Origin of the sequence: Amycolatopsis sp. NPDC005232 (assembly GCF_040607795.1) — a bacterium.
GTDB lineage: Bacteria > Actinomycetota > Actinomycetes > Mycobacteriales > Pseudonocardiaceae > Amycolatopsis.
Window position 1 is genome coordinate 1 of sequence record NZ_JBEXHL010000043.1, and the last position, 57,002, is coordinate 57,002.

The 57,002-nt window shown below is 68.6% G+C and carries 50 protein-coding genes and 4 pseudogenes (1 of these 54 running past the window's edge); 19 read left to right on the top strand and 35 right to left on the bottom strand.

The genetic code is table 11. From position 1 onward, the window contains the following. Window positions 1-226: 226 nt before the first annotated feature. Complete coding sequence (locus ABZU76_RS44875; RefSeq protein WP_354882505.1) at window positions 227-517, top strand: hypothetical protein; 291 nt, start codon at window positions 227-229, stop codon at window positions 515-517. 735 nt (window positions 518-1,252) lie between these two features. Here the strand turns inward: ABZU76_RS44875 and ABZU76_RS44880 are convergent. The 6 genes from ABZU76_RS44880 to ABZU76_RS44905 form a co-directional block, all read right to left on the bottom strand. After that, window positions 1,253-1,750, bottom strand: coding sequence for a phosphopantetheine-binding protein (locus ABZU76_RS44880; RefSeq protein ID WP_354882508.1), 498 nt, complete (start codon window positions 1,748-1,750; stop codon window positions 1,253-1,255). A 223-nt stretch (window positions 1,751-1,973) separates the two neighbouring features. After that, a complete protein-coding gene (locus tag ABZU76_RS44885; protein WP_354882511.1) occupies window positions 1,974-3,566 on the bottom strand; it encodes an acyl-CoA ligase (AMP-forming), exosortase A system-associated in 1,593 nt (530 codons plus the stop codon). A 245-nt stretch (window positions 3,567-3,811) separates the two neighbouring features. Beyond that, window positions 3,812-4,816 carry a TauD/TfdA family dioxygenase gene (locus tag ABZU76_RS44890; RefSeq protein WP_354882514.1) on the bottom strand — a complete coding sequence of 335 codons (1,005 nt, stop codon included), beginning with the start codon at window positions 4,814-4,816 and terminating at the stop codon, window positions 3,812-3,814. Window positions 4,817-4,851: 35 nt separating this feature from the next. Continuing rightward, the gene (locus tag ABZU76_RS44895; protein WP_354882516.1) at window positions 4,852-5,064 is read right to left on the bottom strand and encodes a hypothetical protein; all 213 of its coding nucleotides are present in this window, start codon (window positions 5,062-5,064) and stop codon (window positions 4,852-4,854) included. Window positions 5,065-5,134: 70 nt separating this feature from the next. Then, on the bottom strand, window positions 5,135-7,960 hold the full coding sequence (locus tag ABZU76_RS44900; RefSeq protein WP_354882519.1) for a Pls/PosA family non-ribosomal peptide synthetase: 2,826 nt from the start codon (window positions 7,958-7,960) through the stop codon (window positions 5,135-5,137). A gap of 1,177 nt (window positions 7,961-9,137) precedes the next feature. Further along, window positions 9,138-9,314, bottom strand: coding sequence for a hypothetical protein (locus ABZU76_RS44905; protein ID WP_354882522.1), 177 nt, complete (start codon window positions 9,312-9,314; stop codon window positions 9,138-9,140). An 81-nt stretch (window positions 9,315-9,395) separates the two neighbouring features. Here ABZU76_RS44905 and ABZU76_RS44910 point away from each other — a divergent pair, with 81 nt between their 5' ends. Then, entirely contained in the window at window positions 9,396-10,427 is a 1,032-nt protein-coding gene (locus ABZU76_RS44910) for an ABC transporter ATP-binding protein (RefSeq protein WP_354882525.1), read from the top strand. A gap of 24 nt (window positions 10,428-10,451) precedes the next feature. Here the strand turns inward: ABZU76_RS44910 and ABZU76_RS44915 are convergent, their stop codons facing one another. After that, the gene (locus tag ABZU76_RS44915; RefSeq protein ID WP_354882528.1) at window positions 10,452-10,952 is read right to left on the bottom strand and encodes a hypothetical protein; all 501 of its coding nucleotides are present in this window, start codon (window positions 10,950-10,952) and stop codon (window positions 10,452-10,454) included. Between the two features lie 401 nt (window positions 10,953-11,353). Between ABZU76_RS44915 and ABZU76_RS44920 the strand changes: the two genes are divergently transcribed. From ABZU76_RS44920 to ABZU76_RS44930, 3 genes are all read left to right on the top strand, one after another. Next, window positions 11,354-11,578 carry a hypothetical protein gene (locus tag ABZU76_RS44920; protein ID WP_354882531.1) on the top strand — a complete coding sequence of 75 codons (225 nt, stop codon included), beginning with the start codon at window positions 11,354-11,356 and terminating at the stop codon, window positions 11,576-11,578. Window positions 11,579-11,594: 16 nt separating this feature from the next. Beyond that, window positions 11,595-11,777 carry a hypothetical protein gene (locus tag ABZU76_RS44925; protein WP_354882534.1) on the top strand — a complete coding sequence of 61 codons (183 nt, stop codon included), beginning with the start codon at window positions 11,595-11,597 and terminating at the stop codon, window positions 11,775-11,777. 219 nt (window positions 11,778-11,996) lie between these two features. Then, window positions 11,997-12,449 carry an archease gene (locus ABZU76_RS44930; protein WP_220241676.1) on the top strand — a complete coding sequence of 151 codons (453 nt, stop codon included), beginning with the start codon at window positions 11,997-11,999 and terminating at the stop codon, window positions 12,447-12,449. A 341-nt stretch (window positions 12,450-12,790) separates the two neighbouring features. Here the strand turns inward: ABZU76_RS44930 and ABZU76_RS44935 are convergent, their stop codons facing one another. From ABZU76_RS44935 to ABZU76_RS44985, 11 genes are all read right to left on the bottom strand, one after another. Then, window positions 12,791-13,009 (bottom strand): hypothetical protein, encoded by a 219-nt coding sequence (locus ABZU76_RS44935; RefSeq protein ID WP_354882537.1) that lies wholly within the window; start codon window positions 13,007-13,009, stop codon window positions 12,791-12,793. Continuing rightward, the gene (locus ABZU76_RS44940; protein ID WP_354882540.1) at window positions 13,006-14,853 is read right to left on the bottom strand and encodes a hypothetical protein; all 1,848 of its coding nucleotides are present in this window, start codon (window positions 14,851-14,853) and stop codon (window positions 13,006-13,008) included. Before ABZU76_RS44940 ends, ABZU76_RS44935 begins: the two co-directional genes overlap by 4 nt. After that, complete coding sequence (locus tag ABZU76_RS44945) at window positions 14,850-15,203, bottom strand: hypothetical protein (protein WP_354882543.1); 354 nt, start codon at window positions 15,201-15,203, stop codon at window positions 14,850-14,852. The genes ABZU76_RS44940 and ABZU76_RS44945 overlap by 4 nt, the downstream gene beginning before the upstream one ends. Continuing rightward, window positions 15,194-17,365: a glycosyltransferase gene (locus tag ABZU76_RS44950; protein ID WP_354882689.1), complete on the bottom strand. Its 2,172-nt coding sequence runs from the start codon at window positions 17,363-17,365 to the stop codon at window positions 15,194-15,196. The genes ABZU76_RS44945 and ABZU76_RS44950 overlap by 10 nt, the downstream gene beginning before the upstream one ends. Next, entirely contained in the window at window positions 17,365-18,147 is a 783-nt protein-coding gene (locus tag ABZU76_RS44955) for a glycosyltransferase family 2 protein (RefSeq protein WP_354882545.1), read from the bottom strand. Before ABZU76_RS44955 ends, ABZU76_RS44950 begins: the two co-directional genes overlap by 1 nt. 401 nt (window positions 18,148-18,548) lie before the next feature. After that, window positions 18,549-19,823 (bottom strand): hypothetical protein, encoded by a 1,275-nt coding sequence (locus tag ABZU76_RS44960; protein WP_354882548.1) that lies wholly within the window; start codon window positions 19,821-19,823, stop codon window positions 18,549-18,551. Continuing rightward, window positions 19,820-20,638: a polysaccharide deacetylase family protein gene (locus tag ABZU76_RS44965; protein WP_354882550.1), complete on the bottom strand. Its 819-nt coding sequence runs from the start codon at window positions 20,636-20,638 to the stop codon at window positions 19,820-19,822. The genes ABZU76_RS44960 and ABZU76_RS44965 overlap by 4 nt, the downstream gene beginning before the upstream one ends. Further along, window positions 20,622-21,428, bottom strand: a complete 807-nt coding sequence (locus tag ABZU76_RS44970) for an alkaline phosphatase family protein (protein ID WP_354882553.1) — start codon at window positions 21,426-21,428, stop codon at window positions 20,622-20,624. Before ABZU76_RS44970 ends, ABZU76_RS44965 begins: the two co-directional genes overlap by 17 nt. Before the next feature lie 92 nt (window positions 21,429-21,520). Further along, window positions 21,521-22,831: a hypothetical protein gene (locus tag ABZU76_RS44975; RefSeq protein ID WP_354882556.1), complete on the bottom strand. Its 1,311-nt coding sequence runs from the start codon at window positions 22,829-22,831 to the stop codon at window positions 21,521-21,523. After that, a complete protein-coding gene (locus tag ABZU76_RS44980) occupies window positions 22,828-25,104 on the bottom strand; it encodes an aminoglycoside phosphotransferase family protein (protein WP_354882559.1) in 2,277 nt (758 codons plus the stop codon). The genes ABZU76_RS44975 and ABZU76_RS44980 overlap by 4 nt, the downstream gene beginning before the upstream one ends. Further along, the gene (locus ABZU76_RS44985) at window positions 25,101-27,758 is read right to left on the bottom strand and encodes an HAD hydrolase family protein (RefSeq protein WP_354882562.1); all 2,658 of its coding nucleotides are present in this window, start codon (window positions 27,756-27,758) and stop codon (window positions 25,101-25,103) included. Before ABZU76_RS44985 ends, ABZU76_RS44980 begins: the two co-directional genes overlap by 4 nt. 581 nt (window positions 27,759-28,339) lie before the next feature. Between ABZU76_RS44985 and ABZU76_RS44990 the strand changes: the two genes are divergently transcribed. The 5 genes from ABZU76_RS44990 (at window position 28,340) to ABZU76_RS45010 (ending at window position 31,769) form a co-directional block, all read left to right on the top strand. Beyond that, window positions 28,340-29,077, top strand: coding sequence for a GNAT family N-acetyltransferase (locus ABZU76_RS44990; protein WP_354882565.1), 738 nt, complete (start codon window positions 28,340-28,342; stop codon window positions 29,075-29,077). Between the two features lie 128 nt (window positions 29,078-29,205). Continuing rightward, complete coding sequence (locus ABZU76_RS44995; RefSeq protein WP_354882567.1) at window positions 29,206-29,415, top strand: hypothetical protein; 210 nt, start codon at window positions 29,206-29,208, stop codon at window positions 29,413-29,415. 256 nt (window positions 29,416-29,671) lie between these two features. Further along, a complete protein-coding gene (locus ABZU76_RS45000) occupies window positions 29,672-30,169 on the top strand; it encodes a hypothetical protein (RefSeq protein ID WP_354882570.1) in 498 nt (165 codons plus the stop codon). A 106-nt stretch (window positions 30,170-30,275) separates the two neighbouring features. Further along, entirely contained in the window at window positions 30,276-30,902 is a 627-nt protein-coding gene (locus tag ABZU76_RS45005; protein ID WP_354882573.1) for a DedA family protein, read from the top strand. Window positions 30,903-30,932: 30 nt separating this feature from the next. Then, window positions 30,933-31,769, top strand: a complete 837-nt coding sequence (locus tag ABZU76_RS45010; protein WP_354882576.1) for an undecaprenyl-diphosphate phosphatase — start codon at window positions 30,933-30,935, stop codon at window positions 31,767-31,769. Window positions 31,770-32,164: 395 nt separating this feature from the next. Here ABZU76_RS45010 and ABZU76_RS45015 read toward each other — a convergent pair whose 3' ends face one another. After that, on the bottom strand, window positions 32,165-32,881 hold the full coding sequence (locus ABZU76_RS45015; RefSeq protein ID WP_354882579.1) for a glutamine amidotransferase: 717 nt from the start codon (window positions 32,879-32,881) through the stop codon (window positions 32,165-32,167). Further along, window positions 32,874-34,142, bottom strand: a complete 1,269-nt coding sequence (locus ABZU76_RS45020; RefSeq protein WP_354882582.1) for a MurT ligase domain-containing protein — start codon at window positions 34,140-34,142, stop codon at window positions 32,874-32,876. The genes ABZU76_RS45015 and ABZU76_RS45020 overlap by 8 nt, the downstream gene beginning before the upstream one ends. A 264-nt stretch (window positions 34,143-34,406) precedes the next feature. On the opposite strand from ABZU76_RS45020, the gene efeU reads away from it, so the two are divergent. Both efeU and efeB read left to right on the top strand, forming a co-directional pair. Then, window positions 34,407-36,425 carry an iron uptake transporter permease EfeU gene (efeU, locus tag ABZU76_RS45025; RefSeq protein WP_354882584.1) on the top strand — a complete coding sequence of 673 codons (2,019 nt, stop codon included), beginning with the start codon at window positions 34,407-34,409 and terminating at the stop codon, window positions 36,423-36,425. A 54-nt stretch (window positions 36,426-36,479) separates the two neighbouring features. After that, window positions 36,480-37,694 (top strand): iron uptake transporter deferrochelatase/peroxidase subunit, encoded by a 1,215-nt coding sequence (efeB, locus tag ABZU76_RS45030; protein WP_354882587.1) that lies wholly within the window; start codon window positions 36,480-36,482, stop codon window positions 37,692-37,694. A 138-nt stretch (window positions 37,695-37,832) separates the two neighbouring features. On the opposite strand, the pseudogene ABZU76_RS45035 reads toward efeB, so the two are convergent. The 4 genes and pseudogenes from ABZU76_RS45035 to ABZU76_RS45050 form a co-directional block, all read right to left on the bottom strand. Further along, window positions 37,833-38,057, bottom strand: a pseudogene (locus ABZU76_RS45035) (hypothetical protein); the annotation flags it as partial. After that, window positions 38,042-38,110, bottom strand: a pseudogene (locus tag ABZU76_RS45040) (hypothetical protein); the annotation flags it as partial. The pseudogenes ABZU76_RS45040 and ABZU76_RS45035, both read right to left, overlap by 16 nt. Further along, a complete protein-coding gene (locus ABZU76_RS45045) occupies window positions 38,098-38,274 on the bottom strand; it encodes a hypothetical protein (protein ID WP_354882590.1) in 177 nt (58 codons plus the stop codon). The pseudogene ABZU76_RS45040 and the gene ABZU76_RS45045, both read right to left, overlap by 13 nt. Then, complete coding sequence (locus tag ABZU76_RS45050; RefSeq protein WP_354882593.1) at window positions 38,226-38,573, bottom strand: hypothetical protein; 348 nt, start codon at window positions 38,571-38,573, stop codon at window positions 38,226-38,228. The genes ABZU76_RS45045 and ABZU76_RS45050 overlap by 49 nt, the downstream gene beginning before the upstream one ends. A 255-nt stretch (window positions 38,574-38,828) precedes the next feature. Here ABZU76_RS45050 and ABZU76_RS45055 point away from each other — a divergent pair, with 255 nt between their 5' ends. Together ABZU76_RS45055 and ABZU76_RS45060 are read left to right on the top strand one after the other, a co-directional pair. Beyond that, window positions 38,829-39,854 (top strand): hypothetical protein, encoded by a 1,026-nt coding sequence (locus ABZU76_RS45055; RefSeq protein WP_354882596.1) that lies wholly within the window; start codon window positions 38,829-38,831, stop codon window positions 39,852-39,854. A gap of 116 nt (window positions 39,855-39,970) precedes the next feature. Next, window positions 39,971-40,306, top strand: a pseudogene (locus tag ABZU76_RS45060) (polysaccharide deacetylase family protein); the annotation flags it as partial. A 156-nt stretch (window positions 40,307-40,462) separates the two neighbouring features. Here ABZU76_RS45060 and ABZU76_RS45065 read toward each other — a convergent pair. The 3 genes from ABZU76_RS45065 to ABZU76_RS45075 are packed head-to-tail and all read right to left on the bottom strand — an operon-like array spanning window position 40,463 to window position 43,050. After that, on the bottom strand, window positions 40,463-41,485 hold the full coding sequence (locus ABZU76_RS45065) for a M56 family metallopeptidase (RefSeq protein ID WP_354882599.1): 1,023 nt from the start codon (window positions 41,483-41,485) through the stop codon (window positions 40,463-40,465). Further along, window positions 41,482-41,841, bottom strand: a complete 360-nt coding sequence (locus ABZU76_RS45070) for a BlaI/MecI/CopY family transcriptional regulator (RefSeq protein WP_354882601.1) — start codon at window positions 41,839-41,841, stop codon at window positions 41,482-41,484. Before ABZU76_RS45070 ends, ABZU76_RS45065 begins: the two co-directional genes overlap by 4 nt. Before the next feature lie 27 nt (window positions 41,842-41,868). After that, the gene (locus ABZU76_RS45075) at window positions 41,869-43,050 is read right to left on the bottom strand and encodes a hypothetical protein (protein WP_354882604.1); all 1,182 of its coding nucleotides are present in this window, start codon (window positions 43,048-43,050) and stop codon (window positions 41,869-41,871) included. 191 nt (window positions 43,051-43,241) lie between these two features. Between ABZU76_RS45075 and ABZU76_RS45080 the strand changes: the two genes are divergently transcribed. From ABZU76_RS45080 to ABZU76_RS45090, 3 genes are all read left to right on the top strand, one after another. After that, window positions 43,242-43,934: a response regulator transcription factor gene (locus tag ABZU76_RS45080; protein ID WP_354882607.1), complete on the top strand. Its 693-nt coding sequence runs from the start codon at window positions 43,242-43,244 to the stop codon at window positions 43,932-43,934. Between the two features lie 4 nt (window positions 43,935-43,938). Then, window positions 43,939-45,219 (top strand): HAMP domain-containing sensor histidine kinase, encoded by a 1,281-nt coding sequence (locus tag ABZU76_RS45085; RefSeq protein WP_354882610.1) that lies wholly within the window; start codon window positions 43,939-43,941, stop codon window positions 45,217-45,219. Window positions 45,220-45,284: 65 nt separating this feature from the next. Further along, window positions 45,285-45,710, top strand: a complete 426-nt coding sequence (locus ABZU76_RS45090; RefSeq protein WP_354882613.1) for a DUF1707 domain-containing protein — start codon at window positions 45,285-45,287, stop codon at window positions 45,708-45,710. Between the two features lie 112 nt (window positions 45,711-45,822). On the opposite strand, the gene ABZU76_RS45095 is transcribed toward ABZU76_RS45090, so the two are convergent. The 6 genes from ABZU76_RS45095 to ABZU76_RS45120 form a co-directional block, all read right to left on the bottom strand. Further along, the gene (locus ABZU76_RS45095) at window positions 45,823-46,677 is read right to left on the bottom strand and encodes an isocitrate lyase/PEP mutase family protein (RefSeq protein WP_354882616.1); all 855 of its coding nucleotides are present in this window, start codon (window positions 46,675-46,677) and stop codon (window positions 45,823-45,825) included. 207 nt (window positions 46,678-46,884) lie between these two features. Further along, window positions 46,885-47,556 carry a response regulator transcription factor gene (locus tag ABZU76_RS45100; protein ID WP_354882619.1) on the bottom strand — a complete coding sequence of 224 codons (672 nt, stop codon included), beginning with the start codon at window positions 47,554-47,556 and terminating at the stop codon, window positions 46,885-46,887. Then, complete coding sequence (locus ABZU76_RS45105; protein ID WP_354882622.1) at window positions 47,553-48,803, bottom strand: sensor histidine kinase; 1,251 nt, start codon at window positions 48,801-48,803, stop codon at window positions 47,553-47,555. The genes ABZU76_RS45100 and ABZU76_RS45105 overlap by 4 nt, the downstream gene beginning before the upstream one ends. Window positions 48,804-48,824: 21 nt before the next feature. After that, entirely contained in the window at window positions 48,825-49,673 is an 849-nt protein-coding gene (locus tag ABZU76_RS45110) for an ABC transporter permease subunit (RefSeq protein ID WP_354882625.1), read from the bottom strand. Further along, window positions 49,670-50,599 carry an ABC transporter ATP-binding protein gene (locus ABZU76_RS45115; protein ID WP_354882628.1) on the bottom strand — a complete coding sequence of 310 codons (930 nt, stop codon included), beginning with the start codon at window positions 50,597-50,599 and terminating at the stop codon, window positions 49,670-49,672. Before ABZU76_RS45115 ends, ABZU76_RS45110 begins: the two co-directional genes overlap by 4 nt. 179 nt (window positions 50,600-50,778) lie before the next feature. Continuing rightward, window positions 50,779-51,993, bottom strand: a complete 1,215-nt coding sequence (locus ABZU76_RS45120; RefSeq protein ID WP_354882631.1) for a hypothetical protein — start codon at window positions 51,991-51,993, stop codon at window positions 50,779-50,781. Window positions 51,994-52,189: 196 nt separating this feature from the next. Between ABZU76_RS45120 and ABZU76_RS45125 the strand changes: the two are divergent. Then, a pseudogene (locus tag ABZU76_RS45125) lies at window positions 52,190-52,726 on the top strand (hypothetical protein); the annotation flags it as partial. A 240-nt stretch (window positions 52,727-52,966) separates the two neighbouring features. Here the strand turns inward: ABZU76_RS45125 and ABZU76_RS45130 are convergent. Next, complete coding sequence (locus tag ABZU76_RS45130) at window positions 52,967-54,286, bottom strand: metallopeptidase TldD-related protein (RefSeq protein ID WP_354882634.1); 1,320 nt, start codon at window positions 54,284-54,286, stop codon at window positions 52,967-52,969. Continuing rightward, a complete protein-coding gene (locus tag ABZU76_RS45135) occupies window positions 54,283-55,737 on the bottom strand; it encodes a TldD/PmbA family protein (protein WP_354882637.1) in 1,455 nt (484 codons plus the stop codon). Before ABZU76_RS45135 ends, ABZU76_RS45130 begins: the two co-directional genes overlap by 4 nt. A 573-nt stretch (window positions 55,738-56,310) precedes the next feature. Here ABZU76_RS45135 and ABZU76_RS45140 point away from each other — a divergent pair. After that, window positions 56,311-57,002 carry the 5' portion of a Fe(3+) dicitrate ABC transporter substrate-binding protein gene (locus tag ABZU76_RS45140; protein WP_354882640.1) on the top strand. 325 nt of this gene lie beyond the right edge of the window, so 692 of the gene's 1,017 nt are visible here — the first part of the coding sequence; it begins with the start codon at window positions 56,311-56,313; its stop codon lies beyond the right edge, outside the window.

Below are 57,002 nucleotides of genomic sequence, written 5' to 3' on the forward strand. Positions count from 1 at the left end.
TCTGAACCAGTTCGCGGCGAATTCACCGGGTGGACACCTAATTGGACGAGTGGTTCACTGGGTTGCCGACGTCGCGTGGCAGCGCCTCTACCCTCCGTACGCGTACGCCTGAGCGTTCACCACTCCCGGCAGCGCCGCCCGGCCGGTTCGGGCCGCGGCCTCGCGAGTTGGGGAACTGCGGCAGGCAGCTGGCGCAGGGGACGCCGACGACATCGCCGCCGCTGCCGTGCACGCCCTGGCCGGCGACCGTGCCCCCAACACCGATCTCGTCCTCACCGGACCAGAGGCGCTCAGCTACGACGACGTCGCCACGATCATCACCGAGATCACCGGCCGACCTGTGGTCCACCACCACCTGACGCACGAGCAAATGCGCGATCGCCTCACGGCGCAGGTGCCGCCGGAGTTTGCCGCGATGCTGGCAGGCATGGACCGTGCCATCGCGGAGGGAGCCGAGGACCACACCACCGACACCATCCAGCGCCTCACCGGCGGTCGTCACACAGCTTCCGCGTAGTCGCGGAACGCGAAATGGCATGAATCTGAGCGCATTCTCCACTGGTCAGTTTCGGGACGCCAGCGTCCCGGTGTCGGCGCAGCACTGCCTCGTCAGGCCGCTAGCACCTTGGGTGCATTGCCAGTGTGTCGTCGCGGTAACGATCGATTTCCGAGATCCAACTCAGGGAAGCGCATTAATGTCTCTCGTCCGGCATCACCGGGTGCGGGTGCCCACAGTTGCCGTTGCAACGCGCGTCTGCTCGCGTAGTGGTGGAGAGCACGGCGCCGGAGCTGGAGTGCCTGGCCGGGGCAACAGAAGTGCTCAACCGTGATGCCGGAGCGGACGCGCGGCGATAAGACCGTGCGCAACGGTGATCCCCTCGTGGTCACTGGGGCGACGACCCGCCACGAAGGCCGTGCCCAAAGCAGCCTGGACCTTTTTCGCGCCGGCTCAGCGGTCGACCGCCCGTATATCGACCGACTGTCTCGCGCCGGAGCGTCCTCTACAACCAGGCCAAGATGCGTGTCGAACGCTACCGCTACCGCGGAACCAAGATCGCGACGCCGTTCAATGCTCACGTGGTTGACCCGACCGGAGCGTGCTTCCGGCGCACCGGTCACGACAATGTTGCCTTCGTCGAACAGTTCTCCGAACTCGTCAGCTCTCCCGTTCCCGACACAACAGGTCCAGGCGTTGGATCGGAATGCGAGATCTTCTTCTCGATCACCACTCGCCGCGGGAGGGGCTGCAGTGTCAAGGAACCTTGGACTCCACGAAGGCCGCGAGCCGTCCGAGTGTGTCGAAGATGTCGCCGACGATCTCGTCGATCTCGATCTCGATGTCGAATCGTTTGCGCAAGGCGACGATGAGCTTGACGACGGTGAGCGAATCAAGCTCGGGAAGATTGCCGTAGAGCCTCGTCTCCGGCCCGAAGTCATCGGCCTGGTCCTCGATGTCCAGCGTGACTACCACGACGGACTTGACGTCCTCGAAGATCGCCCGTGAGATCTCTGGCGAGCGAGTCATGGGGATTCTCCTCATCAGTCGTAGAAGCCGGTGGCCTGCGATCTGCACCAACAGCTCCCTCGGTGTCGGATGGCCGAGGACCTCTTCCGGTAGGCGCCGGCCCCGGCGGACCGCCACAAGGTCGCCGACCCTGGCACGCGGGAGGAAGACATCAAGCGCGAGCAGGTCCAGCGGGGTGCGCAAGCACCCGGCGACGCCGACGGTCTCAGGACCCTGGACGCCCATTCGGTTCGCGATGGCGACCGGGTAGTTCGTCGTGTGGATGACCCGTCCAAGGCAGCGAACCGGTGGGGGAGGCCGCCATCGACGAGGAAGGCGTGGCCGCGCGACTCCGGGCCGTCGGTGGCACCGGCGCGGTCAGCGAGCAACACGGCCGGGTGGCCGCCGAAGTGGACCATGCCGTCGGAGGTTGCGAACGGGCAGATCGTGGGAGTGTGGGCGACTGCGGTCATGCGGGCTCCTGAGGGCGGGAGGCGGCGAGCTCGTGGCGAAGGGCCGCCCGGTCGAACTTGCCGTTCGGTGATCGGGGCAGGGCGCTGCGGACCATCACCTCGGCGGGCACCATGTAGCCGGGCAGTTCCTGCCGCAAGCGCGCGGTCACCGCGGCCGGATCGAAGCCGGCGGGATCGCGGGGGGCCACGACGAGGACGACCCGGTGGCCGAGCGCCTCGTCCTCCAGGCCGAGCGCTACGGCATCGTGGACCAGTCCAGTCTCGTAGGCCACTTCCTCGATCTCTTGGGGACTGACCCGATACCCCGATGTCTTGATCATGTCGTCACGCCGCCCGACGAAGTACAGGAAGCCCTCCTCGTCGCGGACGACGACGTCGCCGGACCAGACCGCGAGCTCGGGCGTACACAGCTCGACCGGACGGTTCGGCGGCGGCCGGAACCGCTCGGCCGTGCGCTGCGCGTCATTCCAATAGCCCAAGGCGACGAGGGGACCTCGGTGTACCAGCTCACCCGGCTCACCCGGCCCACACAGGCCGCCGTCCTCCCGCACCACGAGGATCTCGGCGTTCGGGATGGCCTGGCCGATCGAATCCGGCCGCCGGTCGACCTCCCGCGGATCGAGGTAGGTGGAGCGGAACGCCTCGGTGAGGCCGTACATCAGGTACGGCTCCGCAGTCGGGAAGATCGCTCGCAGTCGTTGCAGGGTGACGCGCGGGAGGCGCCCTCCAGTGTTCGCGAAGTAGCGCATCCCGGCTACGGCCTCGGATGGCCACGTCTGGGCCGCGAGCTGGATCCACAAAGGCGGTACACCAACCATTCCGCTGATGCGGTGCTCCGCGCACAGCCGGACGACATCTCCGGGCAGCAGGTAGTCGGCGAGCACCACGTGGGCACCGACGTAGAAGCCAGTCGTCAATTGGCTCAGCCCGGCGTCGAAGCTGAGCGGGAGAACCGCCAGGATTCGGTCTTCTGCCGTGTTGTTCAGATAAGTGCTGACACTTTCCGCGCCGACGACCAGATTCCGGTGCGACAGCACGACGCCCTTCGGGGCCCCGGTGCTCCCCGACGTGTAGAGGATCGCGGCCACATCCGTGTCGACGCCACCCGTTGGACACACAGCCTGCGTTGCGCGCTCGGCGACCTCTGGCCAGACATGCATGCGGTAAGGGGCTTCCTTGTCCTCACCAGGCGAGCCGCCCAGCACGAGGACGTGGGAGAGGGACTTGCAGGCGGAGAGTTCGGCACGCAGGGCCCTCAGCCGATCCGTGGACGTCACCACCACCCGCGCGGCGCAGTCATCGAGAACGTGCCTCACCTGCCTGGCCCGCAGCACGGGATTCACCGGGATGAACACGCCACCGGCCTGCGAGCAGGCCAGCAGCGCCACGACGGTGTCGATCCTCTTGTCCAGGAAGACCGCGACGCGCTCACCATCATCGAGCCCAAGATCGCGCAGGCCGGCGGCCGCTCGCTCCGTCCGCTCGTGCAGGTCCGCGTAGGAGATCGTGGTCGTTCGCGAGGTCAAGGCGGGCGCGCGCGGGGCGCGTTGGGCACACCTGGCAACGAGGTCCGGCAACCGCATGATCATCTCGGAAGATTCCTTTCTGGTCCTCTCACCTGGCGCATCAGTGCGCAGTGCTCAGGCCAACGGAGTTGAGCACGTCCGTTGGACTGGTAGACGGTGTCGATGCAGCAGCGCTCGCTGAGGTCCGGGGCGTTCGCCGCAGGCGCCATTGCTGGTGAGCCGGCTCGTCGCGCCGCTGACAACCATGCCGGTGGATCCGCCGACCAGGAACCGTGCCCGACCAGCCGGTGGCATGCGCGGGTCGGTGGTCATCCGACGTCGAGCTCGACGGTCGGCGAGCAGTCGGCCAGGCGAACCGGGTCAGCCATCCCGACCAGGACTTCGCGCGGTCCGGTGAAGGGCTCCCTGCTGTGCGCGCTGCGGATGTTGTCGACGAGCATCAGATCGCCTGCCTGCCAGGGCTCTCGCATGGTTCTGGCCTCGTAGACCTCGTTGAGCAGCTGCACGACGTCCTCGCCGATCGGGTCGCCACCGCCGAAGCGGGTGGTGAACGGCAGCCCCTCGGCGCCGTAGGTGTCGACCAGGAACTCGCGCACCTCGGGGTCGAGCGTCCACTCGTTGAGGAAGGCGATCTGGTTGAACCAGCAGCGCAGGCCGGTGACCGGGTGCCGCAGCACCGCGCTGCGGCGCTGCCAGGTGCGCAGCCCCCCATCGGGTTGCCACTCGAACTCGATGGCGTTGGCGCGGCAGTAGCTCTCGACCGCGCCACGGTCCTCGGTGCCGAACGCCTGGGCGAGCGACGCGCCGATCTCCTCGTTGTAGTTGCGGACGAGCGTCCAGCCCTCCCGCTCCAGTCGTTCGACGAGGTCACCGGGCAACGCGCGGAGCACGGCCGTCGAGTCCGCCACGCCGGTCGCCCCGCCCTCGGCAGGCGCGGACAGGCAGGCGAACAGCATCACGCCGGGAAATTCGAGCCGGTAGCTCAGTTCGTGGTGCATGCACATCGGCTGGTTCGGTGGCCACTTCGACGACGAGTAGACGCCCTCGGCGTAGGTCTGCCGCTCCGCGAACGCCTCCCACTCGGTCATCATGCCTGCGGTGGCCAGCCCACGGAACACCGCGGTGACTTCGGCCGCATCGCGCAGCCCGAGACCGCGGACCAGGACCGCACCGTGCTCGGCGACGACGGCACGCAAGGCCGCGCGGTGCGCGGCCGCCCAGGCCGGTCTGTCGCCGGAGGCATCGGCTCGCAGCATCGGCACCCTGCCGAGCTGCAGATCCACGTCCACCAGCGATGATGATGAGGACGACATCTTGATCTCCCTTCAGGTCCAACCAGAGGAGGACGTCAGCAGTTCGGGGCGTGCTCGCGGTGCGGCAGCTCGGCGATGTCCTTTAAGGACACCGCGCGACCGCACCTTCGCGTACGCGGCCAGACCGGGCACAACGCTGCTGCGAGGTCGTCGTCGAGGGTCGCCGTCTGCTCGGCGACGCCCGGTGCCGGGTCGAGCGTCCACCGCGGGATCGCGGTCGCGCCGCCCGCGAGCACGACAGCACGCAAGAACGCCCGGCCGGTCTCACCCCGCTTGTCTGTCCATCGAATAATCCCCGCATTCCACGTTTGCCCGGCGTCAGCCGCCGCGGACGAGCACGGTGGCACCGTTGTCACCGCCGGTCTTCCGAACCTGCCGATTGCCCGGGTGCTCGCGCATCTCTGTGGCGGGGTTTCCGCCCCACAGCGCGTTCGGTGGCATTTCCTCGCCCTTCATCAGGAAGGAACTGGTGGCGAGCACCGCGCCGTCCCCCGTCGTCACGCCATAGTGGACGAACGCGCCGACACCGAGGGTGCAGCCGGCGCCGATCGCGATGCGGTCGGACTTGAACCCGCCGTCCTCCTGCGAGTGGCACTGGACGACGGTGTCCGCATTGAGGGTGCAGTTCTCGCCGATCGTGGTGAAACTCCGCTCAGGCACGCGGAGGCCGTCGTCGAAGACCCGGCGGCCGACCCGCATACCCAGCAGCCGCCAGATCACATTCTTCAGCGGGGTGCCGTTGAAGGCGAGGACAAAGGTCAGGGAAGTGACTTTCCAGAACCGTTCGTGTCGCCAGAAAGCGCGGTCGTAGATCGAGCACCCCTGCGGCACCAAGGCCTGCAGTGGCCGGAACAGCCGGTCGACCACGACGTTGTAGGCGACCGTGAAAACGATGACCAGTGCGGTGGCCAGTGCGACCGCGAGTGCGAGCGCGCCCAGGAAGTGCAACAGGTTGATCGCAGCCAGGTAGACCACGATGACGGACAAGAAGAAGGTCCAGCGCACCAGCAGGAACAGCGCCATGCTGATGGTGTTGTAGACGGTCTTGGCACGGAGGCCACGGCGCAGCTCGTCCGCGCTGCTCACGTCGAGATCCCTGTCGCGCCTGACCGATCGCGGGATCTCGAAGCTGGGCGCGCCGAGCAAGCCCACGCCTTCCCGCACCCGTCCGTCGAGGGGAACCATGACCTTCGTCGCGAGGAGGCAGTTGTCGCCCGCCTTGCTCTGCGGAGGGTAGGCGATCATGTTTCCCAGGAAGTTGTCCGGCCCGATCGACGCCTGGGACAGGCGGAAGGAAGTGCTCGAGAAATCGGCGTTGATGATGGACAGCCCGTCCGCCACCATCGTTCCGCTGCCGGCCGCGCTCAGGAACGGGGTGTCGTGCTTGACCATTTCGCCGAAGTTCGAACCGGTCTGCCGCACCCCGCGCAGGCTGTAGCCCAACCAGCGCAGGTAGTAGATGATGTAGGAAGTGCCACCGAAGAGGGTCGTGAAGAACCTGATGTTGGTCGTGCGGGCGATCGCGCGGTGGACCCAGTATCGGAATCCGTACAGCGGATAGACCTTGTCCGGCTTGATGAAGAGGTTCAGCACGCGCGGAACGGTTCCCACGAGCACGAGGCCGACGAGCAAGGCGCCGAAGAAGACCACGGCGGAGACGACCAGCGCGTCAAGGAAGAACGTCCAGGTCGTGAGCGATACCGGTGCCGCGTCCAGCAGGGGGCCGAACTCTGGCAGCCGCGGGAGCGCGAAGTCCGCGACGCCGAAGGTCAGCGGCAGACCCAGCAGCAGCAGGTTCCCCAACTGCACGGCCGAGAAGACCACCCGTCGCCCTGTGCCCACGTCGCGTGCTGAGACCGCCATCTGGTTCGTCTTCTCCGACCGCTGGGCAGGTGCGCCGCCCCAGCGCTCCCCAGCAGGTATTGCCTGACCCGCGTGCAGGGCGGACGAGTGGCCGAGCTGCGCCCCGTCACCCAGCGAGGCCCCGATGTCGAGCACCGTCGCCTCGCCGACGAGCGCGTCCCTGCCGATGTTCACCGCACCCGTCTGGATGATCCCATCGTCGGCCCGGTAGCCGTTGAAGAACGAGTCCTTCCGGATCACCGCGCCGTCACCGATGCTGAGCAGGTCGGTGCACACGGGCAGGTTCCTGGAGAAGATGACTGCGCCGCGCCCGATCTTCGCGCCCAGAGCCCTCAGGTAGAGCGAGTACAGCGGTGAACCGACGAACAGCACCATCGGGTTCCGCTGGATCAAGGTTTTGACGAGCCAGAACCGGACGTACGCCATGCTCCACACGCGGATCTGCTGGGGCTTCCACCGGCCGACGAGCGCCCACTTGACCAGGATTGGAAGTGTGCACAGGCCGAGGAACATCGCGGCGCCGAACGCGACCGACCGAAGGTAGACGTCGACCAGGTTCGAGCTCGTCGAAATCCAGTTGAAGCCCGCCACCCAGACGGCCGCGGTGAGGGCGGGGTAGCCGAGGAGGACCAGGAGCTGCAACGCCCCGCAGAGGACGTACTTCCCCTTGCGGGCGTGCCTCGGCCGCTCAAGGGGAGCCGCTGGAGTTGCCGGCTGCGAGGCAGATGCGGGTTCGGAACCGGTTGTGGTGGTGAGGGCTGCTGCAAGACTCCGGATCGTCGGGTGTTTGTAGATGTCGGGCATGGATACCGATGGCAGGTCGGGCCGTTTCCGTACGCGTGCGCAGAAGCGGGCCATGACCATGGAGTCGGCGCCGAGGTCGTCGAAGAAGTGGCTGTCGACCTCCACGTGGTCGGTGCCGGTGATGTCGGTGAGCACCTCGGCGAAGCGTCGCTCGCATTCGGCGGGCATGGTTGCCGGCCGTGGGGCGGGCGTGGTTGTGGCGGCGGCGAGGGCTGCTGCAAGACTCCGGATCGTCGGGTGTTTGTAGATGTCGGGCATGGATACCGATGGCAGGTCGGGCCGTTTCCGTACGCGTGCGCAGAAGCGGGCCATGACCATGGAGTCGGCGCCGAGGTCGTCGAAGAAGTGGCTGTCGACCTCCACGTGGTCGATGCCCACGATATCGGTGAGCACCTCGGCAAAAAGTCGCTCGCATTCGGCGAGCGCGGTCAGATTGTCAGCCGCCTCAGTGGTCAGGACGCCGTGCGAGTTGCCCATTCGATGAACCTCTTGAATCAGAAATTGGAGCAGTCGGCGCGACAAGCGAGCCTGACTCATGAACGAGATTCACGCTTGCCTGGACTGCTTTCGGGTCTGGCGCCGGAACACGGCTAGCCGTGTTCCGGCGCGGTCCGCAGCGGGAAGGAGAGATGCAGTCTCCGACTGCGGACCTCGCGTCATGAGTACAGCGGTGTGATCGCCGGATGCTGGTATGCATCGGCCAACGCCGGCGGCGGGCCTGTGTTCGCCCGCAAGATCCGGAACCTGGCCCGCGGCGGGGAGCTGGCGCCGAGATCGTGGAAGGGATGGCTGCAAGTCGAGACGCGGACGCCACCCGGCATCGGCCAGCGCGCTCAGGCTCGACGGCTGACGCAATATGTTGGGCCGTGCCGCTAAGAAAGGTACCGCGCGCCCTCGGGCAGCGCTGGCGTCGCCTGAGCGTTCGCGGTGTCGACCCGTGTCTCATGCGACTGAACTCCCGCCAATCCAAAAATCCCCACGAAGATGTTCTTGGCACGCCGCAACGCGATACGGAATGATCAGATCCGCCCCACGGGAACACCTATTTTAGTATGCGCCATCCAGATTAGTGGTGGGCGACGCTCGGCTGTCAAGCCTTCAGGGGCGATAATTACGGGGCAGCTTTTGCGCGCCAGTCGATCCAATTGGATCTTAGATTTTCCTGTCTATGCCTGGGAATGATGCCACCCGCAACGTGGCCAGGCTGTCGCGACGCCGCCCACGGCGATCCGACTCCCTCCGCGCGGCGCGACCGGATCCACCAGAAATGGGTTGTTCTCCGGCGTCGCACGGGGATCACGTCGCCGCGGCAGTGTCGCACCGCCGGGGATAACGTTCGGCAAAATGGTTTCCCGCCCGTTTACCTTCGCGGTCGACGTTTGGCGGCCCGGAGCCGTTCTTGCCGCAGGGCGCTGATTTCGGGCAGGGGGAGCGTGGATGGTGGCCCGCCGAAGGGATCCGGCCGGGTGAGCCCGCAGCGCAGCACCAACCGGCAGCAGTGTGGAGCACGGCCCGGCCGAGGCGACGATCGGGTCGTCGCAGTTGGCGATCACCGTAGTGGTCGGCAACGCCGCCGTCAGCGCCCGCAGCGCAGGTTCGACTGTACGCACCTCGCCCACGCGGTCGAGCTGATCGCGGCTGAGGTTGAGCAGGATCAGGCACTCCGGTCGCACTTGCGCCGCGACAGGGGGACGTAGTTCTCGTCGACTTCCAGCACTGCCACCGGGGCGTCCGGTTTCGCCACCAGCGCGGCGGTGACTCCGTCGGGCATGTTCGCGCCGTCACCGGTTCCGGCGACTTGGCCCAGCGTCTCGAGAATCCGGCGAAGCATCGACGCCCGTGGCGGCCTGCCTGGGATCCTCCTGGTGATCGGGGTGGCGCTAGGCCTGTTCCGGCTGCTGACTCCGGCCGGATGGCGACGTTGGGAGCACCGGTGAACACCGGAACGGCCACCAGGCTGGAGGTCCGGGACCTGGTCAAGCGCTACGGCGCGGACCGCGCTGGACGAGGTGTCGCTCGTCGCCGAAGCCGGACAGTTCGTGGTCGTGCTCGGCCCGTCGGGCTCGGCAAATCCACGTTGCCGCGGTCGGTGAGGGGCATCGAGCGCGTCCACGGCGGCCGGATCTTGCTCGGCGACCGCTTGGTCGCCGACGAGACGCTGCACGTGCCCCCGGAACGGCGCGATCTGGCGATGGTGTTCCAGGACTACGCGTTGTGGCCGCACCTGACCGTCGCGGACAACGTCGCCTACCCGCTGCGGCGTAAGAAGATCGATCGCCGCGAGGCGGAGAAGCAGGCCACCGCCGTGCTGGAGCGTGTCGGCCTGAGCGACTACGCGATGCGGTTTCCCAGTGAGCTGTCCGGCGGGGAGCGGCAGCGCGTCGCGCTCGGCCGGGCGCTGGTCGGCCGCCCATTGCTGCTGCTGTTCGACGAACCACTGTCCAATCTGGACGCCGATCTAGGGAAGCGGATGCGAGTCGAGATCGCCACTCTGCCCAGGGAAAGCGGCGCGACCGTCGTGTACATCACGCGCGACCAGTCCGAGGCGTTCGCCCTCGACGACCAGATCGGCGTCCTCGACCACGGCAAGCTCGTGCATTACGCCCGCCCAGAGACTGTGTACCTGCGCCCAGGCGAACGGTTTCGTCGCTCGGTTCACCGGGCTCGCCGCCGGTCTGGCGGCCACGGTCGCGCGGGTAGACGGCGAGTACGTCGTGCTCGACACGGGCGCGCCGCCTGTCCGCCCGTGCCGTCGGCGACCTGCGCGCCGGTGACGGCACGCGGCTACGACCACGTCGCGCGACCGCGGGCGGCGAGCTCACCGCAGTGTTCGACGAACGTCCCTGGCCCCGCGGCTCCGAAGTCCGCGCCGTACCGAGCGGGTTGCTGTCGGAAATTGACGTCTTCGCGGGCGGGACGAGGGTGGGGACGGCGGCGCCGGTGAGGTAGCGGCGGATCGATGGGCGAGTTATTCACTCAGCGGGCAGCGTCGAGCGCAGTCGACTCGCTGGGCAGTACCGATTCCGCCCAGCTGATCTTGGCGACAGCGACGTTCTCGGCCCAGCCGCCGGATCGGCGTGATCCCACACGGGCGCGGCCGTACGTAATTTTTTGGGTAGTACTTCCGGCCGAAAAGATCCACCCTGGTGAACACCGTGTGCCATGCGCCGGTCACCGACAAGCCGACGCCGCCGGCCAGCGCCCGCACCGCGCCGGAGGTCAGGTCGACGGAGTAGGCGAAAGCGCCGTGGTCGCGCGCGGCCTGGGTGTTCACGGCCGATGCGGGCAGGATCGCCAGGGCGGCGAACTTCCCGTCTCCGGATAGGCACTGGTAGCCGGTCCACGACGAGTCGTCGAAGCCCGCCGGGTGGATCAGCGCGATCTCCTGCCAGGCGAACCCGGCGGCCTCACGGCCCAGTTCGACGTGGTAGCCCAGAGCGTCACCCCAGCCGCCGATGGCTACGTCCACGGATTCCGCCGCGCCGGGCCCGAAATCAGCCGGCTGAGGTGCGCCAGCGGACTGCGGTGCGACCGGTGTTCGGGGAGCGGCTTGGGTCACCGACACGGTGCCCGCGAGAAGAGCCGAAACGCTCAGCAGAAGCGTCAGGTACCGGGCCATTCTTCGAGCACGGCGGGACACCGCAGGACCCTCCCCCAGAAACAGCCTTCCGACGAGGCCGCAGGAGAAATCTAGTGCGCGGAGCGGGCGAGCCCATCAGCCATTCAAGTGGCCTTGATTCGAGAGTTGAAAGAGCATTGTCCTGCTGTCATTACCTTCGCTTTGCCCTTTCGACCGCGCTTTCAAAGCCACTCGCCGGGACCGGCCGGCCGCGCGGGACACCGTCACCACCGCCTGGCAAGCTGCGCGCCATGACCGACCCGCGTGACCAGTGGCGTGCGTTCCACTTCTCCCAGAGCAACCCGGACGGCCCAGGGCAGGGCGACGTCGCATCGCTGCTGCGACGAGTCGCCGACACAGTCGAAGGCCTCGGCAACGTCCAGGTCCACGACATCACCTTCACCTCGGAGGTCACCGGCGGCGAGGACAACCTCACCATGACCGTGTACTACGACCGCGAGCCTCGGCGGCGATGACCTCCACAACAGCATCATGAATTTGTCCACCGAATACCACCTCGAGTCCATCCACAACCCGGACATGCACGCGATGTGGGAGTTTCTCAACGGACCGGGTTACCAGGTGGACATCACCGCGCTGCACGCCACCCACCCGGAGATCGGGTGGACTTCCTTCGCCACCTGGGCTCAGCGGGCCTTCGCGTCCGGACCGTGAACGTCGCGCCTGCCTCGCGCGAACATCGACGCCGCGTCGGGTCAGATTTGTTCCGTCGGCTGATGGGGAAGGTTGTACAGGGCTGGGTTGTCGCGTAGCGGCACCTCAACACGGTCGCCGGCGCCCAACGGCGAGCACGGCGAAGCGCGACCTGGCCACCCGCTACGCCAAACGCGCCGCGTGAAGCCGGACACGGGCACTCACCCGGATGCTGCAGTGGTGGGGAGGTTCGAGCGGAAACCGTTGCCGAAGCAGGACGCGCGCGGCACGTCACGCGTCGTGCACGCCGCTGACCTGCGTATCGAAGCGTGGGGACCGACGCGGGAAGCGTGTCTGACGGAAGCCGTCCGAGCGCTGGTGGAGAGTTTCGCCCGGACACGTCTGCACCGCGGGTCCGCGGCCTGGTCGTTCGAGGTCTGCGGCCCCACGGACGGTTCGGTGCTGGTCGCGTTGCTCGACAAGGTCATCCTCATGATGCGGACTCGGAGCCTGATCCCGGTCACCGCGGAGGGGATCGTGGTGGACGGCTCGACGGTGCGGCTGCGCTGCCAGATGACCGACCTCGGCGCCGTCATCCCGACCGGGGCGATTCCGAAGGCCGTGTCCCGACGGGAGGTCCGGTGCGAGCGCACCGAACGCGGCTGGTGGTGCGCGGCCCGGATCGACGTCTGAGACGCCGTGAAGCCAGGCGACTCCGCGCCTCATGTTTAGCGTGGAAGAACGGAACCGACACGCCTGGCGAAGAACCACGAGAAGCGGGTATGCGTAACGAGCGCGCAGTTCTGGAGAAGTCAGTCGCGGGAGCGGAGTCGGTTAAGGATTTGGGCCAGGATCCCCGGCGCGCGGAAACGGTTGCACTCGCCAGGCGGGCACAGCGCACATTCGGTCCCGCCACGATGGTGGGTGTGCGCTTCGCGATCGTGGCCGCAGCGGCACTGGTCGCGCCCAGGTGCGGGAAAACTGATGGCGACCCTCCAGGTAGCCCGGGTTGATCGCAAGCATAGCTCACACGTTCAGAGCACTGTGTTCACGACGCGGAACAGGACCGCGGCAATGACGAGCATGGCGACCGTCACGGCGGCCCGGTCGAGCCAGCGCACGATCGGTGTTCGTTCGTGTGGTTCGCCGCGCTCTCCCGCGGCGCGCTCCGCCAGCACCATGCGTGCGAAGACGATGGCACCGAACGCGACTGCTAACGCAAGGGTGAGGATCACCAGAATTTTGTCGTTCATCGCGCCGCTTCTCCTGCTCGGACCAGGAGACGGCTCCCGCCTTCGTTGAACACCACGTGGTACATCCCAGGGCGAACGAGGTCCGCGACGAGCCGGTCGGTCCAGCCGGCCGGGAGCCCGTAATTGATCTGCCCGTAGTTGTCCTGCGAGGGGGTCACCACGAGGTAGTCCGGCGCCGCTTCCTGAACGCAGGTGGCGACCCGGAAGTACTGTGGGCAGGTGTCCTCGATCGAGGTCTGCGACACCACTCCGATCTTGTCGAAGCCCAGCGGTGTGGCGTCGGCGCTGAGACCACTGATCGTTTGACCGGGCTTGGCCAGCCGGTAGGCGTCCGCCACCGCGGCGACGTCGCTGCGGCTGTAGCTGAGGTAGGCGTCGCCGCCCCCTCGGGCGGTGATCGTCGCCAGGCCCAGCAACGTCAAGACGAGCCCGACGACGACTGGCCGCGCTGGGGGGAACCGGCGTTCCACCCTTGTCGTCGCGGCCAGTGCTCCCGGGGCGGCTCGCGCGCCGAGCACTGCCTCGAGACCAGCCGCGGCGAGTAACGCGGCAAACGGCAGCGCGAACAGGTAGCAGCGGACGAAAACCTCGCCCCCGTAGGACTGGAGTACAACCATCGCGAGCGGAGCGGCAGCGAGCAAGACCAGCGGGAGCGAGCCCAGACCCCGGCAGCGCCGCGCCCACCAGCCGCCCAGTGCCAATGCGCCGACCGCACCGGTCAGCCCGACACGCACGAGCAGGATGGCCGTGCGTTCGGCATCGCCGGTGAACCGGCCGGTGATGCCCTGGTCCACGGAGGTGCCCACCTGTCCGAAGTCGCCGATCACCATGTGCAGTTGGCCCTGCCAGAAGTCCTTGGCGCCGAGGGAGAACCACACCAGCGCGGGTACCAGCACCAGCCACGGTAGCCAGCCCGGCCACAATCGCCGGGTCAGCACCATCACGAGGAGCAGCCCCGCCAGCACGAAAGGGGTCAGCTGATGAGTGGGTGCGAGTGCCAGGGCGAAGATCAGGATCAGTCCGTGCGCGACCATGCGCTCGCGCGGCAAGTTCGCCGGTGGCAGGCGCTCACCCCGCCTGGACCTCGCGGGGTGGGCCAGGCCGGGGCGCACCAGGTATCGGACGGTCAGCGCGAGTGCGGCGAGCATGATGAGGTAGCTGCTGGCCTGGGGCGACAAGTAGTCCTGCTCGGTCCACTGGGCCAGTAGGAAGACCCAGGTCGCGAGCCACCCCGCGCGCCCGTTGCCGAAGACCGCGGCCGCGAGCGCGCGCATCCCCAGTACCGCGGCCCCCGCGAGGACCGTCGGAGCCCACTGCAGGAGAGGGGACGCGTCCGGCTGGCCGCTGGCCTTGGTGAGGAACGCGATCAACGAGAAGAAGCCCGGCCACGAGAACCGCGCGTCATAGCCCTGCAGTGCGTGCCCGTTCTCGGCGATGTAGCGCGCGAACCCGGTGTGCAGCCAGGACACCGTCAGGCGGGCCGTCTGCTCGCTCGCCGGCTGCAGGCCGTAGACCAGCACCACGCCCAGCGTGGTGAAACATGCCAGCAGGCGCGGACGCGAACGGCGCCGGACCAGTTCGAGCACCACCGCGGAGAGGAGCACAGGGTAGGACGCCAGCAACACCGGCGACAGCGCGGTGATCAGGCCAAGACCACCGAGCTGTGCGGGCGGCACCGGGTGCAGTCCCAGCAACCACAGCAGCGCAGCGAGAAGGGCGAGCAGAGGACTCAGTGCGTCGCGCCACTGCCAATCGGGGAGGCCCGCGTTGGAGACCTGCGGCGGTGCTTCGAGTTCGCTTCTGGACAGCCGGAACCGGGGAAGTGCGGCGGCGATTCTCGTCACGGCACCGTCCCGGCGGTACGGGGTGCGATGAGCTGCCAGAGCAGCGCGAACAACGTGACTACGGCGACCGCCACGAACCCCGCCGTCGGATGCCACCAGTGGGCCGAGACCATGACCTGCGCGAGCAGCAACGTCCCCGAGATGCCGATCGCGATCGCGGTCATCCATTCCAGGGCACGGGTGGCCAGTCGCAGGTGGACGACCACTGCCCACCCTGGTGCGAGGAGCACGAACGCGGTGTCCAGGTAGAGCCGCACTGCGCTGGTCACCTCCCAGGCAGCCAGCAGCAGCACGGTGACGGTCAGGCCAAGCAGGAGGGCGGCCACGGCTCGCCGCTCGTTCAGCCGCATCGCGACCACCTGGACCTCACGCGCCAGGTGCTGCGTGCGAGCGCTACCGGACCCGAGACCAGGCCGGTGAGCTGGTCCAGCAGCAGCCGGGCGCCCGGTCCGGTCGAGCCGCTGTCCTGCGGCGACGATCGGGTCCGGAGGATCCGGCCCGCGCGGTTCGGTACCACCGCGGCGACCATCAGGAGGTCCTTCGGCCGTTGCAGCAGGTGCCGGACGAACATCGCCGACAACCCGACGCTGTAGGCGTGCAGGCGCTCGCGCAGCTGCGCCCATTCTGCGCTGTGCTCGTGCCAGGCCACCGCGTGCGGTGTGTACACAATGGAGCCACCGGCGCGAGCAAGCCGCAGGAACAGTTCGAGATCCTCGCCCGCGCGGGTGGGGGTTCCCGGGCCGAGCAGTGGGTCGAACCCGCCGAGGCCGGTCAGGGTGGAACGGCGCCACAGCGCGCAGCCGCCCGGACCGAACCGGCCTGGGGCGAACGGGTACAGCGAATCGTCGCCGGCGAGTTCGGGACTGAACACCTGGCGGCGCATGCCTTGCCCGAACCCCTTCAGCTGCTCGAACGTCCGCTGAGCCGGAGTGTCCAGGGAGGTAGGCAGTACCAGGCTGGTCGCGCAGTCGACGGCCTCGTCGGCGAGTTCGGCCACGAGGTTGGCGAGCCACCACCGGTCGACTTCGATGTCGTCGTCGACGAAGGCGACCAGCTGCCCACTCGCCGCGGCCAGGCCGGCGTTGCGGGCCCGGCTGACGCCGGGCTCGGGTTCGGCGAGGTAGCGAGTCCGTGGGTCCTCGGACGCGAGTTCGACCAGCGCGGCAGCTTCGGCCGCTTGCGGCCGGTTGTCCACCATGAGCAGTTCCAGGTCCGGATAGTCGGTCGCCAGCAACGATTTAACGCACCGCCGGACCGCGTCGGCACGGTCGGCCGTCGGTACCACGACGCTCACCCGCGGGGTCCACGAGTCCGGTTCGGGCCGTGCCGGGGGAGTGGCGAGGCGAAGGCCGCTGAAGTCCACACGCGGCCCGGTGACGGGCAACCGGAGCAGGTCCAATGTCCAGCGCCCGTCACGCACGAGCACCTGCGCGTCGCGATAGACAACCTCGGGGTTGGCCGGAACAGGCAGTGCCGTCGCCCCGCGGCGGACGTCGAGTTCGGTGACCGCCGTCGCGGGCGCGGGCTCTACGGCGGCAGTCCCCGGCCCGCTTCGTCGCGGCGCCGACTCGCGCAGGAAGCCCCCGGCCGCGGCCAGCACCGCCGTGGCGATCCCGATGATCGCTTTGCCCGAGTTTGCCGGTCTTTCCCGTGCGGCCTGGACCAGCTCGCGTCCCACAGCGGCCGGGAGCACGCTGGCGACGTAGCGGCGTTCCGTGGCGACCGCGCTGCCGGTACCGGCCAACCGGCTCACGACCGCTTTGGACACCCCTTCAGACCAGCTGCGGCGACGCAGGTAAGACCAGCTCAGCCGGTCCGCGCTGACCTGGTGGGCCACGACCGCACGCGGCTCGAACAGGATGCGCGCCCGGGGCAGCCGTCGTCGGGCCCGGATGCACAACTCGGTCTCCTCACACCCGAGAGGGAGCTCTCCGACGCGGCCCACCCGAGTGGAGAAACCGCCGACCTCGTCGAACACCGTGCGGCGAAAGGACATGTTGCAACCCATGACGTTGCGCACCTCGGCGAGTGCGGTGGGCAAGCCCGCGTAGGTGCATCCGACCACCCAGTCCAGCACCCCGCCGGAGGGAAGCCAGCCGGGACGGCCGGACCCTGACGGCCAGTGTGGCCGAGCCGCACCGCCCACGGCGACAACGTCGGGATCCGCGTAGGGCGCGAGTAGATGCGCCAGCCAGCCGGGCAGGGCCGCGGCGTCGTCGTCGAGGAAGGCGATGACGTCACCGATGCTGTGTGAGATCCCGGTGTTCCGGGCGCCGGATAGGCCGCGAGGCCCTTCGTTGTCGAGGATCGCGATCCCGGGCAGTTCGGCGCGGGCGCGACATGCCAGCTCCGGGTTGTGGTCTACAACCAGAAGCACCTCCAGCGGAGCCGGGGCCTGTTCGGCGGCGGACGCGAGCGCCGCGCGGATCGTGTGCCACCGTGCGGTCGTGTACGCACACACGACGACCGAGGTCGCCGGCGCTCGCTCGCAGTCTTCCGCCTCAAGCACCATCACGCGATCTCCTGTGCGGCGATGTCGCCGGTCTCGGACGGGTCTGGTTTCATGCGAGCCCGGTAGCGCCGACGTTCCGCGACGATGGTGCGCAGGATCCGGGCGCCGTCGGCGAACGTGCGCAGATTCGTCTCGCCGTAGATGCGGGGTCGTTCGAAGCTCGGTACCTCGGCGACCTCCAGCCCCGCGGCGACCACCCGGCAGCTCAGCACGGTCTCGATCTCGAACCCGTCGCCCCAAAAGCCTCCCGCGGCAGGAGCCGTCGCGAGGGTGGGTGGCAACCTGAGCTGAGGCACGATGTCTCGCCAGAACGCGTTGTAGCCGTAGCAAAGATCGGTGAAGCTAGTGCGGTACAGGACGTTGGCCAACTTGTTCAGCGTGGCGTTGCCGGCCCGGCGCAACGCGGTGATGTCGTCGCTGCCGCCGTGCCGGCGGAACCGGGATCCTTTCGCGAAGTCGGCTCCTCGCACCAGGGTCTCCACGAAGGCAGGGATCTCTGCTGGGTCGGCTGATCCGTCGGCGTCGAACATCACGACGATGTCCCCACCGGCGGCCTCGAAACCACACGCCAGTGCGTTTCCCTTGCCGCGCCGGGTCTGTGTCAGAGTCACAATCGACGGCAGCACTTTGTGCGCAACCTCGACGGTCTGGTCCACCGAATGCCCGTCCACCAGCACGACCTCGTCGACTTCGGGCAGTTCCGGAAGGATCACCTCGAGGTTGCGTGCCTCGTTGCGCGCGGGAATCACAATACTGATCTTCGGATTCGCGCACCGTCTCATCGAGCGCACCCTCTCCCTGATTCATGCGGCGCTGATCCATTGAGTTCTTCTGCAAGTCACCCAGATTTAAGTTGATATCAAGGTCGTCGTGCGCTGATAGGTGACTGTTACGTTGAAAAAGAAAGTCGGCCGGCGTCGGGTGGCGATTTACTGGAAGCTTGGCACGGCTCGTGCAAGGATCACGATCCGGCGGCGATCAGGTAGGGTGGTACTGGTCAGGTCGACAATTTTGGTGAATAATTCTGGATTTCAACCGGGCGTGCACTCGCTCAACGTTGTCGAGACGACGGAGTGCGTGGGGGAACTGGGTGTGAATGACCGAATTGGCAAGGGTTCAAGTTTATCAGTTCGTAACCCGGATGTGCGGCGGTTTTTCAGCTTCATGTGCTGGCTGTGGGTGATCAGTGGCGGGGAGTGATTCGAATTCCATAAGCCGGTAGGGGTGCGCTTTGGTTCGGTGGGATCAATTCGGCGGGGGTGAGGTTGATCGTGAGCACTTCCCGTTCCGCAGTGATCTCCAGAATCGTGCCGGTCGGTGAATACGAGATCGTGGTCCGGGCGTTGATATTGGCCGCGAGCCAGGCCCAGGGCACGGCAAGGGGCAGCGGCTCGGCGTCGGTGCTTGCGGTGGGCGTCGTCCACAATGCAGCGCTGGGCACGTCGGTAGAGGCCTGTGGCTGCCACAGCAGCAGCCGGGCGGCCCCGCCGCGCAGCGCCTGGGCCACCGCGGCCACGGTCAATGCGGCCGGAGCCGGGCTTTCCGCCGACCAGGCTTGTCCGCCGGGTTGTGTGGGATAGAACTCCGACCACCACACTGGAAGTCCGACGCGGGCTCGAAGCCAGCTGCTGACTGCGCCGAACATTGCGGTCGCGCGGAACGCGTCGGTGGTCAGGCCTGCGTCCCGGGTGCCGCTTGACCCGTCCACGACGAGGAAATCGGCGCCGTGCTTGTGCGTGTTCCAGTAGTCGATCACGTCGAGCGCACGTTGGTCGACCACGCCCCACGGGCCGGACAGAGCCGAGGGCGCCGGAGTTCCCGCTGCTGACCAGGTGTCGAGAACCACGTACGGGCCGCCGACCAGAGCATCCGGGCGTACCCTTTTCACGGCGTCGTACACCGCGTTGTACAGCTCTGTGTACCCCTCGTAGTCCCATCGGTTCGCGGCTTCGTTGTACAGGCCTTTCAGCTCGCTCCACACCTGGAAGTACCGCACCTGCGGGTAGCGCGCCGCCGTAGCCGCGGCAAGTGCTGCGAAGTCCCGGTAGTGCGCACGGGTGGGTGCGGTGTTCAGGCGGCTCCAGTCTGTGGTGCCGACCGAACCGCCCTTCATCCAATCCGGGGCGCCGGCGAGGGTGAGTACAGGTACGCCGCGGGTTTGTCCGATCAGGTCCATTCGCTGGTCCAAGGAGGACCAGTCGAACACGCCCGGCGCGGGTTCCGGGTTGTCCACACCCCACCCCATTAGGTACTGGTTCTGCAACATCGGGTGCCGGGCGAGGGTCGTGGTCGCGGCGACCACTTGCGCCGCTGGGTAGTCGTCCGCGCTGTCCTGGGTGTGGGTGACGCCCACAACGGGCACCGGCGCTGGGACTGCGTTGCTCGAAGCGGGAGAACAGCCGGCCAGCGCCGCGGCGAGCACAACCGCGACCGCGTCGGCGATTCGGCCGCGGTTCACCGGAGGAACCACGGTACGGTCCGGGCTTCGCCCGTGGTCAGGGCGTCGGACAGCGATCGTCCTCGCAGCCCTCGTTCGTCGAGGCCGGCCAGCACGCGCCGCACGAGGTCGCCGCGGTCGAACCCGGGCCGCGGACCGTCGTCCGCACCGTCTTCCGGCCCCGCGTGGCCGTCGTGGGCCAGCAATACCGCACCGCGTCCGAGTCCGCGCAGGGCCTGCGCAGCAAGTAGTTCGGGCGGCCGGTCGAGCCAGTCCCAGGCGCAGGGGCCCCAGAAGACGGACGTGAGTCCCTGACGGCGCGCTGCGCGCCACACCGCCGGGGTCTGCGCACCGTAGGGAGGTCGGAACCAACGGACCGGCGCGCCCAGGAGGTCCTCCAGCTGTGCCGTGCCGGAGGCGAGCAGTGTGCGTACGGCGGCGGGCGGTAGCTGCGAGAGCCTTCGGTGGTCCATTCCGTGCAAGCCGATCTCGTGCCCGCCCGCAAGAATTTCCTGCACTAGCGTGCGATTCCGTCGGGCCCGGTCGACGAGCACGAAGAACGTGGCCGTGGCGGCGTGGTCCGACAATGCCGAGAGCACGCGGTCTGTACCCCCGGGCTCAGGCCCGTCGTCGAAAGTCAGGACGACTTCCGGTGCCCGCGTGCGGACGGCGATGAGCGACCCGATGGGACGGGTCAGTGGCCCGGCGAGAGCAAGGGCGCGCCTGCGTGCCGCGGCGAGAGTGCCACCGCCTTCGGGGACCGCCGGTTTCCGGTTCCTCCGAGGACGGTCGCGGGGGTCGCCGCGCCCGTTCCCCTGATCAGGCATGCCAGACATCGGTGATCGGTTTCGCGTCCGCGGCGTGTCCCAGTGCCGGCAGGCCGTACATGGCTTCGAGTGTTCGCAGCAATCGGTAATGGTTCACCCGCTCTGTGTAGACGCCTGGCCGGATCATGGGGCCGGTCAGGCTCAGCGGTATTCCGTTCGTGGTCGAGGCGTCTTCAGCTTCGTCGAATGTCACCACGAGCAGGCTGTTGTGTGTGGCGGCCCAACTTGCGTAGCCGCTCAGGTGGGCCCGCAGCCAGGAATCACCGGTGGCGGTGTCGCAGTCGTGCATGTTGTGGCACATGTTGGGGATCACGAAGGACAAGGTCGGCAGCAGGGTGTAGTTCGGGCCGAACGCGGTGAAAGGCCGGTTCACCACGGCGGGGACCGTGATGAAGTCCACCCAGGGCGCGTGCCAGCGCACGTAGCCGCCGAACCGGCAGCCGGGGTAGCCGGGACCGGGAAGATCTTCGGAGAACGCCCCGAAGTCATAACCGGCGTCGATCAGCTGCCGGGCCAAGTTCGGACCACTGAACGTGTGCGGGCAGGAGTCGTCGGTGACGCCCTGCAGGTCGCCGGAGAACAGCGCCAGGTAGTTCGGCTGACTCGGATGGGTGATGGCGGTGGCGTTGGTGAAGCGGGCGCCGGCGGCGGCGAGCTCGTTGAGGTACGGGGCTTGGCTGTTGCCCGACACCTGTTCGGTCCCGTGGTTCTCCAAGATCACCACGACCACGTGGCTGGGCCGCGGCACGGCAGTGTTCACCCTGGTGCTGGCGTCGGGTGCGTCGGTCGGTGTCAGCATTGGCGGACCGTCCGGTGTGGACGGCGCACACGCGGCGGCCCCGAACGTCGCTGCGAGGAACAGTCCCACCGCCAGCACTCGGCTCCAGGCCTTCACCCGAGTGCCTCTTTCGATCGGGCGGCTTGATTCCGCCATCGCCACAGCACGCCGAGGGCGGCGACAGCGACCAGGCATTGCACGATGAGAAAGCCCGCGCCGACCAGATTCAGGTGTGTCACGGGAACCACCGCCACCACGCCGATCACCCCGAGCGCGCTGCCGGCTTCCAACGCGGCGACCATCGGCCCGCGCCCGTGGGCGATACCCGCCGCGACCACCAGCGTGATGACGAGCCGTGGCAGGCAGCCGAGCATGACCAAGCGCAGCAACCAGGCGCCCTCATCGGCGTAGTCCTGCCCGAACACAGACAGCAGTGGGTGCGCGATTGCGACCGCTAGCAGCAGCGCCGGGACGAAGACGATCGCGAGCTTGCGGCATCCGATTCCGAAAAGTTCCCGGGTGCGGTGGGGTTCGTGCGCAATCCGCACGATGATCGACTGGGAAAAGCTGATCGCGGCGTAGTCCACTGTGTTCCCGGCCATCCACACCAGGAAGAAGACCGCTCCCGTCTCGGGGCCGAACCGCCCGATCACTAACAACGGCACGAGGTCGGTCAGAAAGCCCCCGGTCACCTTCGCCGGGTACGTCGGCGCGAGCAGCCGCACCACCTCGCGCCGGTCCGGGAGGACCGGCGTGCGCTGCGCCAGTGTGGGTTCCGGGTCACGGGTGAGCACCCGGTAGAGCACGACGGAGATCACCGCCACCCCCGCGACGGCCGGAGCGATCCACGACAGCAGGATGCCGGTCGCGCCGAACGCGGGCCCGGCGAGCGCCAGGATGCCGACGCGGGCGAGTCCGATTGTCGCGTTCTCGTAGGGCACCCAGCGGGCCCGGCCCAGCGAGACCAGGACGGCGTCCTGGAACTGGAACAGCGCCCAGGCCACGGCGGCGAACAGGAACGCGGCAGTGCTGAACCGGGGAAGGCTCTCGGTGATCTCGTCGCCGGTGGGCAGCAGGAGCACGGTGCACGCCGCAAGCACGGAACCGGCAAGCACCAGGCCGTAGCAGCGGACGATGAGCCCGGTGCGGCGGACGCCTGCGCGGGGAACCCAGCGCATCAGGGCAGCACCCAGCCCCAGGTCGCCGAGTCCGGCCACCAGAAGGAACCCGGAGACGAACGCGGAGGCGTGCCCGACCTGCTCCTGGGGCAGCAGGCGGGCGGCCACGACCCAGGCCGCGACACCGACGAGTGAGGTCAGCACGGCGCCCACGACCAGCGACGTGCCGTCGCGGACCATGGTCTGCTCGGAATTGCGGCCGGCTCGCCGGCTCGCCGAGGTGCCGAACGCGGAATCGCCGCTCACGGGATTTCCCGGGAAAGCGTGCGCAGAACCGCGACGAGGTTGCGGCGCAACCAGATTGGGTTCGCGCCGTAGCGGGAGGACTTCGCGAGATTGGCCGAGACCATGTGCAGCCACCCCAACAGTACGAGCGTGCGAAGGGGTACCGGATCGCCGCCCAGCGTGCTCCGGTCGCTCAGCACGTCTGCGAGCGCGGGCGCTGAGCCGGGCGCGAGCCACGTGGTGACCACGGCGCCGAGTTCGTGCCCGGTCACCGCCATGTCGGTGGCCAGCACGAGGCTGGCCACGTCGACGGCGACGAGCCCGCCGCTGGTCGCCTGCCCCCAGTCGACGATGCCGGTGACCCGGTCATCGGCATCGACGAGCACGTTGTCGGCGCTGAAATCTCCGTGGACCCATCCCACGGGCAGTCGCCGGTCCTGCAATCCCGCTGAGAGCTCCTCCACGAGCCGATCGACCACGGTTCCGGCCCGTGGCGGAACCTCCGCCCGCACCAGCGCCGCCGGATCGGTGACGTGCCGTCGGAGCAGGCAGCCGTCGACTCGGGTCAGTCCCGCCGTGCGCCGGTGCAGTCCGCCGATGGCGGTGAGCGCCGCGGTGGTGAACCGGGCCTGTCCTACCGGATCGGCCATGCGGGCGCGCGCGTCCGCACCGGGGAGCAGTTCTTGCAGGCTGTAGGAGGCGCCCAGGGCGTTCCCCACGTCGTATACGGCCGGCACCAGGTGCCGCCAGCCGTCCAGCCGGGGATCTTCTCGCAGGTGGAGGAGTGCGCCCACCTCGTGCAGGAGCGCTTCTCGTCCCTCCTCGGTGTCGGCAACCTTCAGCAGACCGGCGTAGCGGTCACCGGGACCCACCGTCGCGATCGCGGAGTCCGACCGCCCGCGCAACCGGTGCTGGAGCCGCCAAGACCGGGACCTGAGCGCGGTCGGGGCGATCCGGCGCAGGAGGCCCCAGCTGCGCACGCCCGCAAGCGGGCCGACGATGGGGCGCGGCGCCCAGTCGGCCCGCAGCCACAGGATCACGCACGCGAGGACGGTTTGCCCGGCCAGCAGGGCCAGCCCGACCCCGGCGATGTCGAAGACCGGCATCAGGACCAGTGCCAGGCTCACCACGAGAACCGAAAGGCTCCCGAGGAGCGTGGCCACCACGCCAGTTCGCCGGAGAGTTCGGGCGTGGCTCACCGCGGCGGCGACGATGACGTTGGGCAACGCCGATGCTGCCATCAGCGGCAGCACCCAACGGCCGGCATCGGCATAGCCGGGGCCCAGCAGCCGCAGCACCCAGGGCGCGGCCAGGACGAGCGCGACGACCGACGGCAGGAGCACGATCAGCGACCGTCGCTCGACTCCCGCCCGGGCGGCGGCCGCGTGCTCGGGGTCGAGTGCCATGTGCGCTACCAGCGACTGCCCCATCGCCGCGGGGACCAGGTAGAGCGTGTAGGCGATCGTCCACGCCACGGCGAAGGTCGCGGTCGGCCGGGCGCCGAGCACGCCGAGCACCAGCACCGGCAACAGTTGGGTGCAGGCGAGCCAGCACGTCGCACCGAAGAAGTCACCGCCCAGGTATCCGGCAAGCGCCCGGAGCGAAATCCGTTCTCCGGCGGTTGCCATGGCCTCGTGCGCGGGCAGCGCGTGCAGGAACAGGTATCCGGTGGTTGCGAGTACTGCCACCGCGGCGGCGGCCATCCATGAAACGGTGATTCCGCCGAGGGGCAAGGCTGCCGCGAGAGCGGCCAGCAATCCGAGCTTCACCACGGAGAAAACCAGGTTCTCGACAGGGACCACCCTCGCCCGGCCGACGGCGGTCAGCACGCCGTCCTGCATCACGAAGAGCGCCCATATCGCGCAGGCACCCGCGCACCCGGCGATCGCGACGGGACTGTGTAGGAGGCCGGCAAGATCCGGCGACCACCAGCGGACGCCGAGCGCGAACACCAGACCGGCCAGACCCGCCAGCCCGCCGCCGACCAGGTACGCCACCGCCACCAACCGGCGCGCCTGAGGCCCGGCCACCGGGACGAACCGGATGAGCACGTTCATCAGGTTCAGCTGCGCGACCCCGGCAAGGAACATGATCGCGAACACCAGCGCGGAATTGCGGCCGAGTACAGCCTGGTCGTAGCCGTGCGCGGCCACGATCCAGAACACCAGGCCGATTCCGGACGTCAGGGCAGAACTCAGGACCAGTGCGTAGCCGTGGCCGTACAAGGAGCGCCGGGGAAACGCCCCGCCTGGGGGTATCGCTCGCTCGGGCTGTCCTCGCACGGCAGTCGTCATCGCGTACTCACCGCCGCCCTTGACAGGCACCGGGCAACCGCCGCGGGCAGGCCTCGCGCGCCCGCGTTGGACGCGTCGAGCAGAGTCAGCAACGTGCGCGTGCGCGCGGTGTGGGCCGGCGGCCGGCACGCCCCGCAGGTGCCCGGGCGATGGCCGATCAACAGCGTCACGGCCTGCGCGACACCTGCGGCGTACCGACGGCGCAACACCGGTACCTGGGACCCGTGCACTCGCGCGTCTGCGTTGCCGGGTGCGTAGGCGACTCTCGCCGTCCGCAACATCGGCAGGTCCGCCGCGGTGTCCCCGATCGCCCACGACGCCGCGTCGACCCCGAGCCGGGCCGTGAGAGCGCCCAGGCCAGTGCCTTTGTCCACCGCGGCGGCGACGAAATCGGTCTGGCCGTCGCCCACGATCGTGCGGAGTTGTGTGGTGGCGTCTCCCACCTGCTCCAGCACGCGGTCAACCACCTCGGCGGGCAGGGCACGCCGAACCGTGCCGGAGTCACGCCGGTAGGCGCGGACGATGCGCTGGTAGTCCTGGTCCACGACCACGTCACTCCGGGTCGCCAGGGCATCCCGTACCCGGTCGAGTGCGTCAGCTCCCTGTGAGGGAACGAGGTCGTACGCCGCGCCGTCGTGGAAGACGACGGATCCGTACTCGGCGACACCACCCGCCAGTCCGTAGGATGTGCACCGCTCGCGGACCTCGTCCAAACAGCGGCCGGTGACCAGGACCGGCCGGAAGCCGTGGGCGAGCAACGCGCGCAGGCTGAGCGCGGCGGTCGGAGTGGCCATGGGAAACCCGAGTGCGTCCGATTCGAGCACCCCGTCCACGTCGAGAGCGCACACCGCGCCGTCCGAAGCGGCCTGCACTCCGTTGAGCAGCACCTCCCGCAGGTAGTGCTGTACGGCTCTCGCGCCGGCGCGGTGAACGGGGCGGCCCTGGCGCTCACGGTCCCACAGGTGCACGAGTTCATAAAGGAGGAACCGTTCGGGGTCGCACGGCATTGCCAGGCGGAGGGACTTCGCGAACGCAGGGTCCGCGCTGCCCGGGTCAATTCCGGCCAGGTCATACACCGGGTCATAGCAGGCCAGGTCGGTGTTGGCGAAGTCGCGGACATCCGCGTCCACTTTGTACAGCCCCGCGGGGCCGCGGAACCAGTGGCCGAGACCTGTCGCGCCGTCCACCACGGAGGGCTCGGCCACCTCGCACAGGCGGCGGATCAGAGGATCGATCAGGACGGGCCGAAGCACCACGCCGGCGCGGCCGTAGTTGCGCTCGACCACCCGGCTCGCCGCCTCCCACACCGGTTGCCGGCCGGCCAGCCCGGCGGCGTGATCGGCTCCGGCGGGCATGGCGGCCGCTCGGTCGCGGACATAGCCGGCCAGCCGTTCCGCGTCGGCGGCGTCCGCGTTTCGCAGCCTGTGCTCGGTCGGCAACCAGTCACGGAACACGATGCCGTCGAAGAAGCCGTACGTGTGCGGCAGGTGCTGGGACACCGCGTGTGCGACGGCGAGCGAATGCCTCCCGAAGAAACCCAGCCCGGCCCCGGCGGCCACAATGCGCCGGTATTCGCCGTCAGGCAAGCCGACGTCGAACACCGCGCGGGCATGCTCCCGCCCAAAGGACACGCCGATGTGCGGCACTCGGCTGACCGAACGAACCGGCCGGCCCAGGAGCGCGGACAGCGACCGCACCACGGCTTCGGTCTCGAGCCGGTCGTGGATCGCCCAGTCGCGATAGGGCAACGTGACGGAGTCATAGCCGGCCAAAGTGGCCGGTGGGGTGTCAGCGAACAGCGGGAGCAGCACCGTGAGAGCGCTTTCGGCGACTCCGGCCCGACGGACGGCAGACGTCACGTCGGCGATGGACTGTCCGGTCTCGGGCGGATCGTCGACCACGGCGATCCTGCCTCCGCGTTCGGCGACCGACTGCACCAGGGCGCGCAACCGCGGCGGTAGCCGGTGGCCCGGCCGCGCCGATTCGGCGTGTACCTCACCGTAGCCGGCGTCGCGCAATGCGGCGGCGACCAGCGGTGCGAGGTAATTGCCTGAAGTGCGCACCCCCAGGACCACGACAGGCCGTTCGCGGTCTGGGTACCGCAGTCGCAATCGCGTCGCGAGCGTGACCATATCGGCCGGCTCCTGATCGAAACTCCGGAAACACGACGGGATCCGGAGGATCGCGCTGGTGAGGTGGCGGTCTAGCGAGCCGAGTGAGGCGCGCAGGCGGACAGCTGCGGTAGCCCACGAATCGAATTCGCCCTCCGGTGCGTCGGCGACCACCTGCAGAGCGGCCGCGTCGCGCAACGTCGCCGCGGCGTCGCGCCAGCGGATGGTCTGCCGCTCACCGGCCCGTGATGATCTCGCGATCTCGCCGGCCGCAGCGACTCTTCCCAGCAGATCGGGAAGAACCGTAGTCGCATCCCGGTCGCGAAGGTACGCGGCTGCGCGATGCAGGGCGAAGGTGTCCCGCTGGAGGTGGTCCTCCACGATCTGCACCGCGGCGGCCGCGAGCAGGTAGGTGTCGAGGATGTCCTGTGCGGCCACGCGATCGATCAGCCGGTGCGAGATCTCGGTCAAGTCGGAGAGCAGGTCGGCCACGACGAGCAGATCACCGTCGAAGATCGGTTTCCCGTCGTGCGAATGCCTCATCGAAGCGCCCCCAGGTTGGTGTTCGCCACGTGTATTCACAGAATCCCTCATCACCCGGAATTCGCTCATCCGGTTCCGGCTGTTACAGCGGAAGTATCGATTTCGGGTAAATTTGTGGGCGAAAAATTCAACGATCTTGTGTAACCCTTGCCTCGAATCGGACGAATTACCAGGTGCGTCATCCGTCTCAAAGGCTGTGGGTGAGGAGCGAAGGGGGCCGTGTCATGTATTGGCAACGTGTGAAAAATCTGTCGGGCGGGCGGGTTGACGGACCGGCCGAGGACAGTTTAGTGAGAATGATCAGCCCGGCCCCCCGCGCGGAATGGGTGGCGATCATGCGTAGTGATCCGTACGCTTTGGAGAGCCAATCACCGGAATGGGCAGATGCAATGTGCGTAGCCCACCGGCTGCGGGACGTGAGCAGGCTGTACGAAACGGCTGGGGGTCGGACGCTCGTCCTGCCGATGCTCCGGCGTCCGCCGGTGCCCGGGTTCTTCACAGCGGAGCAGTCCAATCCACCGGCGTGTGGGCTCGGTGGGCTGCTCGCGGCGGGAGGTACGCGGACCGGTGAGGTCAACGCCGTGCTCGCGGACCTGGCGACGCGGGGGGTTGTGGTCCAGTCCGTGTCGCCGGGCCCGCTCGAGGTGGACGCGTGGCGTGAGGCACACCACCCGCGAGCCCTCGTTCGTCCGCACCACGTGCACCTGCTGGATTTGCAGGGCGGTTGGGACGAGGTGTGGTCGCACCGTTTCAGCAAGACCTCCCGGCGTGGTGTCCGGACAGCAGAGCGTAACTGCGTCACGGTGGAACGCGGCACCAGAGGCGAACTTCTTCCGGAGTTCTACGCGCTGATGGAACGAGCGGTCCTGCGGTGGTCGCGCCAGCAGCACGAGCCGGCGTGGCTCGCGAGGCGACGGCTGCACCGGCGGGATCCGCGCGAGAAGTTCGAGGCGATTGGACGTTGCCTGGGTGACCGCTTCCAGGTGTGGGTAGCCCGTGTCGACGGCAGGCCCGCCGCGGCCTGCCTCGTGACACGGGGCGCCAACGCGCATGACTTCCGCGGGGTCATGGACGAAGAATTGAAGCACTACCGGGCCACCGACCTGCTGCAGGCGCGGGCGATCCAGGACGCGTGCGAGGCCGGGTGCCGCTACTACTACCTCGGCGAATCCGGCACCGGGACACTCGGCCAGTTCAAGGAACGCTTCGGTGCGCGCCGAATCGTGTCCCCGGAGTTCCGGTTCGAACGCCTTCCGGTCAGCCGGGTCGAACGGGGAGTCAAGGCCGCGGTCAAAAAGATCATCGGTTTTCAAGACTGACTCCCGGCGTTGCGCGGCCCAACCTCCTGCCCGCTGTCGTCGGATGCCAGCCGTCCTTTCTCGCGGACGCGCCCAGAGCTTGGATGACGTGATGGCGATCTTGACCGTGTTGGGCCCGGTTCACTCCGATGCTGGAGGTGGTGCACGCTCAGATCGAAGCCCGACATCCAGTGCACGAGCCCGGCCGCCGAGATCGTCAGCAGGAGGAAAACCAGTGCCGCGGCCTCGGCGGCGACGGCAGGATCGATGGTCCTGCCGGCGCCCGTCGGTTCCGCGAGGGCGTGCACGAATCCGACGGTACGACCCGGGCGATCAACACCCGGTTCGCGCGTGGTTAAAGAAACTTTGCCCGCCGGAGTCCGATCCCCATGCGGATCCGGAAACACTTCGGCGGATCGCCGAAATCGACCAGGGCACGGCAAAATTCCGGCCAAGTCGGCGGCCTGACGTCCCGCGTCGGTGCACTCTCGGATCATGGCTGTCCGCGACGTGGCCCACGCGATGCACGCTCGAGCCGCCCGTGTTCTCCGGTTGGTGCGGCCGGCCGTGCGCCGCGCTCCGTCGGTGCGGGTGTGGGACCGGGTCGAGGCGGTGGTGATCCTCGTGCTGTGTGTGCTGCTGATCGGGTCGGTGCCGATCAGCTACGGCGTGGCGTCGTCCTCGTTCGCGAACGATCAGGTCGTGGACGCGCACCTCGGTGCGCGCTACCAGGTCACGGCCAAGGCGTTTCCCGGCCCGCCCGCCTTGACCCCGCGCGGGGCCGACCGGTCGCCTGTGATGCGGCGCGTGCGAGGCAGCTGGACGGCGCCGAACGGAGCGCCACGCAGCGGCGACTTGATGGTCGAACTCAGCCCGGGCGGCCCGGATGCGGTGAAGATCTGGGTTGATCGCGACGGCGTCCGACAGCCTGCGCCGCGCAGCCTCGCCGACCTGCTCTTCGTGGCCATTCTCAACGGGATCGCGCTGGAGCTCGGGTTTGTCGTCGCCGCATTGCTGGTGTACGTCGCGGCTCGGTTCGTGCTGGATCGAGGCCGAGACCGGGATTGGGAGCACGACTGGAGGCGCCTTGCCGGGGTCGGCACCGAGGCCTGACGCACCGACGCGGAAGGCGGGGCGAGCCGGCAAGTAAAACGACAATGGTGTAGAAATACTACATAGTTGTCGTAGTTACTGGCCTCCGTGGAAGGCGGTCTCCTGCATGAATCCGTTGAGCGCGACGTCGTGGCTGTCGAGCCTCGGTACCGCGGGGGTGTTCCTCGTGTTGTTCGCCGAAACCGGCCTGTTGATCGGGTTTTTCCTGCCTGGTGACTCGCTGCTGTTCACTGCCGGGTTGTTCTGTACGACCAGCGCGACCGCCGCCGTCCACCTGTCGCTCCCGCTGGTGCTGGTGGCCGCCGTGGCCGGCGCGTTGCTGGGGGCGCAGACCGGGTTCGTCCTCGGCCGCCGGGGTGGCCGCGCGCTGCTCGCGCGTACCGGCAACAAGCATCTGCACGGAGGAATCGCCCGCGCCGAAGAGCTATTCACCCGCTACGGCCACGCGAAGGCCATCGTGCTTGCAAGGTTCATCCCGGTCGTGCGCACGGTATTGAACCCACTCGCCGGCATTCTCGAGGTGCCGGCGCGGACGTTCACCCTGTGGCAGGTGCTGGGTGGGCTGCTGTGGTCGATCGGTGTGACTGTCGCCGGCTACCTTCTCGGAGCGAGCGTGCCCGGGATCGACCAGTACCTGTTGCCGATCGTGGCGCTCGTCGTGATCGTCTCGCTCATCCCGCTCGCGCTGGAACTGCTGCGCAGCCGCAAGCAGCGCCGCGGCGCCGGATCCTGACCCCCGTCCCTTTCCAGAAGGAAGAATTCGTTGAGCGCGATCGACCTCGGCCAGTCCGTGATCCTGGGGATCGTGGAGGGCCTGACCGAGTTCCTGCCGGTGTCCTCGACCGGGCACCTGAAGATCGCCGAGAGTGTCCTCGGCATCCCTGTCGACGACGCCTCGGTCGTCGGCTTCACTGCGGTGATCCAGGTCGGCGCGATCGTCGCCGTGCTGGTGTACTTTTTCCGCGACATCGTGCGGTTCGCGGCCGCGTGGGGCCGAGGATTGGTCAACGCGCAGGCTCGGCAGGAGCACGATTACAAGTTCGCGTGGTGGGTGATCCTCGCGACGATCCCGATCGTCGTGGCCGGGTTGCTGTTCCAATCGCTGGTCAAAGGTCCGCTCGCCTCGCTGTGGGTCGTCGCCATCTCCCTGATCGCCGGCAGTGCGATCATGTGGGCCGCGGACCGCTTCGGCACCGGCAAACGCCCGGAAGGCGAGGCCACCCTGGCCGACGCCATGCTCGTCGGATCCTCGCAGATCCTGGCTCTGCTGTTCCCCGGCTTTTCCCGTTCGGGCGCGACGATCTCGACCGGGCTGCTGCGCAACCTGGACCGCGTCGCCGCGACGCGCTTGTCGTTCTTCCTGTCCATTCCCGCCCTGACCGGTGCCGGGCTCTACGAGCTCAAAGACGCCCTTGGTGGCGGAGTCGACGCCCTCCCGCTCCTGGTGGGAACTGTCGTGTCGTTCGTAGTCGCTTACGCGGCGATCGCATGGCTGCTCAAGTTCGTCGCGGCGCACACGTTCACGGCGTTCGTCGTCTACCGCGTCGTCGTGGGTGTCGCCTTGCTGGCCGCGCTCGGGACGGGGCTGTTGTCCGCCTGACCCTGATCGGAGGCATCGAGCACGTCGACGCCTTCGGCAAGGAGTTCCTTCGCCGCGTCGACGATGCCCTGGCCTCGGTTCGCAAGGTCGGCGAGGCTTCGCCCTCACATAATCGGCGCGTCGCGGAGGTCTCGGTCCGGCAGCACCTCGGCAACGCGTGACAGGGCGTTCATCGCGTGCCACGCGGCCTGCGTCAGCGGGTCGGGTTCCGGGCGTCCTCGGCCAGCATCGACGGCTTTAGCTGAGCGGCGAGCCGGTCGGCCAGTTCGGACAGCCGAGCGGCTTGCGGCGAGCGGCGTTCGGGCATCGCGGGTCTCCGGAGTCGCTGGGTTACCGAGTCGGTCCAGAGCGTCACACGGCTGGGGCTGACGTCTGGCAAACGGAGTACCCGCCGTTCACGTTCGCGGGCCGCGTTTGGCCGCGCGGAGCCGTTCTTCACGCAGGGCGGCAACTTCCGGCATCGGCAGGTCGGCCGGCGGGGTGCCGAGGACCCAGCCGAGTAGGAGGTCGGCGAACGCGGGGTTGCGCGCGAGGACAGGGCCGTGGAGGTAGGTCGCGAGCACGCGGCCGGTCGCAGCACCTTCGGTTCCATCGCCGTTGCCGACACCGGTCCGGACGGTGCCGAGCGAGTGGCTGCCCGGGCCGCGGCGGGTGCGGCCGAGGTGGTTTTCGAATCCGGTGAGCGGTTCGGTTCCGATGTGTGGTCCGACATCGACAACGACTTCGCCGACCGCGCGCCGCGGACCGGGTTGGGTGGTCGCGTCGAGCAGGCCGAGGCCCGGGTGCGTGATGTCGTCGGAGGTGGTGAACGCCGTGCCCAGCACCTGCAGGCCGGCGCAGACGCCGAACACCACCGCGCCGCGACTGGCGGCCTGCTGCACGCCGGGCCGGGCGAGCAGGTGGGTGACCGCGACCGCTTGCGCGTCGTCTTCGCCGCCGCCGAGCAGATAGAGGTCGAGTGAAGTCGGCACGGCGTCGCGGATTTCGACCACGGCTGAGGCGATGCCACGCCACTGCAGGCGGCGCTGGAGCACCTGGGCGTTGCCGCCGTCGCTGTAGGTACCGAGGACGTCGGGCAGCACCAAGCCGATGCGCACCACGGACTCAGTCATCGCGCAGCTGCTGGTGCGCGTCGCGGAAGGCGGTGTAGTTCGCCACGAACTCGACGGGGCCGGGCGGCAGCGACGTGACCGCGTCGGCCGGGCGGCGGCAGACTGTGTGGCGCACCTCGGCGTACGTCAGGCGCACGGCGAGATCGCTGGCGCGTGCGCCTGCGGCGACCACGGGGCGGCCGCGCAGGTCTTCGAACGGGACGTCCCACAGCCACGATGTGTCACGCCCGTCGGCCTCGCTGCTGTTGACCGCGATCACGACTGGGGCGCGCGGATCGAGCAGAGGAAGTGTTTCGCGCCATCCCGCGGGGTTCTTGGCGAGCAGCAAGCGTACGTCTCGGCCGGACAGCTGCGAGCGCCGGTAGCGGCCGGCGACGTCGGTGATGGTGCGCAGCTGGGCGGCGGTGACGTGCGGTGAGACGCCGAGCCGGTCCGCCGTGGCGATGGCGACGGCGGCGTTGGCCGCGTTGGCCAGGCCGGGCAACCGCAGGTCGAGCGTGAGCGCGGTGCCCTGACTGCTGAGCAGCGTGTCGTCGATCAGCGTCCACTGTGGATCGGGGCGGGCGAGACCACACTCGCAGCCCCACTCGGACCCGGCACGCCAGACGGTGCGGCCGCACCGCGCGCAGGTGACCGCGTCGGCGGCCCACCTCTGGCCGGCGCTGACCCACAGTGGCCGCCGCGACGCGAAAGCAGCCGAGGTGACCATGGGATCGTCGCAGTTGGCGACCACCGTGGTGTCCGGCAGGGTCGCCGCGACCGCGCGGAGATCGCGTTCGAGCTGCCGCACTTCGCCGACCCGATCGAGCTGATCGCGGCTGAGGTTGAGTAGGACAAGGCATTCTGGCCGCACTTCACCGGCAATAGCGGGCAGGTAGGACTCGTCCACTTCGAGGACAGCCACCGGGGCGTGCGGTTTCGCCACCAGGGCGGCGACCACTCCCTCGGGCATGTTCGCCCCGTCGCCGTTGGTTGCGACCTCACCCAATGTCTGCAGAGCGTGGCTGAGCATCAGCGCGGTGGTGGTCTTGCCGTTCGTACCGGTCACCAGCACGACTGTCCGGCCCTGGCTGAGCCGTCGCAAGGCCGACGGATCCAATGCCAGGGCGACCCGGCCGCCGATCACACCTCCCGATCCCAGGCCCAGCCGCCGTGAAACCGCCGCCGTCCAGCGCGCGATTACCACGGCCAGTCGGGTCCGTGCGGGCAGCGGCGGTGCCGCGGTTCGCGCGTTGAGCGTGACCGGTGGGCTCGGGCTCACGGCGGGTTCTCCTTCTGTGTCCAGGTCGGGTCGCGGCCACCTTCAGGGCAGTCCCCTGTGAGGACGCTGAGAACCTGACGGCCGCTGTACCGCTCGACGGTAGGTGGCGGTTACCCAGGAAACGGTTCGAGCAGGGTTAACGCCGTGCTGCCTCTCAAGTTCACAGTGGACTCTGTTAACGAACGGCAAGAACGATTTGGTCGGACCCTTACCTGGCCTTTGGTTAGCTGAGCCTTGCCAAACTGACGAGAGGACGGGCTGCGCATGTGGGCCGAGGGCGTGCCGAACCTGGTGATCGGCCTGCGAGAAGGGCTGGAGATCGGCCTGGTCGTGAGCATCCTGCTCGCTGCTCTGCGCAAGACCTCGCCGGGGACGTCGGCGACCCCGTTGTGGACGGGGGTGCTCGCGGCGGCCGTCCTGTCGCTGGGCTTCGGCGCGGCACTGACGTTTTCGCGGGCGGAACTGACCGCGCGAGCGCAGAGCGTGTTCGCCGGAGTGTTGAGCTTGCTGGCCGTGGTGCTGGTGACGCTGATGGTGTTCTGGATGCGCCGGGCGTCCAGGGCGTTGTCGGGGGAGCTGCGGGCCAGGATCGGCGCGGCGGCCGCGATGGGAAGCGGAGCGCTGGCGCTGACGGCGTTCCTGGCCGTCGCGCGCGAAGGGGTCGAGACGGCGTTGTTCGTCTGGACCACGGTGCAGGCCTCCGGCCGGACGTGGGTTCCGCTGCTGGGCGCGGCGGTGGGGCTCGCGGTGGCGTTCGGGTTGTGCGTGCTGCTCTATCGCACGAGCGTGAAGCTGGATCTCGGCAAGTTCTTCACCCGCAGTGCGGTCGTGCTCATCGTCATCGCGGCCGGCGTGTTGTCCTACGGGATCGGCGAGTTGCAGACGGCCGGCGTGATCCCGGGTCATACCTGGACCGCGTTCGACTTGTCCCGCGTGGTCTCCACGGACGCGTGGTGGGTGTCGATCGTCACCGGGATCACCAACCTGGCTCCGGTGATGACTTGGACGCAGGTGATCATCTACGTCGTCTTCGCCGCTACCGTGCTCACGCTGTACTTCCGGCCGGTGCGCAACCGGGCCGAGGCTGAACCCGAGCGTGAAGAGCGGCAGCCGCGCCGAATCCGGCGCCCGTGGCTGTACCTGGCCGCAGCTGTGGTGCTCCCGCTCGCCGCGGTTGCCGGATTCGTGCTCGTCGCGCCATCGACAGGGAGTGCGCAGGCCACCGTCACCGTCACCGCGGCGGGCTGCGCCGAGGACTGGGCGGGTGCGACGGCCGGGCGTCGCACCTTCACCGTCGTCAACCAGTCTCCCCACGGCGGGGAGATCTATCTGGTTCGGGCCGCGGACGCGTCCGTGCTCGGGGAGATCGAGGGGCTCGGCCCCGGCACCCGTCGGTCGATCTCCGTGGACCTCGCGCCCGGCTCGTACGCGTGGCGGTGCGTCGTGCCGGGCGAGCTGGACCAGCGCTCGCCCGCCGGCCAGATCACTGGGACCGGAACGGCCGCGGTCGCGGTTCCAGTGCTGCCCATCGCGACCACGGACTTGGCGGGACCGTTGAAAGCCGACAAGGACTACATGCTGGCCACGGTGCGAACGGCCGGCACCGAAGCCCAGCATCTGTACGGCACGCTTCAGCGCGGGGACCTCGTCGGCGCGCGCACGGCGTGGCTGCCGGCCCAGCTGGCCTGGGAACGCACCGGTGCCGCCTACGGCGCGTTCGACGAGCTCGGCGTTGCCATCGCAGGACTCCCGCAAGGCCTGCCCCTCGGTACGGCGGATCCCGGCTTCACCGGCCTGCGCCGCCTCGAAGACGGGCTTTGGCACGGCGAATCAGCCGCTACGCTCACCCCGGTCGCGGCCAAGCTCGTGACCGATCTGCGGACGCTCGCCGTCACCTTGCCGACGATCGAGGACGATCCTGCCGATCTGCCGCGCAGGGCCCACGAAATTCTCGAAGACGCCGTGCGCCGCCACCTCACCGGGCTCTCGGACCAGGGCGCCGGTTCCGGCTACGCCGAGACTCTCGCGGACGTCGACGCCACCACCGCGAAACTCGACCGGTTGCACGACCTGATCACCGCGCGGCGGCCCCAGCTGCTGCCCACACTCGCCCGACAAACCCAGGCGCTGCGCGACACACTCGACGCCACCCGCGCCGGCGGTGCGTGGCGCCTGCCGTCCGCGGTCCCACTCTCGCAGCGGCAACAGGTCGACGCCGCGCTCGGCGCGATGCTCGAAAGCCTCGCCACCATCCCGACCCTGCTGGAGATCCGCGCAGGTTGACCCGGAACCGTCCCCCGCCCGAAACCGTTTCCTCCCCGATACCGGAGAACTACCATGTCTTTGAGCCGTCGCCGTTTCCTGCAGGGCGCGGGTGCCGGAGTGACCGGCAGCGCCCTTGCCGGAGGACTCTTCGCCGCCGGCGCTCGTGCCGACACCCCGCCGGCCGCGCAGGGCGACGGGGCGGTCGCTTTCCACGGCGCGAATCAGGCCGGCGTCCTCACTCCGGCGCCGCCAGCCGGCACCTTCGCCGCGTTCGACGTCACCACCGCCGACCGCGCCGGCCTGATGGCGTTGCTGCAAGCCCTGACAACGCGAGCCCGGGTGCTGACTGCCGGCGGCCCTCAGCCCGACCTCGGTGTCGGCTCGCCTCCTGCGGACAGTGCCGTGCTCGGACCGGACATGCCGGCAGACGGCCTCACCGTCACGGTCTCGGTGGGGCCGTCGTTGTTCGACTCTCGCTTCGGCCTAGCCGAGCGTAGGCCCGTGCACCTGAGCACGATGCCCGCGTTCCCGGACGACGCCCTCGATCCGGCGTGGTGCCACGGAGATCTGTTGCTGCAGATATGCGCCGCCACCGCCGACATCGCCCACCACGCACTGCGTGACCTGATGAAGCACACCCGGGCTTGGATGCAGCCGCGTTACCGCATCGACGGTTTCGTCCCGCCGCCGCGTCCGTCCGGTGCCCCCCGCAACCTCATGGGATTCAAGGACGGCATCGTGAATCCGGCCCCAGCCGACGCCGGCCCTGTGGTGTGGGTCGCCGCGGGACGCGGGGAACCAGCCTGGGCGACCGGCGGCTCGTACCAGGTGGTGCGCCTGATCCGGATGCTGATCGAGTTCTGGGACCGGGTGTCGCTCACCGAACAAGAACGGATGTTCGGGCGTCGCCGCGACACCGGAGCCCCGCTCGACGGTTCCGCCGAAACCGATGTGCCCGACTATCACCGCGACCCCGACGGCGCGATCATCCCGACCGACTCGCACATCCGGCTCGCCAACCCGCGCACGTCGGAGTCCGCGGGGAGTGCCTTGCTACGCCGCCCCTACAGCTACGACCGCGGTTTCGCGCCGACCGGCGAACTCGACTCCGGGCTGATCTTCTGCTGCTACCAGCAGAACCTCGTCTCCCAGTTCGAAGCCGTGCAGCACCGCCTGGCCGGCGAACCGCTCGCCGACTACCTGCGGCCCTTCGGCGGTGGCTACTACTTCACTTTGCCGGGCGTGCGTGACGACCACGACTGGTACGGCAGCGCCTTGTTGAGTTGACCCTCCCGGGCATCGGCGCAGGCGGCCAACAACCTCTCCGTCGCGGTGTCCCGGCCGAACCCAGCCGTGCGCGGCCGCGTGTCGAGCAGCAACGTGAAGCATATCTCGGTGCCGCCATCGAACTCGCCGACCACGCGTCGCCGTCAGGTACCCGACCAGCGCCGCGATCACCAGGAGCAGCGCCAGGCCGACCGGGCCGGTGCCCAGTCCCACGCCGCCGCGCTCGGGCCCGACCCCGAGCCAGTCGGCGAACGAGGCGCCGAGTGGCCGCGTGAGGACGTAGGCGGCCCAGAACGTGGCGACTGCGTTGAGGCGCTCGAACCGCCAGGCGAGCGGCGGCACCGCGATCACGGCCGCGAACACGAAGCCGAACCGAGGTAACCGAGGCCCAGCGTCGTCGCGGTCAGGTCGCCCGCCTCGGTGCCGAGCGCGAAGGTCGCCCCGACGGTGAGCCAGTAGAACACCTCGCGGCGCGGCGTGGTGACGTCGTGGATGGACAAGGTTTTTCGAACCGTTGCCACAGCAGGAAAATCACGGCGAGCACGAGCGCGAAGACCGTCGTCGACACCGCGTAGGGCACGCCGAGCGCGACGTGCGCGACGTCGGCGGCATCGTGCCGAACACGCTCACCAGCAGCACGGTGGTCCAGTACCGGACCGGAGAATACCCGTGGGCTCGGAACTGCAGGGTGAGGGAAACGGCCAAGGCCGCGGCCGCGAGTCCCACGGCGATTACCGGATCAACGGTGTGCGCGAGAAAGTCGCTCGTTGTCTCGCCGACGCCGGTAGTGAGCACTTTGATGACCCAGAACAAGACGGTGATCTCGGGGACTTTGGTGGCGCCGCGATGGCCGGCGTCGGCCGGCTTCGCTGTCGTCATCAGGAAATTCTCGCAGCAGGTGATCCCGCTGGAATGCGGGGAACGATTGTTCCACCGTGTGCCGATTGCGTGTTTTGCCGGTTTTCACCTTGTGAATAAATTGCCGGGAATAAACCTCTGGCTAACCTTCCCCGCCATATAATAGGGCCGCTTTCCGTGGCGTTCGCCGGCCCGTTTCCTGCTGCCCCGGCGACGTAGACATCTACGCTCATGTAGATTTACTACATACGTGTAGAAATTTGGGAAGGCGAGTGCATGGAGCGAGTGGTGATCGTGTCCGCCCGGATCGGGGCCGGCCACGATGGCGCGGCGAAGGAACTGGCCCGGTGCCTGAGCGAGCGAGGCGACAGCGCCGAGATCGTGGACTTCCTCGACCTGCTGCCCGGGCGGCTCGGCCGCCTGCTCTGCGACGCCTACCACCAGCAGCTGCGAATTGCCCCCCGTAGCTGGGACTGGCTGCTCGGTGCACTCGGTTCGCCGTCCCTCGCCGCGGTCGCCCGCGGCGTGGCCGGGCTCGCCGCGGCGAATCTGGCGAATGCGGTCGACGGTGCGCACCAGGTCGTGTCGACTTACCCGCTGGCCACGCTCGCGGCCGGGCGGCTCAAGGCGCGGGGAGAGCTGGGGCAGGAGCTGGTGGCCTACCTGACCGACCCGTCGGTGCACCGGCTGTGCGTGAGCCCGTGGGCGGATCTGACGGTGGCGCCCAACGAGATCGCGGCCGAGCAGGCCCGGGCCCTGGGCGCGGTCCGCACCGTGGTGCGGCAGCCGCTGGTCGCCCCGCAGTTCCGGCCGGTGTCCGGCGGTGCCGAGCGGGCCCGGCTGCGCCTGGCGTACGGGTTGCCCGCCGACCGGGCACTGGCGCTGGTCGTCTCGGGGTCGTGGGGTGTCGGCGAGGTCGAGCGAACGGTGGCTGATTTGCGGGCCGACGGCGTGGTCGAGCCGGTGGTGGTCTGCGGCCGCAATGACGCGCTGCGCTGCCGGCTGGCCCAGGCGGGTGTGCGGCACGTGTTCGGGTGGGTGGACACGATGGCGAACCTCATGCGGGCATGCGATCTCGTGGTCCAGAACGCAGGCGGGCTCACGACCTCGGAAGCGCTCGCCACCGGCCTGCCGGTGCTGACCTACCGGTGCCTGCCCGGGCACGGCCGGGCCAACTCCGCCGTGCTCGACCGCGCCGGCACGGTGCCGTGGGTGCGGTCCCCGGAGGCTCTCGGTGACGCCCTGCGGACGGCGCTGCACCGGGAACCGGCACCCGTGCCGCGCATCGAGGTGGCCGGGTGATCAGGGCCGCCGCGCTGGCTGCGTTGGCGTCGCATGCTGCGCCGGCCGCGTTGTTCGTCCCGCCGGTGCGCCGGCTGATCACGCCTGCGTTGGCCGGCGTCGGCGACCCGGGGCACGTGGCCCTCACATTCGACGACGGGCCGCATCCGCGCTCGACCCCGCACTTCCTGTCCCTGTTGGACAAGAGCGGGACGCGTGCGACGTTCTTCGTGCTCGGCCGTGAGCTCGCGCGCGCACCGGAGCTCGGCCGCGAGATCGTGGCGGCCGGGCACGAGATCGCCGTGCACGGCTGGGACCACCGCTGTTTCGTCCGCCGATCTCCTGCAGCTTTGCACGACGACTTGGCTCGTACCACCGACCTGATCACCTCCGTTACCGGTGCAAGGCCGACGTGGCTGCGCGCTCCCTACGGGGTGTTCTCAACCGGATCGCTGGTCGCCGCGCGCCGGCTCGGCCTTCGCCCGGCGCTGTGGACGGCCTGGGGCTTCGACTGGACGCGCCACGCCACCCCGGAATCCGTTGCCGCGACAGTCCACAAGGGACTTCGGCCCGGCGGTACGGTCCTGCTGCATGACTCGGACGTCGCCGCTGCGGTCGGGGCGTGGCGCTCAGCCCTCGGCGCACTCCCGGTGATCCTGGCGCGCTGTGGTGAGCTGGGTCTGACCGTGGGCCCGCTGCGTGAGCACGGGGTCGGGCGCGCACGACGCCAGTTGAGCGGCTTCGATGTCGGCGTGCAGGGACAGCACCGCTCGCGCGCCGGCGCCGGCCGACCAGCCGCAGCCACCGAGCACGACGGCCACCGCGAACGCGGTCAGCAGACCGCGACGGCGAGACGCTGAACCGGGCGGCGCCGAGTCCAGTAACGCACGCACGCGCTGGGGCACCGGGCCGCCGGCGGCGGCAAGCGCGTAGGAGCTCTGGTGGCCGGCCAGCGCGGCCTTGGCCACCGCGGTCGCGACCACGCGCCGGTCACCCACCCCCGATGCGGCGGTTTCGTCGGCCCAGCGTTCCATCGTGAACCGGGTCGTTTTCGTGAGCGGGTGGACGAGGGGGTTCAGGGCGGCCGCGAGGACGCCCGCCGCGGCGTAGACCGGGTGCCGCAGCCGCAGGTGGGCTCGCTCGTGCAGCAGAAGGGCGGCCCGCTCGGAGCGGTCGAGGGCCGCCAGCATCCCGCTGGATACCGCGATGCGGCCGCCGCGGCCGGCGATCGCGAACGCGACCGGTTCGGCTCCAGGCAGGATCACCACGCCGTCGGCGGGCGAGTGCTCGTCGAGTTCGCGATGGACGCGCCGGTACCAGCGCCACTGGTCCCGGACCGTCGAGATCACGGAGGTCGCCGCGGCGAGAAGCAATACCGCGTACACGATCGAGATCGCTGCGGGCACAGTGGCGGTCGAGTTGAGCGCGGCGGCCGAGAAATCGCCGAGTTCGGCGACCAGTGGCACCTCGGACAACCCTGCCGCGGCCCCGAGAGCCAGCGCGGCCGTGCTGCCGGCCGCGAACACCAGGGCCAGAAAGGTCAGCAGCATTGTGGCCGCCTGGGGGGACAGGCGCGGCGCGAGCCATCGAGCGACCGGCCACGAGGCGAGGGGCAGGATCAGGGGGGCGAGCAGGCCGGGGTACACGGTCACCTGCTTCCGCGGTCGTGCTGCAGCAGTTGCAGCAGCGCGTGTTCGTCGGCCGGTGGGAGGGTGGAGACGAACTTCGCGAGGACGCTCCTGCGGTTGTGCTCGCTGTCGAGAACTGCGCGCATGCGCCTCGCGGCGAGCCCGGGAGCGTCGTCGACGGGGCTGTAGGCGAACATGCGACCGTGCTTTTCCCTGGTGAGCACACCTTTGTCGAACAGCCGCGACAGGATCGTCACCACCGTGGTGTAGGCGAGTGAGCTGTCTCCGAGCGACTTGCGAACCTCTGCCGCGGACGCCTGGCCGCGCTGCAGTAGCACGGCCAGCACCTCGGCTTCGAGTTCACCAGGTGCTTTGCGCATACCTTGAATCTACACTGCTGTCGTAGTTCACGGTGTGGTCGTGGGCGGGACGCGCAGTGACGTGGCGAAGAAGTCGCGCTGGTCGGCGGTGAGGTAACGGGTCAGGTTGCCCGGCATGGCGGGCAACAGTTTGTTCGGTGCCGTGTTCGGCAGGTCTGGGCGGAAGGAGTTGAAGGTGACCATGGGGGAGTGGATGTCGAGTTCCATGCCCTGCTGGATGCCGGCCTGGGTCATGGCGTCGGCGAGGGTGTGCAGGGTGAGGCCGGTGCCGCCGACGTAGATCAGGTTGCCGGCGCGGTCGGTTCCGAGGCCGGAGCGCCAGGTGTACTGGAACTGGTTCGATGCGCTGCCCCACTGGCCGGCCGGGTTGAGGTCGAGCCCGGAGACCGGGGCGCCGTGGTCGACGACCAGATCGAGGTTCTGCCGCACGGCGGCGAGGTGCGGGTTCATCCTGGCGTCGCGACCCCACTTGGCGACCGAAACACGGCCGGTATCGTCGATCACGACCGATGCCATGCCGTCGTGCAGTGGGGCGACGGTGTCGCCGTTGAGGTAGTAGCCGCCGTTGCAGTCTTTCAGTTTCCAGCCGGAGTTGAACGCGGCCACGAGGCTGCTGCGCATTGCGGCGGGAATGGCGGCCGGGCCGGGGCCACCGGGGTCTTTCGTGCCGGAGAACAATTGGGTGCGCACCAGCGATTGGTTTAGCCACGCGACGCCGGCGACCACGCTCGCGTGCGCCGGATCAGGCTGGACGAAGGTGGTGTATTCGGCGACCTGGTTGCCGCTGCGCGCACCGGGAACCCATTCTCCCGCCCCACTCGCCGCGGTCGGCCCGACGGCCAGGTTGTGTGGGCGCGGACCGGCTTCGTTGGTGCCGAGCCCGCCCATCGAGGGCAAATCCGCGGCGCCGGGCTGCGCGCTGGAGGGCGGGTGGCGGGTGAACCACCAGTTCTCCACGGCATTGACGACGCCACCGAGACCGATCTCCCGTAACCAGTCCACCGTTCGGACGGACAGGCTCGCGTCACCGGGGTAGGTGAGCGCGTAGGTGTAAGTTCCGGCCGGGTAACCGACAAGCGCCGCCACCACCAAGACCACGATCCGGCGCCGCCACCGTCGCTTCGGCTTGGCCGGGGACGGCTGCGAGGTGGGTCGCTGTGGCGCGGGGTGTGGTGAAAACGAGTGCGGGTACAGCTGATCGGTGGTCATGTCCGCAAGCTATTCGGGGTCCAGTGCACGGCCGGAAAGCCGAAGGTTAGCGACAAGGAAAAACGCATTCGGACTGGGACGTGACGCGGTTTCACGACGGTCATGGGTAACAGAGCCGCTCGGGCAGGTTAGCGGCAGGCAAAATGATCGTGCTCGGCACCGGCGTTCGGATCAGCGGATATTCTCGGGGCATGGCCCGAGTACTTCTCATTGAAGACGACCGCACCATCGGTGAGGTCCTGCGCACGAGCCTGACCCAGCACGGGCACGACGTCGCCTGGCACACCAGCGGACGAAAGGCCCTGCGTGCCGCTGCGAGAGAGCCGAGTGATCTCGTCCTGCTCGACCTCGGGCTGCCCGACCTCGACGGCACCGAGATGTGCCGCGAGCTGCGCGGCACCTTGCCCTCGTGCGTGATCGTGGTCCTGACCGCTCGTGCGGACGAGATGGACGTGGTCGTGGGTCTGGAGGCGGGTGCGGACGACTACCTCGTCAAGCCGGTGCCGCTGGGGGAGTTGCACGCGCGACTGCGCGCTCATCTGCGTCGCCACTCCACGGACCGCTCCCTGGCCGAGATCACCCTCGGCCGGTTGCGGATCGACCCCGCGGCTCGCCGGGTCAGTGTGGACGGTGCCGAGTTCCCGTTGCGGGCCAAGGAATTCGAGCTGCTGCTGCGGCTCGCGCAGGAACCGGGCAGGGCGGTGAGCCGTGAGACGCTGATGGCCGACGTGTGGGACGCGCACTGGTTCGGCTCCACCAAAACGCTCGACGTCCACATCGCCACCCTGCGGCGCAAGCTGGGCGAAGCGGGCGGTGCTGGTCCGATGCCCGAGATCGCCACCCTGCGCCGGCACGGCTATCGGCTCGAGGACGCGGAAGGGTGAGCAGGTGCGTCGCCGTATCGTCCTGACGACGTTGCTCGCCGCGCTGGTCGCGATCGGCCTGTTCGGCACGCCGCTGGCCGTCGCGGTCGCGCGGTACTTCGTCACGGCGGAGCGTGCCGAGCTCGAACGCGCCGCCGATTCCTATGCGCTCGACGTGTCCGGCGACATCCTGCGGCACCGCGCGCCGGACCGCATGCCGACGACGGAAGATCCCACCGCGGTGGCGGTGTACAACCCCTCCGGTACCTTGCTCGCCGGCACCGGACCAGCCACGCTCGCTGAGGCGGACAAAGCAGCCCACAGCGACGGCGTTGTCTCCGCGGACACCGCCGACGACCTCGTGGTCGTCATCCCGATCGACGACGACGGCACGGTCGCTGCGCTCGTCCGCGCCGCCACCCCGCGCACGGAGGTCTACTGGCACACCGGCCTCACCTGGCTCGGCATGACCGGTCTGGCCGTCGTCGCGTTCTTGTCGGCCTACTTGGTGGCGCGCCGCCAAGCCCGGCGGCTAGCGCGCCCGCTCGAACAGCTGTCCGCGACCGCGCGCGACCTCGGCGACGGCGACTTCACCATCCGCGCCGCCCGGGCCGGGATCCCCGAAATCGACTCCGTCGGCGAATCCCTCGATTCCACCGCCGTGCGCCTGGACGACCTGCTCGCCCGCGAACGCTCCTTCTCGGCCGACGCCTCCCATCAGCTGCGGACTCCGCTCGCCGGACTACGCCTGCAGTTGGAGGCCGCGCTGGAGAACCCGCGCGCCGACCTCCGTCGAGTCGTGGAGGCTGGTGTCGCGACGACCGGGCGGCTGGACCGCACCGTCACCGACCTGCTGGCGCTGGCCCGCGACACCCCGCCGGTGCGCGACGCTACCGCCGTCGCCGACGAACTCGCCGCTATCGAACACGAGTGGTACCCGACCCTCGCCGACCACAACCGCAGCCTTGTGCTGACGGTGGAGCCGGTCGTCGCCGGCGCTCGCCTGTCCGGCCCGGTGTTGCGCCAGATCATGACTGTCCTGCTCGACAACGCGCTACGCCACGGCTCCGGCACCATTTCAATCACCGCCCGCGACGCCGGAGAAGTGCTGGCGGTCGACGTCGCCGATGAAGGCGAGGGCATCGTCAACGACACCGACGTCTTCAGCCGCCGTTCCGCGGAGGCCCGCGGAACCGGTATCGGCCTGGCCCTGGCCCGCCGCCTCGCCGAAGCCGAAGGCGGCCGGCTTCGCCTCGCGAAGCCACGCCCCGCCGTATTCACGCTCCTGCTCCCACTCGACGATTGATGCTTCCTACTACGTTCGTGTAGAATTTCGACAGGAGTGTAGTTTCTCTCGGCGAGGAGGCACCTGTGAGCGCCGACGAACCCAGCGCAGAGTCCGCTCGCGAGAGCATCCGTTGCTCCGATACCGAACGCGAGGTAACGGTCGCCGCCCTGCAGAAAGCCGCGGGAGAAGGAAGGTTGTCGCTTACCGAGGTCGAAGAACGAACCACGGCCGTCTACGAAGCGCGGTACCGCCACGACCTCGACGAGCTACTCGCCGATTTGCCGCCGGCAGCACCCACCACCGGCTGGCGCCCCGTCATGGCCCTGGCTGGTCGGCAGCTCGCCACGGACTTCACCGTTCTCACCGGGAGGGCTGGCGCTGCTGCAAGCGCTCGTCGCCGCGCCTTCCTCATCGTCGCGGCCGTCTTCTTCCTGGTCCTGACGCTGATGCTCGCCGTCCACGGCATCGTCGACGAGGGCCTGCGCCACCACCACTTCGGCCACGAGTGATTCGCTCAGGTGCCTGCGTGCGAGCGATGCTGCTCGTCGCGGCCGTGGACAGGCGCGGAGTTCGGCCTTCCGGCGAGCCCTGTCGGCCAGGGGCACGCCGGAAGGATGCCGATCAGGCGCTGGCGAGAATCCGGTGGTGTCGGCTGATGTTGTTCTCCAGCAGTTCAAGGGATTGGGCCACGCCGACGGCGCCGGCGCGGGGTTCGGGTAGCCGGCCGTCGTCCGCGCGCAATTGAAGAAGTGCTTTGTCCATCGCTTCCTGTGCGGCGAACAGGAGGGGCGTGCTGTAGATAGCCACGTCGACCCCGAGGTCGGTGAGCTCGGGCAGCGACAACCGAGGCGACTTGCCGCCCGCGATCTGGTTGAACAGCAACGGTTTGTTCCCGATCACCTGGCGGATCTCCTTGATCGCGGCTTCGGAGCGAACTCCGTCGATCAGGACCACGTCGGCGTCGGTCCGGGCGAGGGCTTCCGCGCGGCGGATGATCTCGTTGTGGTCGGTGGCGTCGGTCCTGGCGACCACGACCAGGTCCTGGCGTGCCGACAGCACCGCATCGAGCTTCTCCAGGTATTCCTCGAGCGGAAGGATCTGTTTGCCGTCGACGTGACCGCACCGGCGGGGCCGCTTCTGGTCCTCGATGATCACGCCCGACGTGCCGAGGTGTTCGAGCTGCCGGACAACGTGGCAGGCGGTCTCGTGGTCGACGTACCCGTCGTCGATGTCGACCAGCAGGTGGTGTCCGGGAAACGCGAGGCGCAGCCGCTGTGCGAACGCGACCATGTCGGGCCACGCGATGAACCCGATGTTGGGCAGGCCGTAGTGGGAGGCGGCGAACCCGAAGCCGGATACGAAGAACCCGTCGTAGTGCTTGGCTGCGACTGACGCGGAGAACATGTCGAAGACACCGATGAGCGGGGTGATCGCTTTCGACTGGACGGACGAACGGAGGCTTTCGCCGTGACGCACCTTGATCTCCTTGCCTTGGATGGTTGGTGATCTTGGTGTCCGATGATGGTCGGGCCGGGGTTAACGGCTTGCCAGCACGCGGAAGGTGGCGGGTAAGGCGGACTTCCCGATCGGGTGGTGTTCGCTGGGGCGGCCGGTTGACGCACGCGGGATTCGGTCGGCCTCGGTTTGCCGGCCGTGTCCGTAGTGGACGATCGACCGTAGTCGTCAGGCCGGGCGTACCAGACCGGCGTCGTAGGCCAGCACGACGGCCTGGACTCGGTCGCGCAGCTCGAGTTTGTTGAGGATGCGCCCGATGTGGGTTTTCACCGTCGCTTCGGACAGCACGAGTTCTCCAGCGATTTCGGCGTTGGACAGGCCGCGAGCGAGCTTGCGCAGGACTTCGAGTTCGCGGTCGGTGAGCCGTTCGAGCCCGTACCCGGTCACCAGGGTTCCTTCGGCGGTGACCGGGTCGGGGAGCTGGCCGGCCATCGCGTCCAGCAGTCGACGCGTGACAGTGGGAGCGACGACCGCGTCGCCGCTGGCGACTGCCCGGATCGCCGAGATCAGGTCTTCGGGCGGGACGTTCTTCAGCAGGAACCCGCTCGCGCCGACCTTCAGCCCGGGGAAGGCGTATTCGTCGATGTCGAACGTGGTCAGGATCAGGACACGAGAGCGTGGGTGCGAGCGGACGATCTCGCGGGTCGCTTCGATGCCGTCCATGCCGGGCATGCGGACGTCCATGAGAACGACGTCGGGATCGAGTTCGGCGGTGCGGGTGACCGCGGCCGCGCCGTCGGCGGCTTCTCCGACGACGGTGAAGTCGGGTTGGGATTCGAGGACCAGTCGGAAACCGAGGCGCAGCAGGGGTTCGTCGTCGACGAGCAGGATGCTGATCACGCGCTGACCACCGAGCCGTTGTCGCCGGGGACGCGTCCGGGCTCGAGCCGGGCACTGACTCGCCACCCGCCGCCGGGCCGCGGGCCGGCAGAGACGTCGCCGCCGAACACGGCGACGCGTTCGCGCATTCCGCTGAGCCCGTGTCCCGCCGTGGGGTCGGGGACGGCGCGGGGTGTGGTGCCGTCGTCGTCGATTTCGAGCGTCACGATCGGCTCGGCGTAAGTCAGGCGGATGTTCGCGGCCGAGGGCCGTGCGGCGTGTTTGAGCACGTTTGTCAGCGCTTCCTGGGCGACGCGGTAGAGAGCCAGCCCGGCGGTGGGGGAGAGGGGGAATCGTTCGCCGGTGATCGTCCACGTGGTCGGCAGGCCGGTGGTGCGGACCTGGGCGACGATGTCGTCGATCTGGGCGACGCCGGGTTGGGGGGTGCGGGGGCTTTCCGCGTCGGTGCCGCGCAGCACGCCGAGGAGCCGGTGCATCTCGTCGAGTGCTTGGCGCCCGGTGGCGGAGACGTGCTGGGACGCGGTTTCGGCGGCGCTCGCATCGGTTCTCGCGGCGTAGGCGGCGCCGTCGGCCAGGGCGATCATCACCGACAGGTTGTGGGCGACAATGTCGTGCATCTCCCGGGCGATGGTGGCCCGCTCGCGCGCGGCCGCGATCTGCGATTGCTGGTCCCGTTCGCGTTCCGCGCGCAGTGCTCGGTCGCGCAGCGAGGCGAGATACACGCGGCGCATCCGGACGTTCACCCCGAGCACAAACGCTGCGACGACCACGGCGGCGGCGAACACGAACCTGGCGGTGGACTCGGCGAATTCGTCGCCGCGGAAGACCACTACCGCGATCACGACGCCGACTACCGCGAGCGCGGTGAGCGCGCGCCGTCGGCCGGAGTGCCCGCCGACCGTGTAGACGGCGACGAGCACCGCGATCACGGTCGGCGGGAACGCCGGGCCGATGAACCCCTGGACCAGCGCCAACGCGCTCGACACGGCCAGGGTGGTGAGCGGTAGCCGGCGGCGGAGCGCGAGGGTGAGGACCAGCAGCACTCCGATCCCGAACAGGAACGGCCGGGCTTGCGGCGCCACTCCGCGGTGCTCGATGACCAGCGCGAGCGGCAGCAGCGCGCAGGCCAGCAGCACGTCGACGGCCCTGGGATGGCCGCGCGCCCAGGCCCGGAGCCGATCGGCTCCGGGCCATCCGCTGACCAGGCCGTCTTCGGAGACGGGCCACACTGCTCCCGCGTCGCTCACCCCGCCATCATCCCTCACCGCTCAGGCGTCACGGCGTTCGAGCAGGACGACCGCGGCCACGAGCGCGACCGCAACGTAGATGCAGAAGACTGCGAAACCGGTCCACGGCGCGAGCGCGGCCGGGTCTTGCTGGACCGTGAGCAGGGCCTGCCCGGCATTGCTCGGCAGGTACGGCACGATGTGCGGGGCCCAGCTGTCGGGCAGTGCCTCGGCGATCCCGGGCAGCACCAGCAGCAGGCCGAACAGGGTGGCGATGGCGCCGGCGGTGTGCCGGATCAGCCAGCCCAGCGCGACGCCGAGCATGCCCACCACGGTGAGGTAGAGACCGACACCGAACACGGCTCGGAACACGCCGGGCGCCGAGAGCGTCGTCTCGATGTGCTGGGAGCTCAGGAACGCTTGCCCGCCGAGGAACGCGGCGAACGAGCTGACCGTGCCCACGACGAACGACACGAGGGCGAAGATGACGAGCTTCGCCCACAGCACCGGAGTCCGGGTCGGAACGGCCGAGAAGGTCGCGCGGATCATCCCGGTGCCGTACTCGCCGGAGACGATGAGCACACCCAGAACACCGATCACCAGCTGCGCGAGGACGTAACCGCGGATGCTGACGTCGGTCGGGTCGAAATGAGCCTTGGCCTGCGGGCGCATCGTCGGCCAGCGGCTCGCGTCGGCGGCGGAGAAGATCCAGCCGAGGGCGATCATCCCGATCACGGCGACGGTCACAGCCAGCGGCGATGAACGGACTGAGCGGAACTTCAGCCATTCGGAGCGCAGCACCCGGGCGGGGGTCACCTTGAGGTCGTCCGGCAGCGCGGCGCCGGGTGCTGGCGCGCTGCCGCTGGTCGTCGGCGCGGTGGTGGTTGTCATGACGCGGACCTTTCCTGGTCGACGGGGGTGACCCGGTATTCGAGAGCGTCGTCGGTGAGTTCCATGAACGCCTGTTCCAGGGACGCCTGGACCGGTGTGAGTTCTTCGAGCGCGATGGCTTCGCGGCAGGCGACCCGCCCGATTTCGGCGCCGTCCAGCCCGCTGACCTCCAGCAGCCCGGGTGCCAGGCTCGTGACCGCGACACCCGACCCGGCGAGCAGATCGCGCAGACGCTCGGACTCCGCAGTGCGTACCCGTACAACCCGGCTTGACGCGCGCTGGATGAACTCTTCGACCGATGTGTCGGCAATGAGCTTGCCCTTGCCGATCACGATCAAGTGCTCAGCGGTCAGGGCCATCTCGCTCATCAGGTGCGAAGAGACGAAAACGGTCCGGCCTTCGGCGGCCAAACCGCGCAGCAGTCTCCGGATCCACAGAATGCCCTGCGGGTCGAGGCCGTTGACCGGCTCGTCCAGCACGAGAGTCGCGGGATCACCGAGCAGCGCGGCCGCGACGCCGAGACGCTGGCCCATCCCGAGGGAGAACCCGCCGACGCGCTTGCGGGCGACGTCGCCCAGCCCGACGAGCTCGATGACCTCGTCAACGCGGCGGCGCGGGATGCCGGTGCTCAGGGCGAGCGCGAGCAGGTGGTTGTAGGCGGAGCGTCCCGTGTGGACCGCTTTGGCCTCCAGCAGCGCACCGACCTCGTGCAGCGGCGCGGCGTGCCGGCGCAGCGCCTTGCCGTTGACCGTCACCGAGCCGGACGTGGGTGCGTCCAAGCCCATGATCATCCGGATCGTGGTGGATTTGCCCGCTCCGTTCGGGCCGAGGAACCCTGTCACTACGCCGGGTTTCACCGTGAACGTGAGATCGTCTACGGCTGTCCTGTCACCGTAGCGTTTGGACACTGCGCGAGCTTCGATCATGGGCTTTCTGGTCCTTTCCGGCCTGATGTGGCCGAACCCTAGGACCGGGTGCCGTAACCGGGCGACCTTCTACCGGACGATCCGAGGGCCGTCGAGGTGCGACTTCTGGCGTAGCTCGTACGCCAGAAGTCGCACAGCGTCGGCCGAGTCCGTGGCTGCGATGCCACTCGGTGAACCATTCACGCGAGAGCAGTCAGCAGCGCGGTGAGGGCGGGCTTTTCTGTGGCCGGGTTCGGGCTCGTCGCGCGCAGTTGGCGAAGGACGGTGTCGATCTTGCCGTCGATCGTGGTCCAAGCGGCGTCGTCCCTCGGCTTGAGGCGTGCTTCTGCGTTGTCCCAACCGGTTTCCAGGTCGTCGACGCGGCTGGTCGCGCCGGACTGGTCGCCGGCGTCGAGCTTGCTCAGGGTGTCCTGGGTGATGGTGCGAAACGCTGACAGGTCGCCGAGTGGCGACGCGGGGCCGGTGGGTGAACCGGGCTGGGCGGCGACGGGGGTCGAGGTGGGGGCCTGGAGCGCGGACTTCCGGAGTGAGTAGCCCGTTCCCGCGGCGGCGAGCACCACGACGATCACCACACCCGTTTGCCAGAGACCGCCTCGCGCAACGGTCTCGTCGGCTTGTGAGCCGTGCGGGGTCACGTCGGTTTTCGTCAGCGAGAGGTAGGTGACGACAGCGAGGATGCCGATGACGAAGATCAGGCTCGTCATCGTGGTGCCGAGGCCGAGACCACCCTGTGCCGGCGACTGGGCGAGGTAGTCGCCGATCGACGCACCGAGCGGTCGCGTGAGGACGTAGATGAACCAGAACGCCAGGACCGGGTGCAACCCGAACCGCCACCCGATCGCGAGGACCGCGATCAGTGCCGCGACGATCCCCCCGGTCACCAGATACCCGAGTCCGAGCACCTCGGCCATGAGATCACCGGTGGCAGTCCCGAGCGCGAAGGTGAAGAGGATCGCGAGCCAGTAGAACGCCTCGCGCCGCTTGGTGTCGATGGAGTGGATGGACAGTGTTTTCTCCGCCGCGTACCAGGTCGCGAAGGTGGCAGCGAGCAGAACGCCGAAAACAAGCGTGCTCGTTTCCAGCGGCACACCGACACTGTCGGTGAGGTTGTCGGTCACCAGCGTGCCGAACACGCTGACCAGCGCGACGGCCAGCCAGTACCGGGCAGGCACATATCGCCGCGCGGTGAATTGGAAGATCATGGCGACGATCAGCACGGCACCAGTGACGAGGGAAACCCCGCTCAGGCCGAAGTTCAGGTTCACGTTCAGGAAGTCGGCCGCGGATTCACCGACCGTCGTGCAGAGGACCTTGACGATCCAGAAATAGACGGTGACTTCGGGAACCTTGTTGAGGAGCCGGTTGTCCCGTGCGAGTTCACGGTGCGAGGTCATGTGGTCTTGTGATCCGTTCGCTGTGGTGGCAAGGAGATCGGCAACGGGCAAGTCCGTGCCCAGGAGAATGTTCACGGAGCGCGACATCGCGTCACGACGTGTGAGACGCTAGAGGAGTCCGGATTAGACGCCGGATGGGTGCGAGTTAGCGCCTAGTAAAAAATTCACGGATCTCTCACGGACGTGCGGATCCATTGTGGAGCCGCCCTGGTCGCCCTGTCGTGATTCCGCTCACGCAGATCGACGGGGAGGGGAACCAGTTCGATGGCTTCGCCTGCGGTCTCCAACGCGGCGTCGACGTCTACGTCTTCACAATCCCGGGTTCGACGCCGGCGGCAAAGGCTACCTGGGTCAAGACCGTGCCGCCCGCAGGTCTACTCTCCGCGGTCCCTCGTCCGGGCAATCACCCACTTCGCCGGCCAGGCCCGTATCGGCTGGGAGGATCTCGCAGTACGCCAGCCAGTTGTGGTCGTCGACCAGGGGAGCGGACGTAGTCGAACCCGATCTTGGCGTTGGACGGTTCAGCGGAGACCGGCGCGGCGGACAACCACCGCGATCCCGACGGCACGGTCATCCGATCGACTCCCGCTTCCGGCTCGCCAGCCCATGCACGCCGGGGTCTGCCGGCAGCACGCTGCTGCGGCGCCCCCAGAGCTACGACCATGGCTTCGCATCCGCCGGCGAACTCGACGCCGGACTGGTCTTCTGCTGCTACCAACAGAACCTCGCCGCGCGGTTCGAACCGTGCAACACCGCCTCACCGGCCAACCGGTGGCCGATTACTTGGGCTCCTTCGGCGGCTCCCACTTCACCTTGCCGTCGTCCGCGACGCACGCGATTGGTTCGGCGGCGGGTTGCTGAGCTGACCGCATCCACCGGTAGGCGCCGCACGCCCAGTGGTCCCGGCACAGGTCGGCGCGCCGGGACCACTGGGCGGACCGCCTACGGCCGCCCTGTGCTCCGAAGTGTGGAGCTAGAGGCGGAACGGCCCTGCGTCCACGAGCAGCGAGGGCGCCGTGATGCTTTCCATGAACGTCTGCTCGCCTCGTTCACGTTCGGCCCCGACGGCGACGATGTGGTCGAGCACCTCGTCCATGCGAAACGTCAACCGGACCGGTGGATGCCAGGCCACGATCTTCCCGTCTTTGACCCAGTACGTCGCATCCCGCGTGGTGCCGGTGACGAGGGTGTCCTTGGGGTGCAGCACGCGGAGGTAGTCGAGCCGGCTGACAAGCAGGCCCTCGTCGCAACCGGCCAGCAGGTCCTCTTCCGACTTGTCTCCCGCGGCCATGAGCAGGTGCGAGGGAGCGGGTTCGGCCCCGAATCGCCAGCCGAACGGGACGCCGTGACCGGTCGAGACGCCGCCGGTGACACCGGCGTGCTCGAGGTTGGACACCACGCCCGCGAGCGTGCCTTTGGTGATCAGCGGTGTGCGCACGCGGGGGCTTCCCTCCACGTCGAAACCGCTGGGCAGCCCGTCGGGATCGCCGCCGTCGTCGACGACGGTGATCAGGTCACTGGTGATCGGCGAGGCGAGCCGGCCGGCGGCGGCAGTCCTGTTCTCCGCGAACCCGGCGGCACCGAGCGCGGCGTAGCCGTAGGTGGCCAACAGCGGGATGGTCGCTTGTGGGCGGAACACGACCCGGCATTGCCCGCTGAAGGGCTCGCGTGTCGGGAGTGGCGCGAGCGAGGCGAGGAGTCGTTCCGCCACGTCGTCGACGCGGATCTGAGCCGCATCGCGGTGAACGCGGCGCACGCTGGCCGAGTGCCCATCGTGATCGGCGATGGCTTGCAGCGATGCCTTGGTAAGCGTCTCCTCACGGAACAGCCCGCTGTCGTCGGCCACCACACGGTCGATGACTTCGTGTCGGATCGACCCGCCGAGCTGCGCCTTGTCGTCGAGCCCCTTGCGGACCGTGTCGAACCAGGCGAAGCGCTCGGCGGCCTCGGCCTGCCGCGTCGCCTCGCTGACCTCGGGTTTTGTCGGCTCGCCGGCGTACGCCGTTCCGGTCTGCTTCTGCGGCTGACCGGCGGGCAGCGCGGTGAGCTCGTGGTTGAGGTGGTCGGCCAGCGCCCGCACCGCGTCCCGCTCCAGCGACTCGAGCGCGCCGATCACGATCCGGCCGTCTCGTTCGAGGCGGATGCGCACGCGCATCCGCTGTTCGCTGTGCTGCGCGGTGACGCGAGACCGGGCGTATCGCAACAGCCCGACCTTCTCTTCAGACACTTCGAGCCGCGCGCCGGTACCGAAGCACTCCAGCGCGGCTTGGACTTGCGAGCTGTCGATCGTCATTTGGTTCCCACCCTCACGTTGCGGAAACGAGCCGGTACGGTGCCGTGGCCGACGTGGGCGACCTGGAGGGGTTCGCCCTTGTTGCAGGAGGGGATGCCGTGCACCTTCCACTCGTCGGGACCGGCGAGGGCGTCGCACTCGGCCCAGAACTGTGGCGTCACCCCGGTGTACGAGCAGTTCTTGAGCAACCGGCCGAGTTTGCCGTCGCGGATCTCCCACCCGACCTCGGCGCCGAGGCGGAAGTTGAGCCGCATGTCGTCGATGGACACGCTCTTGGTCATGTCGACGAGCACTCCGCGATCGGTGCCCGCGATCATCTCCTCGAGCGAGGAATCACCGGGTTCGAGGCAGAGATTAGTCATGCGCACCAAGGGAAGCCGCTGCCATCCGTCGGCGCGGGCCGCACCGGTGGACTGTTCACCCATAGCGGCGGCGGATTCGCGGCCGGAGAGGTAGCCCATGAAAACGCCGTCGGTGATGAGCTGAGTGCGTTGTGCCTGGACACCCTCGTCGTCGTAGCCGAACGAACCTAGCGCGCCGGGGATCGTGGCGTCGGCGAAGACGTTGACGATGGGTGAGCCGTACCGGAAGGAACCCCGCCGTTCGGGCGATGCGTAGGTACCTCCCGCGAGGCTGACCTCCGACCCGAGCGCGCGGTCGGCCTCCATGGGGTGCCCGGCGCATTCGTGCAAAAGCAGCGCCATCTGGGAACCGGTCACGATCAGCGTGGTCGTCTCGTCAGGACACTGCGGTGCGGACAGCAGCGCCACCGCCTCCGCACCGACCCTGGCCCCCTCCTCGACGAGCCGTAGTGACTCGATGTGTTCGTAGCCGGCGGTGGCGAAGTCACCGCGCTGGCCGCGGATGGTGCGCGGAACCGCTTGCGGGAACGACCGGCGCTGGATGTCGTCGCCGTCGCCGGCGTACACGACCAGGCCGGCGCCGCTCTCGGTCAGTGTCTGTTCGATCAGAGCGCCTTCGGTGTTGGCGAAAACCTTGTCGTCGCGGAAGAAGTCCATCGACGCTTCGACCTTCTGCACCAGAGGGCCGGCTGTCTCGGCTTCCGCCACTGCGGCGGCGAGCAGGTCGACCTTGGCCGACACCGGCACGCGGAACGGGTCGATGACCATCGGCGACTGCCAGCGGGTGCGGGTCGTCACCGGTTCGCCGAGGTCGATGCGCGGACCCGGGCCGACGGCCAGGGCTTGGGCGACGGCTCGGCCGACGACTTCGGCGAGGCCGGCGCGATCGAGGCGGTGTGTGGCGGCGAAACCCCACTGCCCGTCGACGATCACCCGCACGCCGAGCCCGGTGGACTCTTCGCGGGCGAGGTCGCCGGGACCGTTGCGTTCGGCGAGGACCAATTCGTGCGTGCGGTGCAGCACGCGCACATCTCCATAACTCACTGCTCGGGGGAGCAAACCGAGGACGGCTTCTGCGATGTCGCGCATCACCGGATCACCCACGACGCGCTGAACTGAGTGGACAACTCGAAGACCTCCGAGGGGATGGGGGACTGTCCGGGACATCGGCTTCGGACACTTCGACGGTAGCACTCGCTACAGGTGATCACAATGGATGTTGTATCCACTACGAGACTTGGCGGCGACCACGGAGCGTTGCTTGTAGCGTTCGCTACCGACGGGTCGGGGTCGGGAAAGTGCCCGTAGCACAAGGCGGATCGGAAGGCTGCCGATACTCGACGAGAACGGCTATTGACGTGCGCTGTAGCAGATCCTACAGTACATCAAACCTTTGAGACGGAGACCACACCAAATCGACGTCCACTGCCGATTGGCGGTTCGCCGCGGCTCAGGGAGAAAAGATGATCACAGAATTGATCACCACTCGCTGAGTGCCGACTTTTGGACGGAGTGAGCCTGCGCAACGCAGGTTTACTCCGGAAATACGCGTGTGTCAAACGCAGGTAACAACTGCGGGGCCGAATTTGCCCTGCGCTGGTTTCGATTCGGATTTGCGGCCGGGACTGCCCGGCTCGCCTCAGTTTGCCCGAGGAGCTCACGATGTCTCCCATCCTCAAGCTGTGCAAGTCGTTACGCCTGACCGGTGCGCTGCTGACCGCGGCGGCGCTGGTGGTCGGCTGCGGGACCGCCGGCGGCGTCGGTAGCGGCGACCCCTCGTCTGCCGGGCAGGCACCTTCCGTGGTCGCCGCCGACGTGAACAACGCCGAGTGCGGCAAGCAGACCCGGGTCATCAAGCACGACCTGGGAACCACCACCGTCTCCGGCGCCCCGCACCGGATCGCCGTGCTCGAGCTGTCGTTCATCGACGCGATCGTGAACCTCGGACTCCGGCCGGTGGGGGTGGCGGACGACAACAATCCGGGTGTCCTCATTCCTGCGTTGCGCGACAAGGTCGGGAAGTACACACCGCTCGGTCTGCGAGCATCGCCGAATCTCCAGGTGATCACCTCGCTGAAACCGGACCTCATCATCGCCGATTCGCAGGAGCACTCCGCGATCTACTCCCAGCTGTCGAAGATCGCACCGACGATCGCGGTGAGCAGCGATTCGGCCGGCTACCAGGAGACGATCAACAGCGAGAAGCTCATCGCCGAGGCAGCCGGCAAATGCGATCAGATGAAGACCGTGCTCGACCACCACACCCAGGTCATGAATCAGCTCAAGGCGAAGATCCCACCCGGCGACACCCGCAAGATCCTCTTCGCCATCGGGACCGAAACCGGCGTCACCGG

What these genes read in the sequence shown, in the direction of transcription:
- ABZU76_RS44880 (WP_354882508.1), bottom strand. Translation starts at nt 1,750, where the DNA reads ATGGGCGTCCAGGGTCCTGAGACCGTCGGCGTCGCCGGGTGCTTGCGC.
- ABZU76_RS44885 (WP_354882511.1), bottom strand. Translation starts at nt 3,566, where the DNA reads ATGATCATGCGGTTGCCGGACCTCGTTGCCAGGTGTGCCCAACGCGCC.
- ABZU76_RS44890 (WP_354882514.1), bottom strand. Translation starts at nt 4,816, where the DNA reads ATGTCGTCCTCATCATCATCGCTGGTGGACGTGGATCTGCAGCTCGGC.
- ABZU76_RS44900 (WP_354882519.1), bottom strand. Translation starts at nt 7,960, where the DNA reads ATGGGCAACTCGCACGGCGTCCTGACCACTGAGGCGGCTGACAATCTG.
- ABZU76_RS44905 (WP_354882522.1), bottom strand. Translation starts at nt 9,314, where the DNA reads ATGCTTCGCCGGATTCTCGAGACGCTGGGCCAAGTCGCCGGAACCGGT.
- ABZU76_RS44910 (WP_354882525.1), top strand. Translation starts at nt 9,396, where the DNA reads ATGGCGACGTTGGGAGCACCGGTGAACACCGGAACGGCCACCAGGCTG.
- ABZU76_RS44920 (WP_354882531.1), top strand. Translation starts at nt 11,354, where the DNA reads ATGACCGACCCGCGTGACCAGTGGCGTGCGTTCCACTTCTCCCAGAGC.
- ABZU76_RS44925 (WP_354882534.1), top strand. Translation starts at nt 11,595, where the DNA reads ATGAATTTGTCCACCGAATACCACCTCGAGTCCATCCACAACCCGGAC.
- ABZU76_RS44935 (WP_354882537.1), bottom strand. Translation starts at nt 13,009, where the DNA reads ATGAACGACAAAATTCTGGTGATCCTCACCCTTGCGTTAGCAGTCGCG.
- ABZU76_RS44945 (WP_354882543.1), bottom strand. Translation starts at nt 15,203, where the DNA reads ATGCGGCTGAACGAGCGGCGAGCCGTGGCCGCCCTCCTGCTTGGCCTG.
- ABZU76_RS44950 (WP_354882689.1), bottom strand. Translation starts at nt 17,365, where the DNA reads ATGGTGCTTGAGGCGGAAGACTGCGAGCGAGCGCCGGCGACCTCGGTC.
- ABZU76_RS44955 (WP_354882545.1), bottom strand. Translation starts at nt 18,147, where the DNA reads ATGAGACGGTGCGCGAATCCGAAGATCAGTATTGTGATTCCCGCGCGC.
- ABZU76_RS44965 (WP_354882550.1), bottom strand. Translation starts at nt 20,638, where the DNA reads ATGTCTGGCATGCCTGATCAGGGGAACGGGCGCGGCGACCCCCGCGAC.
- ABZU76_RS44970 (WP_354882553.1), bottom strand. Translation starts at nt 21,428, where the DNA reads ATGCTGACACCGACCGACGCACCCGACGCCAGCACCAGGGTGAACACT.
- ABZU76_RS44980 (WP_354882559.1), bottom strand. Translation starts at nt 25,104, where the DNA reads ATGACGACTGCCGTGCGAGGACAGCCCGAGCGAGCGATACCCCCAGGC.
- ABZU76_RS44985 (WP_354882562.1), bottom strand. Translation starts at nt 27,758, where the DNA reads ATGAGGCATTCGCACGACGGGAAACCGATCTTCGACGGTGATCTGCTC.
- ABZU76_RS44995 (WP_354882567.1), top strand. Translation starts at nt 29,206, where the DNA reads ATGCTGGAGGTGGTGCACGCTCAGATCGAAGCCCGACATCCAGTGCAC.
- ABZU76_RS45005 (WP_354882573.1), top strand. Translation starts at nt 30,276, where the DNA reads ATGAATCCGTTGAGCGCGACGTCGTGGCTGTCGAGCCTCGGTACCGCG.
- ABZU76_RS45015 (WP_354882579.1), bottom strand. Translation starts at nt 32,881, where the DNA reads ATGACTGAGTCCGTGGTGCGCATCGGCTTGGTGCTGCCCGACGTCCTC.
- efeU (WP_354882584.1), top strand. Translation starts at nt 34,407, where the DNA reads ATGTGGGCCGAGGGCGTGCCGAACCTGGTGATCGGCCTGCGAGAAGGG.
- efeB (WP_354882587.1), top strand. Translation starts at nt 36,480, where the DNA reads ATGTCTTTGAGCCGTCGCCGTTTCCTGCAGGGCGCGGGTGCCGGAGTG.
- ABZU76_RS45050 (WP_354882593.1), bottom strand. Translation starts at nt 38,573, where the DNA reads ATGACGACAGCGAAGCCGGCCGACGCCGGCCATCGCGGCGCCACCAAA.
- ABZU76_RS45055 (WP_354882596.1), top strand. Translation starts at nt 38,829, where the DNA reads ATGGAGCGAGTGGTGATCGTGTCCGCCCGGATCGGGGCCGGCCACGAT.
- ABZU76_RS45070 (WP_354882601.1), bottom strand. Translation starts at nt 41,841, where the DNA reads ATGCGCAAAGCACCTGGTGAACTCGAAGCCGAGGTGCTGGCCGTGCTA.
- ABZU76_RS45075 (WP_354882604.1), bottom strand. Translation starts at nt 43,050, where the DNA reads ATGACCACCGATCAGCTGTACCCGCACTCGTTTTCACCACACCCCGCG.
- ABZU76_RS45080 (WP_354882607.1), top strand. Translation starts at nt 43,242, where the DNA reads ATGGCCCGAGTACTTCTCATTGAAGACGACCGCACCATCGGTGAGGTC.
- ABZU76_RS45110 (WP_354882625.1), bottom strand. Translation starts at nt 49,673, where the DNA reads ATGACAACCACCACCGCGCCGACGACCAGCGGCAGCGCGCCAGCACCC.
- ABZU76_RS45115 (WP_354882628.1), bottom strand. Translation starts at nt 50,599, where the DNA reads ATGATCGAAGCTCGCGCAGTGTCCAAACGCTACGGTGACAGGACAGCC.
- ABZU76_RS45120 (WP_354882631.1), bottom strand. Translation starts at nt 51,993, where the DNA reads ATGACCTCGCACCGTGAACTCGCACGGGACAACCGGCTCCTCAACAAG.
- ABZU76_RS45130 (WP_354882634.1), bottom strand. Translation starts at nt 54,286, where the DNA reads ATGACGATCGACAGCTCGCAAGTCCAAGCCGCGCTGGAGTGCTTCGGT.
- ABZU76_RS45135 (WP_354882637.1), bottom strand. Translation starts at nt 55,737, where the DNA reads ATGCGCGACATCGCAGAAGCCGTCCTCGGTTTGCTCCCCCGAGCAGTG.